Origin of the sequence: Kitasatospora sp. NBC_01539, from assembly GCF_045040525.1 — a bacterium.
Classification (GTDB): Bacteria; Actinomycetota; Actinomycetes; order Streptomycetales; family Streptomycetaceae; genus Kitasatospora.
Genome location: NZ_CP109390.1, coordinates 3833288 through 3890958, shown reverse-complemented (window position 1 = coordinate 3890958; position 57671 = coordinate 3833288). Strand labels below are relative to the sequence as shown.

The window sequence follows — 57671 nt, the reverse complement described above, 5'->3', positions numbered from 1 at the left end:
CCACCGAGCTCGTCAACGACACCCGGGCCTGCGACCACCCCGGCCTCAGCCTCGACGAGGCGATGGTCAACTCCTGCAACAGCGTCCTCGGCTACCTCGGGGTCCAGGTCGGGCTCGACGGCATGGCCGCGACCGCCGCCGGCTTCGGCTTCAACGACGCCACCCTGGACACCCCCGTCCGGGCCGCGCGGTCCAACTTCGACACCCACATGAACGCCTCCCAGGTGGCCCTCTCCTCGATCGGCCAGTACGACACCGCGGCGACCCCGCTCGTCATGGCGATGGTCGCCGCGGGCATCGCCAACAACGGCGCCGTCATGCGCCCGCAGCTTGTGGACAGACTCACCCGCAGCGACGGCACGGTCGTCCGGATGATGCACCCGGCGCTGTACAAGCAAGCCGTCACCGCCTCCGTCGCCGACAAGGTGCGGCAGCTGATGGTCGACGTCGTCGAGGAGGGCACCGGCCGCAACGCCCGGATCGACGGCGCCACCGTCGGCGGCAAGACCGGCACCGCCCAGCACGGCGCCGGCAAGAGCGACACGCCGTACGCCTGGTTCGTCTCCTGGGCCCGCCCCGCGGGCTCCGCCGCCGTGCCGCCGGTCGCCGTGGCCGTGGTGGTCGCCGACAGCGGGGCCACCGACGTCACCGGCGGCGCCGTCGCCGCACCGATCGCCCGCGCGGTCATGGAGGCCGTCCTGCACCACGGCTGAACCGCGGCGGCCGCTGTGACAGGACGCACCCGTTCTTCCGCCGGGGCACCGGGACACCGGACCACACAGCCCATACCCTCTCAGCCATGGTGAGCCCACCGACCCGCCGGTTGCGCGACCGGCTTCGCCGCGTCGTGCCCGGCACCGGCGCGCGCGTGCCGCGGCCGCGGACGGAGGCGCGGCCGCCCCGCCGCCGCGTCGGCCGCCGGTGGGTGCACCTGCTCGGCTGCACCGCCGCGGCGGGCTGGGCGGCGGCCTTCCCGCTCGTCTCCGACCTGCCCAACCAGGTGTTCTGGGGCACCCTCTCCGCACCCGCCTACGGGCTCGCCGGGCTGCTGTGCCTCGTGCTGCCGCGGCGGATCGGGCCGCGCGCGGCGGCCGCGGTCGCGGTGGTCGGCGCGGTGCTGCTCCCGCTCGTCCTGCTGGCCGTGCACGGACGACACCAGTCCGAGGTGATGGTCGTCGAGCGTTCCGCCCGGCTGCTGCTGCACTCCGGCAACCCGTACCTCGCCGCGCCCGTACGGGCCGCCGACTACAACCCCTACCTGCCCGCGATGACGCTCTTCGGACTGCCCCGGGCCGTCCTCGGCAGCGCCGGGCCGGTCTGCGAGCTGCTGGGCGACGCCCGGGTGTGGTTCGCCCTGGCCTTCCTCGGCTGCATGCTCGGCACCTGGCGGCTGCTGCGCGCCCCCGGCGACCGGGCCCCGCTGCTGCCGCTCGCCGTCCTCACCGCCTCGCCGCTGATCGCGCTGGCACTCGCCGTCGGCGGCGTCGACCTGCCGCTGATCGGCGTCTGCTGCCTGGCCATGGCCCTCGCCGGGCGCGGCCGGCCCGCCGCGGCCGGCCTGGTGCTGGCCCTCGCCTGCACGCTGAAGTGGACGGCCTGGCCGGCGCTGCCGGTCGCCGCGCTGCTGATCTGGCGGCTCCACGGACGCCGCCAGGCCGCCCGCGCGGCGGGCATCGCGCTGCTCGGCGGGCTCGCGGTGGTGCTGCCGTTCGCGATCGCCCACGGCCGCGAGATGCGGGAACAGGTCGTGCGGTTCCCGCTGGGCCTCGCCCGGGTGCAGACACCGGCCGGCAGCCCGCTGCCCGGCCGCGTCCTGGCGGAGCTCGGCCCGGCCGGGCACACGATCTCGCTCACCCTGCTGTGCATCGGCGGCCTCGCCGTGGCCCTCTGGCTGCTGGCCTACCCGCCGGCCTCGGCGATCGCCGCCTGCGACCTGCTCGCCGCCGGGCTGACCATAGCCTTCGTGCTGGCACCGGCCGGGCGCTTCGGCTACCTGGCGCTGCCCGTGGTGCTGGTGATCTGGCCGCGGCTGGCCTCCCGCGTCCTGACGTGGCGCCGCCCGGCGCCCGCGGTGCTGCCGCCGCTGACCGGGTTCGTCCAGGTCTGACCGCCGCGGCACCGGCCGGGGCGGCCCGGCCTCCCCCGCGGGTCTGATCCGACCCCCGGCCTCCGGCGCGCCCGCCCCGATGCGCGACGATGATCCAGAACACTCGGAGCGGGCCGGACGGAGCCCGCGCAGGCCGGCGCAGGCCCGGCAGGGGGAGCGGTGGGCATGACGACGGCGGAGCAGCACGGCCCGGCACGACCCGCCCGCAGGCGGTTCCTGGGCCTCGCGGCCGGTGCGGCGGCGGTCGGCGCGGCCACCGGAGGCCTGACGGCCTGTGCGCCGGACGGCACCGGCTCGGCCGACGGCGCACCGGCCGCGTCCGGGCCGGCGAGGCCCGCACCGTCGGCCACCCGGGCCGAGAACGAGCTGCCCGGTGACGCGGACTGGGCCGTCACCCGGCCCGGCCCCGCCGAGGCGATCGAGGGCTTCGCCGACCGGGTGAGCGTGCTCCCCGGCGAGAGCTTCGGCCTGCACGTCTCGACCACCGCCCCGGCGTTCCGCGTCCGCGCCTACCGGATGGGCTGGTACGGCGGCGCCCGGGCACGCCTCGTGTGGCAGTCCGAACCGCTGCCCGGCGCCCGCCGCCCCGCCGCGACGGTCGACCCGGGCACCCGGACGGTGCGCACCGGCTGGCCGCGCACCGCCACCGTGCAGACCCGCGGCTGGCCGGAGGGCTGCTACCTGCTGCGGCTGGACGCCGAGGACGGCTCGGGCCAGCGGTTCGTGCCGATCACCGTGCGCTCGCGGAGCACCGCGGGCCGGTCGGTGGTGGTCAACGCCGTCGCCACCTGGCAGGCCTACAACGAGTGGGGCGGGTACAACCTCTACAACGGGCCGAGCGGAGGCCTGGCGAGCCGTTCGCTGCAGGTCACCTTCGACCGGCCGTACCGCTACGACGACGGCGCCGGGCTGTTCCTCGTGTACGAGGCCCCGCTGATCGCGCTCGCCGAGCGGCTCGGCCTGCCGCTGGCGTACGCCACCAACGTCGATCTCGCACGTGATCCGCAACTGCTGCGCGGGGCCGCCGCGGTGCTCTCGCTCGGCCACGACGAGTACTGGTCGCAGGAGCAGCGCCGGCATGTCGAGGCGGCCCGGGACGCGGGCACCAACCTGGCGGTGCTGGGCGCGAACTGCTGCTTCCGCCGGGTCCGCTTCGAGCCCTCCGAGCTGGGCGAGGACCGCACGGTGGTCTGCTACAAGGCGGCGTGGAAGGACGATCCGGGCCGCGGCCCGGGCCGGCCCGCCACCAACGACTTCCGCGACGCACCCGATGCCGACCCGGAGAGCTCGCTCCTCGGTGTGATCTACGACGGCTACCCGGTGGACGCCCCGTACGTGGTCACCTCGCCCGGGCACTGGCTGTTCGAGGGCACCGGGGTGAAGGCCGGCGACGCTTTCCCGCACCTGGTCGGTGTCGAGTACGACCGGGTGAACACCGGCTTCCCGACGCCGCGGCCGATCGAGATCGTCGCGCACTCGCCGGTGGTCTGCGACGGCCGCCGGTCGTTCGCCGACACGGCCTACTACTCGGCGCCCGGCGGCGCCGGGGTGTTCGCGAGCGGCACCATGCGCTGGGTGGAGGCGCTGGACGCGAACGGCCCCGGCGGCACCCGGGCCGACCACGGCATGGACGCGCACGCGGGTGACCTGGTGCGCCGGGTGACGGAGAACGTGCTGCGGCTGTTCGCCGCGGGCCCGGCGGGGCGGGCCCGCCCGGCCGTGGACAACGTCGACGCCGTCCACGGCCGGGGCTGAGCGCTCGTCACCGGGGCTGAGTGCTCGTCACCGGGCCGCTGCGTCATGTCACTGGGCCGCCTGCCGTGCCGTCAGTTGTTGCCGATCCGCAGCAGCTTGCCGGCGGCCGGTGCGGCGGCGACAGCGCCGTGGCCGCCACCCTCGATCTCCGCGGCGACCGCGAGGTTGCCGCGGAACGCGGTGAACCAGGCGTTGGTGTCCTTGCCGTCGATCTCGGCCGTGCCGGTCTTGGCACTGACGTTGGGGATGCCCGCCATGGCGTCCGTGGCGGTGCCGTCGGTGACGACGCCGCGCATCAGCTTCCGCAGGTCGGTCAGCACCGAGGAGCTGAGGGTGCGGGGCGCGTGGGCGACGCCCTCGGTCATGCCGGGCACCAGGACGGGCTGGCGGAAGGTGCCGTTCTGCACGGTCGCCGACACGGAGGCCATCGCCAGCGAGTTGGTGCGGATCGCACCCTGGCCGATGAACTCGGGCAGGGCCGCGGCCATCGAGTTCGGCACCGGGATGTCGGTGTCGAAGGCGGGCAGGCCGGTGTGCCAGACGAGGCCGAGGCCGAAGGCGTCCTTGGCCAGCTTGGGCAGGGTGGCGGGCTTGAGGTGCTCCGACCCGGCGTTGATGAAGGCGGTGTTGCAGGAGTGCGCGAAGTCCTGCGCGAGGGTGTAGTTCGGGAACTCGCCCTTGAAGTCGTTCTGGACCTTCTGGCCGCCGGCCGTCGTCTCGGCCGGGCAGGCCATCGTGCTGCCGGGGGTGACACCGGCCTCCAGCAGGGCCGCCGCGGTGATCACCTTCATGGTGGAGCCGGGGGCGGTGATCCCGCCGAACGCCCTGTTCTGTCCGGCCGCCGGCGCGTTGGCGAAGGCCAGGATGTTGCCGGTGCTGGGCTCGATCGCGACCACCGAGCCGCTCAGGGTGCCGCCCTTGGACTGCTCCCTCATGGCGTCCTCGGCGGCCTGCTGCAGCCTCGCGTCGATGGTCAGTCGCAGCGGCTTGGCCGGCTTGGGCTCGGTGATGGTGAAGAGCTTCTCCGGGGTGCCCTGGCCGCTGTCGTTGGTGATCACCACGCCGGTGCCAGCGTCGCCGGGATCGGTCGGTCCGGTGTTCTTGATCTGCGACAGCAGCGGCGCCAGCGACGGGAAGCCCGTCAGCGGCTTGCCGTTGCGGTCGCCGAGCTGGCTCGGCGGCGCCACGATCGGCTTGACGGTGATCGAGTGCCCCGCGGTCAGCTTCGGGTGGATCACCCCGGACGTCCAGCGCACCGCCGCCTTGCCGTCGCTCATCTTCACCATGCCGAGCGAGCCCTGGTACGCCCACGGGTCGGCCGTGCCCTCGAACTCGACCTTGGCGGAGAAGGTGAGGGGCACCTCGTACACGGACGTGGCCGGGGCGGCCGATCCGTCCGTCCCGTCGGTGGCGGTCGCGGCCGGGCTCGGCGCGGCACCGGCCGGGCCGCCGGGGGTGAGGGTGAGCGCGCTCGGGTGCACCTTGGTCCGGAAGGCCGTGAGGGTGGCGATCGCCGTCTCGGGCTTGTCGGTCGCGGCCCCGGCCGCCTCCAGGTCGCCCTTGGCCCAGGCGTCCAGGAACGTCTTCGCGGCCTCGGCGGCCTGCTGGGCGGTCGGGGCCTCGTTGACGACCGTCCGCGGGCCCTTCGGCTTCGCGTCCGAGCCGCCGGTCAGCGAGTCGGCGATGGTGTACACACCGAATCCCGCGACCGCCAGCATGGCCGCGGAGACCACGCCGATGCCGATTTTGGCGCCTTTGTTCATGTTGCTTCCCCCCACAGTGTCCTGGTCCGCCGGCCGATTCCGTCGCCCGACCGGGACACGGTAGAACACGGGAGGTCCGTGCACCTACGACACGTCCGATCCGTGGAACACCCGCCCGGCAGGGCCGTGACCGGACCCGGCCGATGGGACGCCTCCCGGCCCCGCCGGGCGGCCCCGGGATCGTCCCTCCGTATAGAGAGGGGGCGGGCGGGCGGAAAGTTCCGCACCTGCGGTCGATTTCCTGCACGACCTGTGCGCCCGTCGCCCGCCGGAGTGCGCGGTGCACCGCGCCGTGCACCGCGCCGGTCCGCCTCCGACGGAACGCCCGAACGCCCCGGACCGCTCGTGGTCCGGGGCGTTCGCGGTCGGCCGTGCCCCCGGGCGGAGTCCGCGGGGACGCGCCGGGAGCGGGCCGGCTAGATCCAGCTGGTGAACCACATCCGGGCCCGCCAGTCGTCCATCGGGATCGTCTGCCCCGTGTAGAGGGGGAAGAAGTAGAGGAAGTTCCACATGACCGCGAAGACGAGCATGCCCGCCGCCGCGGCGCCGATCAGCCGCCGGTCCCGGGAGGCCCCGGCCGGGCCGATCATCGCGCCGATCATCATCGTCACCGCGAGCACCAGGAACGGCACGAACGCGACCGCGTAGAAGAGGAAGATCGTGCGCTGCTGGTAGCCGAACCACGGCAGGTAGCCGGCGGCGACGCCGCACAGCAGCGCACCCGCCCGCCAGTCGCGCCGCAGGGCCCAGCGGTAGAGGCAGTACGCCAGCGCCACGATGCCGGCCCACCACAGGATCGGCGTGCCGATGCCCAGCACCTCGCGGGCGCACTCGTTGGTGCGGCAGCCGGCCTGGCCGAACTTCGGCGACTCGTAGAAGAACGACACCGGCCGCCCGACCAGCAGCCAGCTCCACGGGTTCGACTGGTAGGTGTGCGGGCTGGTGAGGTTGACGTGGAACTCGTACATGGTGGCGTGGTAGTGCCACAGGGATCGCAGCGCGTCCGGCACCCAGGTCATGCCGAACTGCGGCAGTGGCACGCCCAGCACGTGGTCCGGCGAGAGCCCGGCGCGGTGCAGCGCCCAGTCGCGGCCGTAGCCGCCCTTGCCGGGCACGGAGCTGCTGAGGAACCAGCCCGTCCACGAGACGAGGTAGACGCCGACGGTGGTGACCGTCAGCACCACGGTCGCGAGCAGGGCGTCCCAGAGGCCCCACAGCCACCAGTGCCGGTTGCCGGCGGCCTTCCGGGCCGAGGCGTCCCACACCGCGGTGAGCACGGCGAACGCCAGCACCGCGTACAGGCCGCTCCACTTCGTGGCGGTCATCAGACCCAGCGAGACGGCGGCGGCCAGGCGGTACGGACGCCACCCCAGGTACAGCCAGTCGCCGCCCGGGTGCGTCTCCAGGCGCCGCGCGACGATGCCGCGCGTGCGGTCCCGGTCGAGCAGCAGGAAGCCGAACGCCGCGAGGAACCAGAACATCACCACCAGGTCGAGCAGCGCCGCCCGGCTCATCACGAAGTGCAGGCCGTCGACGGCCAGCAGCAGCCCCGCCACGCAGCCCAGGAGCGTCGAGCGGAACAGCCGGCGGCCGATCCGCGCGATCATCAGGATGGACAGCGTGCCGAGCACCGCGGTCATGAACCGCCAGCCGACCGGGTTCATCCCGTACAGCTGCTCGCCCAGGCCGATCAGCCACTTGCCGACCGGCGGGTGCACGACGTACGCCGGATCGATCCGGTACGGCACCGTCGGGTGCCCGCCCGTGATCAGGTTGTTGGCGTCGTCCGCCCAACTGGTCTCGTAGCCGCCCTTCCAGAGCGAGTACGCGTCCTTCGCGTAGTACGTCTCGTCGAAGATCAGCGCCTTGGGGTTGCCCAGGTGCCAGAACCGGAGCAGGCCGCCGAAGGCTGCGATCACCAGCGGCCCGATCCAGCCCGACCACCGGCACAGCCACGACCAGAGGCCGTCGGGCAGCCGGACGCCCAGGTAGAGCAGCACCGGTGAGGGCGGCACCCGGTCCGGGGTCACCCCCGGCCCGTCCGGCATCGGCGGCACCAGCCGCCGCGCCGCCGGGACGGGTTCGGCCGTCCGCACGCCGTACGCGTCCAGCCGCCGCTGCCAGAAGGAGCGCGGAGGCTCCGCCCCGCCCCCGCGCGGCACGGGCGGGCCCGCGTGCTCCGGCTCGTCGCCGGGCGCCGCTCCGGGCGCGTTCAGCAGTGCCAGGCCGCCCTGCTCGGGGTGGTCCGCGCCCGTAGGCGTCTCGGGTGCCGTGTCGCCGCTCACGCGCCACATCGTAGGGGCGGACCCCCGGCCGTAGGAGGCCCCCTCCGAACCTGCCCGGTTCGTCACGCTTCTCCCCGCCCGTCCCGCCCGCCGCCGCCGTCCTGGGAGGATGGTGCCGTGACAGGCGTACTCGTACTTGCAGGCACTCCCATCGGCGACGTCTCCGACGCCCCGCCCCGACTGCTCACCGAGCTGGCGGGCGCGGACGTCATCGCGGCGGAGGACACCCGCCGGCTGCGCCGGCTCACCCAGGCGCTGGGCGTCGCGCCGACCGGGCGGGTCGTCTCCTACTTCGAGGGCAACGAGGTCGCCCGCACCCCGGAGCTGGTGGAGGCGCTCACCGGCGGAGCCCGGGTGCTGCTCGTCACCGACGCGGGCATGCCCTCGGTCTCCGACCCCGGCTACCGCCTGGTCGACGCGGCCGTGGCCGCCGGGATCAGGGTGACCGCCGTGCCCGGCCCGTCGGCCGTGCTCACCGCCCTCGCGCTCTCCGGCCTGCCGGTCGACCGCTTCACCTTCGAGGGCTTCCTGCCCCGCAAGGCCGGCGACCGCGCCCGCCAGCTCGCCCAGGTCGCGGCCGAGCCGCGCACCATGGTCTTCTTCGAGGCGCCGCACCGCATCGCCGAGACCCTCGCCGCGATGGCGGACGCCTTCGGCGCGGACCGCCCGGCCGCGGTGTGCCGCGAGCTCACGAAGACGTACGAGGAGGTGCGCCGGGGGCCGCTCGCCGAGCTCGCCGCGTGGGCGGCGGACGGCGTGAGGGGCGAGATCACCGTGGTGGTCGCCGGGGCCCCGCCGGCGCCGCCGGAGGAGGTCGGCCCGGCCGAGCTGGCCCGCCGGGTCGCCGTCCGCGAGGAGGCGGGGGAGAGCCGCAAGGAGGCGATCGCCGCGGTCGCGGCCGCTCTCGGCCTGCCCAAGCGCGACGTCTTCGACGCGGTCGTCGCGGCGAAGAAGGGCGGCTGAGCAGGCGCGCCCGCCGGGGGAGCCGCGCGTACCGTGGAGGGAAGCACCCGTCGGGTGTCCGCAGCCGCGCCGGCTTCGTACAGGTCTCACCAATGCACGTCCAAGACTTGACAAGTCAGGTGGGAAACCGGCTCCCGCGGGCATCTCCCGGGTGAAGACCCGAGCCGGGCGACCGTCCGGCGGGCACCTGGGAGACGGCTATGAGCGAGACGATCGGTAGCCCTCTGACGGGCAACGCGCCCAGCGGCCTCGGACTGACCAACCGGCCGGCCGGCACCGTCGAGACCGTCCGGGAGGCCTACTCCTTCGCGTGCCTCAGCTGCGGCTACGGCTGGGAGCAGGCGTACGACATCGAGCACCACGTGGACCGCGAGGGGCGGATCGTCTTCGAGTACAAGGCGAACGGCGTCCGTGTGCCGTCCCCGCTGCGTGAGCCGACCTGCCCGGGCTGCGGCGGGCACAAGGTGCGCATCATGCGGGAGGGCCGGGTCGCCACGGCCGAGCACTCCCTGCACCACGCCCCCGGCTACCCGTTCCACGCCGAACCCGAGGACGCGGCGCCGGCCGCCGGCCCGAAGGACGGCACCGCGGAGCAGCCGCCCGTGCCGGCCGGGCAGCGGCGCCGCTGGTTCGGCTTCTTCAGCCACCGCGCCGACTGACCCCGGCCCGGCAGGTCCGCCGCGGAGGGACCGCCCCACCGGTCACCGGTCGAGGGTGGTTCCTCCGCGCGACTAGGATTCCGTGGCATGGCGGCCACTGAAGACCACAGCACCACCGGGGCCCGGCCCCCGGCGTACTACGTCACGACCCCGATCTACTACGTGAACGACCGCCCGCACCTGGGCCACGCGTACACCACGGTCGCGGGCGACGTCCTCACCCGCTGGCACCGCCAGCGCGGCGAGAACGTCTGGTACCTCACGGGGACGGACGAGCACGGCCAGAAGATCCTGCGCACCGCCGACGCCCACGGCGTCTCCCCGCAGGAGTGGTGCGACAAGCTGGTCGAGGAGGCGTGGAAGCCGCTCTGGCAGCACCTCGACATCGCCAACGACGACTTCATCCGCACCACCCAGCAGCGGCACACCGACCGCGTGCAGGAGTTCGTCCAGGACCTGTACGACAAGGGCGAGATCTACAAGGGCGGCTACTCCGGCCCGTACTGCGTCGGCTGCGAGGAGTACAAGCTGCCCGGCGAGCTCCTCCCCGGCGCCACCGAGGACGAGAAGCTCTGCCCGATCCACAAGAAGCCGGTCGAGTGGCTGGAGGAGGAGAACTACTTCTTCCGCCTCTCCGCCTACGGCCCGAAGCTGCTGGAGTTCTACGCGGCCAACCCCGGTTTCATCGCGCCCGCCACGGCGCGCAACGAGGTGCTGCGCTTCGTCGAGCAGGGCCTGCAGGACCTCTCGATCTCCCGCTCCACCTTCAACTGGGGCGTCCCGCTGCCGTGGGACGAGAAGCACGTGCTCTACGTGTGGGTGGACGCCCTGCAGAACTACATCACCGCCGCCGGCTACGGCGCCGACCCCGAGCGCTTCGCCGAGCTGTGGCCGGCGTCCGTGCACCTCGTCGGCAAGGACATCCTGCGCTTCCACGCGGTGATCTGGCCCGCGATGCTGATGGCCGCGGGCCTGCCGCTGCCCAAGCGGGTCGTCGCCAACGGCTGGCTGATGGTCGGCGGCGAGAAGATGTCGAAGTCCAACCTGACCGGCATCGCCCCGCAGGACCTCACCTCGCACTTCGGCGTGGACGCCTACCGGTACTACTTCCTGCGGGCGATCCCGTTCGGCACCGACGGCTCGTTCTCCTGGGAGGACTTCACCGCCCGGTACACCTCCGAGCTCGCCAACGACTTCGGCAACCTCGCCTCCCGCGTGGCCGCGATGGTCGGGAAGTACCACGAGGGCGTGCTGCCGGCCGCCACCGCCGCGGGCGACGCCGAGCAGGCCGTCGCCGACGGCCTGGTGAAGGCCGCCGGACTGGCCGACCTGAAGATCGGCGAGGAGCTGGACTTCGCCGCCGGCATCGCCGCGATCTTCGAGTTCGTCAAGCTGGTCAACGGCTACCTCACCGAGCAGGAGCCCTGGAAGGTCGCCAAGGACACCTCCGACGAGGGCCGGGCCCGCCTCGCGACCGTCCTCTACACCGCCGCCGAGGCGCTGCGGGCGACCGCCGTGCTGCTCAACCCGCTGATGCCGGCCACCGCGCAGAAGCTGTGGGACTCGCTCGGCGCGGAGGAGCCGCTCGGCGCCCTGGCCGCGCAGACCATCGGCACCGTCGCCGACTGGGGCCGGCTGCCCGCCGGGGTGATCGTCACCAAGGGCGACATCCTGTTCCCCCGCCTGGAAGAGAAGCCCGCCTCCTGATGGCCAAGAAGGACGACGACCGGTCGACCCCGCCGCCGCTGCCGGAACCCCTGGCCGTGGCGGTGGCCGACTCGCACACCCACCTGGACATGCAGGACGGCACCCCCGCCGAGGGCCTCGCCCGGGCCGCCTCGGTCGGGGTGACCACGGTCGTCCAGGTCGGCTGCGACGTGCGCGGTTCACGCTGGGCGGCCGACCTCGCCGCCGAGTTCGACGCCGTGCACGCGGCCGTCGCCCTCCACCCCAACGAGGCGCCGCGGATCTTCCTCGGCGACCCCGACGGCTGGTCCGGGCAGCACCGGGCCCCCGGGGGTGCCGCCGCGCTCGACGCCGCCCTCGCCGAGATCGACGCGCTCGCCGCCCTGCCGCAGGTCAAGGCGGTCGGCGAGACCGGCCTCGACTACTTCCGCACCGGCCCGGAGGGCGTGGACATCCAGAAGGAGTCCTTCCGGCGCCACATCGCGATCGCCAAGCGGCACGGCAAGGCCCTCGTCATCCACGACCGGGACGCCCACGACGACGTCATCGCCCTGCTCCTGGAGGAGGGCGCCCCCGAGCGCACCGTCTTCCACTGCTACTCCGGCGACGCGGCGATGGCGAAGGTCTGCGCCGAGCACGGCTGGTACCTCTCCTTCGCCGGGCCGGTCACCTACAAGGCCAACCACGCCCTGCGCGAGGCCCTGGCCGTCACCCCGCTCGACCGCGTGCTGATCGAGACGGACGCGCCGTTCCTCACCCCGCACCCGTTCCGCGGCCGCCCCAACGCGCCGTACCTCATCCCCGTCACGCTGCGGGCGATGGCCGCCCACCGCGGCATCGGCGAGGACGAACTCGCCACCGCGATCGCCGCGAACACGGCCCGGGCGTTCGCGTACTGATCCGTCACCCGTTCGAACGAATGCCGGATTCCGGCGGAACGCCCCGACCCTCCTGCGACTCCTTCACGCTGACCGGCACGAACGCGGCACGAGCGCAGCGAGGGAGACGGCGATGACCGCCGAGACGACCGACCGAAGGAATCCGCCGTCCCAGGGCGGGACGTACGAGCAGGTCGAGGGGCCCGACCTGCCGTCCGAACGGGACCTGCCGGACGGAGCCACCGCCCTCCGCGCGGCGGACGGCTCCCCGGCACGACCCGGCACGACCCGGTGCGGAGCGGGATCGACCTCCGGCAGGCGGGCGAACTCCGAGCCCCGCGCGCGCCCGTATCCTTGCGGGGTGAGCAGCACCGACCCCGCACCCGCAGCCGACCACCACCTGCTCGGCGCCGCCGACATCCGCGAACTGGCGGCCGCCTTCGGCGTGAAGCCGACCAAGCAGCGCGGACAGAACTTCGTCATCGACGGCAACACCGTTCGGCGCATCGTCCGTGCGGGCGGGGTGACCGCCGAGGACAGCGTGGTCGAGGTCGGGCCGGGCCTCGGCTCGCTCACCCTGGCCCTGCTGGAGGTGGCCGCCCACGTCACCGCGGTCGAGATCGACCCGCTGCTCGCCCGGCACCTGCCCACCACCGTCGCCGCCCGCATGCCGGACAGGGCCGCGCACTTCGACCTCGTGCTGAGCGACGCCATGGAGGTCACGGAGCTGCCCGGCCCGGCGCCGACCGCGCTGGTCGCCAACCTGCCCTACAACGTCGCCGTCCCGGTGCTGCTGCACATGCTCGCGACCTTCCCGACGATCGAGCGCACCCTGGTCATGGTGCAGAGCGAGGTCGCCGACCGGCTCGCCGCCAAGCCCGGCAACAAGGTCTACGGCGTGCCGTCGGTGAAGGCCAACTGGTACGCCGACGTGAAGCGCGCCGGGGCGATCGGCCGCAGCGTCTTCTGGCCCGCGCCGAACGTCGACTCGGGCCTGGTCTCGCTGGTGCGCCACGACCCGCCGCGGACGACCGCCACCCGCACCGAGGTGTTCGCCGTCGTCGACGCCGCCTTCGCCCAGCGCCGCAAGACCCTGCGCGCCGCGCTGGCCGGCTGGGCCGGTTCGCCCGCCGGCGCCGAGCAGGCGCTGGCCGCCGCCGGCATCGACCACAAGCTACGCGGCGAGATGCTGACGGTCGAGCAGTTCGCCGCGATCGCCGAGCACAAGCCGAAGGCCCAGTGATGATCACCGTACGCGTGCCCGCCAAGGTCAACGTCCAGCTGGGGGTCGGCGGCCTGCGGGCCGACGGCTTCCACGACCTGGCCAACGTCTTCTTCGCGGTCGGCCTCGCCGACGAGGTCACCGCCACCCCGGGCGAGGGCGTCACCCTGACCTGCACCGGCCCCGACGCGGCGTCCGTGCCCCTCGACGGCAGCAACCTCGCCGCCCGCGCCGCCCGGCTGCTCGCCGAGCACCACGGCCTCGCCGACCCCGGCGTGCACCTGCACATCGCCAAGGCCATCCCGGTCGCCGGCGGCATGGCCGGCGGCAGCGCGGACGGCGCCGCCGCCCTCGTCGCCTGCGACGCGCTGTGGGGCCTCGACACACCGATCGAGGTGCTGCTGGAGCTGGCCGCCGAGCTCGGCTCGGACGTGCCGTTCGCCCTGCTCGGCGGAGTCGCCCTGGGCCGAGGCCGCGGCGAGATCCTGGAGGCCCTCCCGGTCTCCGGCACCTTCCACTGGGTGTTCGCGGTGGCCGACGGCGGCCTCTCCACCCCCGCCGTCTACCGCGAGTGCGACCGCCTCCGCGAGGAGGACGGCACCGGCTCCACCGAGGCTGACGTACCCACCCCGGACGCCGACCCGGCCCTGCTCGCCGCCCTGGCGACCGGCGACCCGGTCGCCCTCTCCGCCGCCCTCGCCAACGACCTGCAGGCCGCCGCGGTCTCGCTGCGCCCCTCGCTCGCCGACACCCTGCACGCGGGCACCGAGGCCGGCGCCCTGGCGGCCCTGGTCTCCGGCTCCGGGCCGACCTGCGCCTTCCTCGCCAAGGACGCCGACGCCGCCCGGGCGATCGCCGTCGCGCTGACGGCCTCCGGCACCTGCCGGGCCGCCCATGCGACGTACGGCCCGGTGCCCGGGGCGACGATCGGCGCACCCACGCCCTGACCGGCCCGCCGCCCGCCGCCCGCCGCCCAGTGCCCGGCGGCCGATGCCCGACGTTCGGCACCAGGCCGCCCCGCCGGCCGTCGTACGGTGCCGCGCCTCGACGCCGGACCGGCACCGCCCCGCCGCCCACTAGGCTGGGAGGCCGGAGACCCGTCCCGACCCCCTCCCAGGAGCGCAGCTGCAGTGGCCGTCAACCTCGCCACCATCGAGTCCGTCACCAAGGTGTACGGCACCCGTGCCCTGATGGACGGAGTCAGCCTGGGCGTCAGCGAGGGGGACCGGATCGGTGTCGTCGGACGCAACGGCGACGGCAAGACCACGCTGGTCCGTATGCTCGCCAAGCTGGAGGAACCGGACAGCGGCCGGATCACCCACTCCGGCGGGCTGCAGATGGCCGTCCTCACCCAGCACGACTCGCTGGACCCGAAGGCGACCATCCGCCAGGAGGTCATCGCCGGCCGCGCCGACCACGAGTGGCTGGGCGACGCCCGCATCCGCGACATCATCGAGGGCCTCTTCGGCGGCCTCGACCTGCCGGGCTTCGCCGAGGGCCTCGACACCGTGATCGGCCCGCTCTCCGGCGGCGAGCGCCGCCGCATCGCGCTCGCCCAGCTGCTGCTCGGCGAGCCCGACCTGATCGTGCTGGACGAGCCCACCAACCACCTCGACGTCGAGGGCATCGCCTGGCTCGCCCGGCACCTGCAGAACCGCCGCTCCGCGCTCGTCTGCGTCACCCACGACCGGTGGTTCCTCGACCAGGTCTGCACCCGCATGTGGGACGTGCAGCGCGGCGAGGTGCGCGAGTACGAGGGCGGCTACTCCGACTACGTCTTCGCGCGCGCCGAGCGCGGCCGCATCGAGGCCACCGAGGAGCAGAAGCGGCAGAACCTGGCCCGCAAGGAGCTCGCCTGGCTGCGCCGCGGCGCCCCCGCCCGCACCTCCAAGCCCCGCTACCGCATCGAGGCGGCCAACGCCCTGATCGCGGACGTGCCCGAGCCGCGCGACAAGAGCGAGCTGATGAAGTTCGCCAACGCCCGCCTCGGCCGGACGGTCTTCGAGCTGGAGGGCGTGAGCATCAAGGCCGGCCCGAAGCACCTGCTCGACCACGTCACCTGGCAGCTCGGCCCCGGCGACCGGATCGGCCTGCTCGGCGTCAACGGCGCCGGCAAGACCTCCCTGCTGCGCGCCATGCAGGCGGCGTTCGCGACCGAGGGCGACGTGCAGCCCGCCGGCGGCGTGATCAAGGTCGGCAAGACCGTGCGCCTGGCCTACCTCTCGCAGGAGATCGCCGAGCTCGACCCGCAGGTGCGGGTGCTGCAGGCCGTCGAGCAGATCCGCGGCCGGGTCGACCTCGGCAAGGGCCGCGAGATGAGCGCCGGCCAGCTGTGCGAGCAGTTCGGCTTCACCAAGGACAAGCAGTGGACGCCGGTGGGCGACCTCTCGGGCGGCGAGCGCCGCCGCCTCCAACTGCTGCGCCTGCTGATGGACGAGCCGAACGTGCTCTTCCTCGACGAGCCCACCAACGACCTCGACATCGAGACCCTCAACCAGCTGGAGGACCTCCTCGACGGCTGGCCCGGGTCGATGATCGTGATCAGCCACGACCGCTTCTTCATCGAGCGCACCACCGACACCGTCTTCGCCCTGCTCGGCGACCGCCGACTGCGGATGCTGCCGAACGGCGTCGACGAGTACCTGGAGCGCCGGGCACGGATGGCCGAGTCGGGTTCCCCCGCTCCCGCCGCCGCGGCGCCGACCGAGGCCGCGAAGGCCGCCGGCGACACCCGCCTCCAGAAGAAGGAGATGCAGAAGATCGAGCGGCAGATCTCCAAGCTGGACCAGCAGGAGGCGAAGCTGCACACCCAGCTCGCCGAGCACGCCGCCGACTTCTCGAAGATCGCCGACCTGGACGCGCAGCTGCGCAAGGTCCGCGACGAGAAGGAGGAGCTGGAGATGAGCTGGCTGGAGCTGGCCGAGCAGGTCTGACGGGTCGTCCGCCCGGTCGGCACTGTCGGTGCCGGCCGGTAGCTTCCCGTCCATGAACGCAGACGACACCCGTCGGGCCGCGGCCCGCCCCACCGCCAGGTGGCGGCGGTTCGCCGCCCGGCACCCGGAGTACGCGGAGCTGTACCCGCCGGCGATGCTGGCCGCGACCGACGACGCGATGACCGCCTACGAGGCCGAGCTGGCGCCCGGCGCGCCCGACGAACTGCTCTGGGCGGCCGTCGAACACCTCGTGCAGGCGCTGAACGCGATAGACGACGTGCACGGGCTGTTCGAGACCTCCGAGCGCGAGGACCTGTGCGAGTACGCGGACGCCGCGCTGGGCACCGTCGGCGTCGACGTGGAGGCCCTGACGGCCCGCCGTGGCCTGGAACGCGCCGAGCTGACCGACCGTTGGCGCGACTGGTAGGGCCGCCCGCGGTGCGGCGGATCAGTCGCGGCGGCGGAACCGGCGGACGGTCTGCCAGCCGGACGCGACCACCATCACCCCGCCGATCACCGCCCAGACGATCGACCCGCCGTGCCGGTGCCGGCCCAGCGAGAGGTCGAGCAGCAGCAGACTGAGGGCGAGACACAGGCCGGCGAAGATCTTGTCGAACAGCCCGTTCTCGTCGAACACGTCTCTCACGTGCGCCCTTTCGAAGCCGGAGGCCGCCACCATACGCCGCCGCGGATGCGGCGCACCACCCCGGCGGGCGTACGGCGGTGCACTCCCGGCCCGTCGTGTCCCTGCGGTCCTTGCAGGTCAACGACTTGTCAGGGTGACGACATGACACATGACACAGCGTCACCGACGGGGCGTGGCGCGCTGCGCCGGGTGGCCGCCTCGGCGATGCTCGGCACCGCCGTCGAGTTCTACGACTTCTTCCTCTACGGGGCCGCCGCGGCACTGGTCTTCGGCCGGGTGTTCTTCCCCGGGCTCGGCCCGGCCGGTGCCCTGCTGGCCGCGCTCTCCGTGCACGCCGTGGCGTTCGTCGCCCGGCCGCTCGGCGCGGTGCTCTTCGGGCACTTCGGCGACCGTCTCGGCCGCCGGACCACCCTCGTGGCGTCGCTGCTGCTGATGGGCGTCTCGACGGCCGCCGTCGGCCTGCTGCCGGCGTACGGGCAGTGGGGGGCGTGGGCGCCCGTGCTGCTCACGGTGCTGCGGTTCTGCCAGGGACTGGGACTGGGCGGCGAGTGGGGCGGGGCGGCGCTGCTGATCGCCGAGCACGCACCGGCCCGGCAGCGCGGTCGCTGGGGCGCCTACCTGCAACTCGGCCCGTGCGCGGGCTTCTTCCTGGCGACGGCGGCGTTCCTGGTGCTCGGCGAGGTGCTGGACGAGGCCGCGTTCCTGGACTGGGGCTGGCGGGTGCCGTTCCTGGCCTCGCTGGTGCTGGTGGCGATCGCGCTGTTCGTCCGGCTGCGCGTCGCCGAGACGCCGCTCTTCCGGGCCCAGCCCGGCCACGCCCGGATGCCGGTGGCCGAGGTGCTGCGCGGCCACCGCCGGCCGGTGCTGCTCGGTGCCGGCGCCGTCATGTCGGGGTACGCGCTGTTCTACCTGACGACGACGTACGCGCTGGCGCACGCCACCGCCGACCTCGGGGTGCCGCGGCGCCTCGTGCTGGGCCTGCTGCTGGCCGGGGCCGTGCTCAAGGGCGGCACGGTGGTGCTGAGCGCCCGCGCCGCCGACCGGTACGGGCGGCGGCGGGTGCTGCTCGTGGCGACGCTGCTCGCCGGGGGATGGGCCGGGGTGTTCTTCCCGCTGCTGGAGACGGCCCGCACCGGGCCGGTCGCGCTGGCTCTGCTCGGGGCGATGGCCCTGCTCGGCGGCATGCTCGGGCCGGTCGCCGCGTACCTGCCGGAGCTCTTCCCGACCCGGGTGCGGTACACCGGTGCGGCGCTGACCTACAACCTGGCGGGCGTGGTCGGCGGGGCGACCGCGCCGCTGGTCGCCGTCCGGCTGGCCGGGGCGTACGGCACGGCGGTGCCGGTCGGCTGGTACCTGGCGGGGCTGGGCGCGGTCTCGCTGCTCTGCCTGCTCGGCATGCCGGAGACCCGCGGGACGGACCTGGACGCGGTGCGCCGCCGCCCCCTCGCGCGGGACGGGGGAGCGACGGCGGTGCGCTGAGCGCGGGACCTCAGGCGGCCAGGGCCGCCAGGGCCGCCCGGCCGGCGAGGGTGATCGCGGCCTGTCGGGCGACCCGCTCGCCGAGGTGCTCGGCGGTGAGGACGTCGGCCGGGTGGACGCCTTCCGGTCCCTGGTCGGTGTGGGTCTGGGCGCCCGCGCCGAGGAACAGGCCGAGGCGGTTGAGGTCGTTCTCGGAGGCGGTGGAGGAGTTCCAGCCCGGGTGCAGGCCGAGGCTGATCCACTGCATGCCGTGCTGCGCGGCGAGCACGGTGAAGAACTGCAGGGTGTGCAGCTTGTCGCCGCTCTTGGAGCCGGAGTTGGTGAAGCCGGCCGCGAGCTTGTCCTTCCAGGCCTGGCTGAACCAGCGCTTGGAGGTCTCCTCGGCGAACGTGTGGAAGGCGCCGGAGGCGGTGCCCATGTAGGTGGGCGACCCGAACACGATCGCGTCGGCGGCGTCGAGCTCCGCCCACTGCTCCTCGGTGATCGTGTCGACGGCGATCTGCACCGTGTCGGCGCCGGTGGCGGCCGCGCCGCGGACCACGGCCTCGGCCAGGACGGCGGTGTGGCCGTAGCCGGAGTGGTAGGCGACGGCGACGGTGGGACGGGCGGCGGTCGTCATGGCGGGGTTGGCTCCTCGGAGTGCGGATCGGCGCCGGCCGGCCGAACGGTGCGACCGGGGCTGTCGGTCTCCAACATAGACCAAGTCTCCGATGGTTACCAACTCCCGATCGGAGACCGTTCGAGTTAGGCTGGGGTCATGTCCACCCCGCAGACCGCCCCGTCCGACGGGCTCCCGCCCGCTCCGGCCGGCCAGGAGTTCGACATCTTCGTCGCGGTCTGTCCCAGCCGGGACGTCTTCGCGGAGCTCGCCGACAAGTGGTCGCTGCTCCTCCTCCTGAGCCTCCACCAGCGCGGTGAGCAGCGCTTCTCCGAGCTGCAGCGCTCGGTCGGCGGCGTCAGCCGCAAGATGCTCACCCAGTCGCTGCGGTCGCTCGAACGGGACGGCCTCGTGCTGCGCACCGTCCACCCGCAGACCCCGCCGCGGGTGGTCTACGGGCTGCTGCCGCTCGGCCGCACCCTCGCCGAGCGGATCGCACCCCTCAGCGACTGGGTCGAGTCGCACGCCTGCTCGGTCGTCGAGGCGCGCGAGCGGTTCGACCGGGCGCACTGCGGCGACGGGGTGCCGGCGCCCTGAGGCGCCCCGTACCCCGCATGCCCCGTACCCCGCATACCCCGCGCCCCGCATACCCCGCGCTCCGTGCCCCGCGCCCCGACCGGGCGACCGGGCGGCAGGGCCCGCGGGCGTGCGTGCGGGGCCGTGGTGGAAATCGGGCCCGGATGGATTTCACGTTCCGGCCGACGGCCGTGTAATGTCTTCCTCGTTCGAAGGGAAGACCGAGAACAAGCCCCTATAGCTCAGTCGGTAGAGCGTCTCCATGGTAAGGAGAAGGTCTGCGGTTCGATTCCGCATGGGGGCTCCACAGTGAGCACGAAGGCCCTCGCCGGTACGGCGGGGGCCTTCGGCGTTCTCGCGGCCGGTACCACCGGACCCGCTGCCGCCGCACCCCGCCGCCTCCGCACCCCGCTGCCCGGCCTGCTGCCCCGCACCCCGCCGCGCGGACGACTGCCGGGCGGCGGCCGGGCGGCGGCGGGCCGGGAGCCTGGCGGACCGGGCGCCGATGCGCTGTGATGGTGCGTCAACCGCCGCGCCGGACACGGCCGACCGGGACTGGAGGGCGCCGTGGGCGTTCGGCTCGTGATCGTCGACGACCACCGGCTGCTGGCCGAGGCGCTGGCCACCGCCCTGCAGCTGCGCGGCCACCGGGTGCTCGCCGTGGGCGCGCCCGCCACCGCCGTCGGCGCCCTGGTCGGCGCGCGGCGCCCCGAGGTGTGCCTGCTGGGGATCTCCGCGGGCGGCGGGGACGCGGTGTTCGGGGAGCTGCGCCGACTGCGGGCCGAGCGCCCCGAGGTGGCCGTCGTGGTGCTCGGTCCGGTCGGCGAGCCGGGCCGGGTGGCGGCGGCGTTCGCCGCCGGTGCGGCCGGCTACGTGCGGAGCGACGAGCGGATCGAGGTCGTCGAGCGGGCCGTCGCCCGGGTGCGGGCGGGGGAGGTGGCGGTGGCGGTCGAGGTGCTGCAGGGCGCGTTCGAGGCGCTGCTGCGTCCGCTGCCGGAGCCGGACGACGACGCCGTGCGGCTGCTGCGCCTGCTGACCCGGCGGGAGGTGCAGGTGCTGGGCCGGATCGCCGAGGGCGAGGACACCGCCGCGATCGCGGCCGGTCTGGGCATCGCCTCCAGCACGGCCCGGACCCATGTGCAGCGGGTGCTGGTGAAGCTGGGGGCCCGGTCGCGGCTGGAGGCTGCGGCGGTGGCGGCCCGAACCGGCCTGCTGGACGGCGTGGACGGGCCCGTCTGACTGTTCCCGCTCTGCCAGATGTTGACTTATGGTCGCAGATGTTTGAAAATGTTGAAGAACGAGGAGATCGGAGCACATCGCCGTGAAGAAGACCACGACCAAGCTCGCGGACGGCCGCGAGCTCCTCTACTTCGACGCGGACGACTCCGCCCTCCGGGACTCCGCCGACCTGCGTCCGCTGGAGCCCACCGCGAGCCTGTCGGAGATCCGCCAGGACCCGGCGACCGGCGCCTGGGTGACCGTCGCCGCCCACCGCCAGGGCCGCATCTACCACCCGCCGGCGGACGAGTGCCCGCTCTGCCCCTCGCGGGACGGCCGGCTCAGCGAGATCCCCGCCCCCGAGTACGAGGTGGCGGTGTTCGAGAACCGCTTCCCCTCCCTGGCCACCGACGCGGCCTCCCACGTCACCGGCCTCGACCACCCGGTCGCCGCGTCCGGTCCGGGCACCGGCCGCTGCGAGGTCGTCTGCTTCACCTCCGACCACGGCTCCTCCTTCGCCGACCTGGAGGAGGCGCAGGCCCGCCTCGTCCTCGACGCCTGGACGGACCGCACCGCCGCCCTCTCCGCCCTCCCCGGGGTGCAGCAGGTGTACTGCTTCGAGAACCGCGGCGCCGAGATCGGCGTCACCCTGGCCCACCCGCACGGCCAGATCTACGCCTTCCCCTTCACCGCCCCGCGCACCCGGCGGATGGTCGAGACCGCGGCCGCGCACCGCGCCCGCACCGGCCGCAACCTCTTCGAGGACCTGCTGGCCGCCGAGCGCGCCGACCCCGTCCGAGTGGTCCTGGCGGGCGAGCACTGGACGGCGTTCGTCCCGTTCGCCGCCCGCTGGCCGTACGAGGTGCACCTGTACCCGAACCGCCGGGTCGCCGACCTCACCGCGCTCACCGAGGCCGAACGCGCCGAGTTCCCCCGCGTCTACCTGGAGCTCCTCCGCCGCTTCGACCGGCTCTTCATCGAGCCCGGGCACAATGAGCAGGCCGCACCGACGCCGTACATCTCCGCCTGGCACCAGGCTCCCGCCCTCGAAGGGGAGGAGCTGGCGCTGCACCTGGAGCTGTTCACGATCCGACGTACGGTGGGCAAGCTCAAGTTCCTGGCCGGCGTGGAATCCGGCATGGACGCGTTCGTCAACGATGTGTCGCCCGAGGCGGCGGCGCAGCGCCTGCGGGAGGTCGCATCATGAGTAAGTACCTGGTCACGGGTGGAGCCGGCTACGTCGGCAGTGTGGTCGCCGCCCACCTGCTGGAGGCGGGCCACCAGGTCACCGTGCTCGACGACCTGTCGACCGGGTTCGCCGAGGGCGTGCCCGCGGGCGCCGGGTTCGTCCGGGGCCGCATCCAGGACGCCGGCGACGTGCTCGACCCGTCCTTCGACGGCGTGCTGCACTTCGCCGCCTCCTCGCAGGTCGGCGAGTCCGTCGCGGACCCGGAGAAGTACTGGCGCAACAACGTGGCGGGCTCGCTCGAACTCGTCTCCGCGATGCGCAAGGCCGACGTGCGCACGCTCGTCTTCTCCTCCACCGCCGCCGTCTACGGCGAGCCGGAGTCCGTGCCGATCGCGGAGACCGCGCGCACCGCACCCACCAACACGTACGGCGCCAGCAAGCTCGCCGTCGACCACCTGATCACCAGCGAGGCCGTCGCGCACGGGCTGGCGGCCGTCTCGCTGCGCTACTTCAACGTCGCCGGCGCGTACGGCGAGTACGGCGAGCGCCACGAGCCCGAGTCGCACCTGATCCCGCTGGTCTTCCAGGCGGCGCTCGGGCAGCGCCCGCACATCTCGGTGTTCGGCGACGACTACCCCACTCCGGACGGCACCTGCATCCGCGACTACATCCACGTCGCCGACCTCGCCGACGCGCACCTGCTGGCGCTCGGCGCGGCCAGGGCCGGCGAGCACCTCATCTGCAACCTCGGCAACGGAAGCGGCTTCTCCGTCCGCGAGGTCATCGAGTCGGTCAAGCGCGTGACGGGCCGTGAGATCCCCGTCGTCACCGCCGAGCGCCGCCCCGGCGACCCGGCCTCCCTGGTCGCCTCCGCCGCCCGTGCCCACGAGGTGCTCGGCTGGCGTCCCCGCCGCCCGGAGCTCGACGACATCGTCGCCGACGCCTGGGCCTTCACCCTGGAGAAGCGAGCCTGATGACACGTACCCAGTCCGTCCGCGACGGCGCCGCCACCGAAGGCATCTGGGCGGCGCCCGGCCGGGTCAACCTGATCGGCGAACACACCGACTACAACGACGGGTTCGTGCTGCCCGTCGCCCTGCCGCACAGTGCCCGCGCCACCGTCCGGCTCCGCCCGGACGGCGTGCTGCGGCTGTACAGCGAGCAGGGCGAGGGCGAGGCCGTCGAACTCGCGGTCGCCGACCTCGCCCCCGGATCGGTGGACGGCTGGGCCAAGTACCCGGCCTCGGTGGTCTGGACGCTGCGCGCGGCCGGGTACGACGTCGGCGGCGCCGACGTGCACATCGACAGCGACGTGCCGACCGGCGCCGGCCTCTCCTCCTCGGCCGCGCTGGAGTGCGTGGTCGCCGCGGCCTACAACGACCTCCACGGGCTCGGCCTGACCGGCCCCGAGATCGCCCGGCTCGCGCAGCGTGCCGAGAACGAGTTCGTCGGCGTGCCCTGCGGCGTGATGGACCAGATGGCGTCCGCCTGCTGCACCGAGGGCGGCGCCCTCTTCCTCGACACCCGCGACCTCTCCCAGCGGCACGTGCCGATCGACCTCGCCGGTGCCGGCCTGCGACTGCTCGTGATCGACACCCGGGTCAAGCACGACCTCGCCGACGGCGCCTACGCCGAGCTGCGGGCCGGCTGCGAGCGGGCCGCGGCCCTGCTCGGCCTCGCCGCCCTGCGCGACCTCCCGGCCACCGGGCTGGACGCCGCGCTCGACCGCCTGCCCGACGAACTCCGTCCGCTCGTGCGGCACGTGGTGACCGAGGACGAGCGGGTCCTGGAGGCCGTCGCCCTGCTCGACGCCGGCGACCTCGCCGGCCTCGGCCCGATCCTGACGGCGGGCCACGCCTCGCTCCGCGACGACTACCGGGTCTCCTGCCCGGAGACCGACCTCGCGGTGGAGACGGCCGTCGCGGCCGGCGCACTGGGGGCCCGGATGACCGGCGGCGGCTTCGGCGGTTCCGTCGTCGTGCTGGTCGCCGACACCGCCCTGGACGCGGTCTCCGGCGCCGTCACCGCGGCGTTCACCGCGGCCGGCTACGCCGAGCCGCGCACCTTCACCGCGGTGCCCGCCGCAGGAGTTCGCCGGATCTCCTGAGACCGTCCGCGAAGGACCCGCCCCGCGACGTGCCGGGCGGGTCCTTCGTGCGTGCGGCGCGGAGGTCAAATCGCCGAGCCATGAAGAAACTTCACCAATCCCCCATCCCTCCGGCGCACACCCCCGTACCCTGAGTCCGGTACCGGAGGGGGTCGGCGCCGGACAGGGGGGACGGACGATGGGGCGTATTCGCGTCCTGGTGGTCGACGACCACCGCATCTTCGCCGAGGCGCTGGCCACGGCTCTCGCCGCCGAGCCCGAGATCGAGGTCGGAGCGGCCGGCAGCGCCGTCGCCGCCGAGCGGGCGCTGGAGCGCGCCGCCGCCGAAGGCCGCCCCTACGACGTCGCCCTGATCGACGCGGACCTCTCCGCGGCCGCCGGCCGGCCCGGGCAGCGCCCCCGCACCGCCCCGCCGGCCGCCGTCCTGCCGCCGCCCCGCCGCGAGGCCCCGCCCGGCCGCCCGCAGGGCCACGTCCACACCCACACCCACACCCACACCCACTCCCTGGCCGTCGCCGCCCCCGGCTCCGGTGACGGCATCGCCCTGCTCGCCCGCGTCCTGCGCAGCCACCCGGCGCTGCGCGCGGTGGTGCTCGCCGGCTCCGACGACCCGCGCCGCGCGGTGCGCGCGCTGCAGGCCGGCGCCGTCGGCTGGGTGGCGAAGGAGAGCTCGCTGGCCCGGCTGCTGGCCGTGGTGCGGGGTGTGCTGCGCGACGAGACCCACCTGTCGCCCGCCCTGCTCACCGGTGTCGTCCGGGAGCTGACCAGCGCCCGGCGCGACCGCACGGAGAGCGAGCGGCTGGTCGGCACCCTCACCCCACGGGAGGAGGAGGTGCTGCGGTGCATGGTCGCCGGCCTCGGCCGGCAGGCGGTCGCCGAGCGGCTCTACCTCTCGCCGCACACCGTGCGCACCCACATGCAGAACGTCCTCGGCAAGCTCGGGGTGCACTCCACGCTCGCCGCGGTCGCGGTGGCCCGCCGGGCGGGGATCACGCCGTCCGAGCCGCTGCCCCAGTCCGTGCCGTCGGCCTCCGCGCCGACCGTCGCCTCAAGTGCAGGCCCGGGCGCCGGCTGACCGCGCCGTCCACGCCCGGCGCCGGGCTGGGGGAACAGCCCGACGCCACACCCAGGTACCGACTCCGTCAGTCAGGGAGACCGGAGGACCGATGTCGCCCCACACCACTGCCGCACGCCGAAACGTTCCGCTCGCACCGATCCCGGAGCAGTCCGACGGGCCGCCGGGGATGCGCACTCTCGTGATCGGCGCGGGTGCCGCCGGGTCGTCGCTCGTCCGCGACCTGCTCCGCACCCCGGAGTTCGGGCTCGCGCCGGTCGGCGTCCTCGACGACGACCCCGCGAAGGCCGGGCTCGCCGTCGACGGCGTGCCGGTGCTCGGCCCGCTCGCCGACCTGACCGGACTCGCCGTCACGCACCGTGCCCAGGTGGTGGTGCTGGCCATTCCGGGTCTGCCGCACCAGCAGGTCCGGGCGCTGGCCACCTCGGCGGCCGCGGCGGGGGTCGCGGTGCGCTACCTGCCGTCGTTCCTGTCGGCGCTGCGCCGCGAGGTGGTCGGCTCCGACATGCGCAGCCTGGACGTCAACAAGCTGATCGGCCGTCACGAGGTGCACGTGGTCTCGTCCGACGTCCGCGCGGTGATCGAGGGCCGGCGGGTGCTGGTGACGGGCGCCGGGGGGTCGATCGGCAGTGAGCTCTGCCGCCAGGTGAACGCGTTCGGGCCGTCGGAGCTCTACATGCTCGACCACGACGAGTCGAACCTGCACCGGCTCCAGCTCGACATCTGGGGCGAGGCGCTGCTGACCGACGAGTCGCTGGTGATCGCCGACATCCGGGACCGTCCGCGGATCCAGCAGATCTTCCGCGACCTGCGGCCCGAGGTGGTGTTCCACGCGGCGGCGCACAAGCACCTGCCGCTGCTGGAACGGCATCCGAGCGAGGCGGTGAAGTCGAACGTCCTGGGCACGGACAACCTCGTGGAGGCGGCCCTCGCCACCGGCGTCGAGCGCTTCGTGCTGATCTCCACCGACAAGGCGGCCGACCCGACGTCCGTGCTCGGCGCGAGCAAGCGGCTGGCCGAGCTGATCGTGCAGGCCAACGCCCGGGACGCGCGCAACCTCGGCACCGGGGTCTTCTCCGCCGTCCGCTTCGGCAACGTGCTGGGCTCGCGGGGCTCGCTGCTGTCGGTGCTGGCCGAGCAGTTGCAGAGCGGCGGCCCGGTGACGATCACCCACCCGGACGTGACCCGGTTCTTCATGACGATCGAGGAGGCCGTCGGCCTGGTGCTGGAGGCCGGCCGGATGGCCGAGGGCGGCGAGGTGTTCGTGCTCGACATGGGCGAGCCGGTGCGGATCGTCGACCTGGTGCACAACTTCGCCCGGCAGGTGCAGCTCGGCGCGGAGGACGTGGAGATCCGCTACACCGGTCTGCGGGCGGGGGAGAAGCTCAACGAGGCGCTGTTCTCGGAGGGCGAGGTGCGGCTGCCCACCGTGCACGGCCGGATCTTCGCGACCGTGGCGGGCGACGGCGCGGGCCCGGAGGACCTGGCGGGCGGGCTGACCGGCCTGTACGCGGCGGCGGCCGGCAACTCCGACGACGAGGTGCGGCGGCGGTTGGCCGGGCTGCTGCCGGGCTACCGGACACCGGAGGCCCGGCCGGTGCCGGCCCTCGGCGCGCCGTACCCGGACGGTTTCTGAGCGGTGGGCGGTGCACGGCCGCCGTGCGGCCGGGCCGTGGGCCTCGCCGGAGGAGGGCCGGGGGTCAGCCGGCCTGGTCGAAGGGGGCGACCAGTTGCCGCAGCAGGGCGGCGAGGTCGGCGCGCTGGCCGGCGCCGAGCCGGGCGAGCAGCTCGCGCTCGTGGGCGAGCAGCCCGGCGAGTGCCTGGTCGGCCTTGTCCCGGCCGTCGTCGGTGAGGCGGACGAGGACGCCGCGCCGGTCGTCCGGGTCGGGCAGGCGCCTGACGAGGCCCTTGCCGGTGAGCCGGTCGATGCGGTTGGTCATGGTGCCGGAGGTGACCAGCGTCTGGGTGAGCAGCTGGCCGGGGGAGAGCTGGTAGGGGTCGCCGGCCCGCCGGAGGGCGGTCAGCACGTCGAACTCCCAGGGCTCCAGGCCGTGCTCGGCGAAGGCGGTGCGACGGGCGCGGTCGAGGTGGCGGGCGAGCCGGCTGACCCGGCTGAGCACCTCGAGCGGTTCCACGTCGAGGTCGGGGCGCTCGCGGCGCCATGCTGCGACCAGCCGGTCGACCTCGTCCTCCATGTCGATCAGTGTATCGGGGGTTGTGTCGATGTGAAGTCTCTTGACATCGAGAATTATCAAGCGCAGTCTCTCGACGGGATATCTTGACGTCGAGATACTTGGGAGAGGGCCGTGCCCGCCACCGCATGGGATCCGCAGCAGTACCTCCGCTACGCCGACGAACGCACCCGCCCCCTGCGTGAACTCGTCGCCCGCATGCCCGCGCTCCCCGCCGCGCCGGTCGTCCTCGACATCGGCTGCGGACCCGGCAACTCCACCGCCGTCCTGCGCGACCGCTGGCCCGACGCCCACCTGACCGGCGTCGACGACTCCGCCGCGATGCTCGACACCGCCCGCACCACCGGCGAACCGGGCGCCGCCTACCTGCTCGCCGACGCCCGCACCTGGGACCCGGCCCCCGCCGCCCCCGACGCGATCGTCTCCAACGCCGCACTCCAGTGGCTGCCCGGACACCTCGCCCTGCTGCCCCGCTGGGCCGCCGCGCTCCGGCCCGGCGGCGTCCTCGCCCTCCAGGTGCCCGGCAACTTCGACGCCCCCAGCCACACCCTGCTCGCCGACCTGCGCCGCAGCCCCCGCTGGCGCGACGCGCTCGGCGAGGACGCCGTCCGGGCCGGCTCCCACGCGCCCGCCGACTACCTGCACGCCCTGCTCGCGGCGGACTGCGCCGCCGACGTCTGGGAGACCACCTACCTCACCCTCCTCGACGGCGAGGACCCGGTGCTGGAGTGGGTCCGCGGCACCGCCCTGCGCCCCGTCCTCGCCCTGCTGCCGGACCCCGCGGAGCGGGCCGCCTTCCTGGCCGAGTACGGGGCGCTGCTGCGCGAGGCGTACCCCGCGGGGCCGCACGGCACCCTCTTCCCGTTCCGGCGGGTCTTCGCCGTCGCCCGGCGCCGCTGAGCACCCGCCCGGCGCCGCTGAGCACCCGCCCGGCCGCGCCGCTGAGCACCCGCCCGGCGCCGCCGGTCAGGGCGGGTCAGCGGTGGAAGTGGTGGTGCCCCGGCATCGCCGGGTGCCGGCCGAGCAGCACCACGCCGGTGACCACCGCGAGCAGCCCCAGGACCTGGCCGGCCAGTGCGGCGGGAGTCGTCCGCAGCTCGTCGCCGAGGAATCCCACCGCGCAGGCGATCCCGGCGATCGGCTGCGCGGCGGTCAGGGCCGGCAGCGACATCCGCAGCGGCGCCGCCTCGAAGGCGGACTGCACGAGCAGCAGTCCCACCACCCCGATCGCCAGCACCGCGTACGGCTGCCAGCTGTGCAGCACCTCGCCGATGCCGCCCGTGTCGAGGCGTTCGGAGGTCATCCGGGTCAGGGCGTCCTGCAGGCCGTAGAGCAGGCCGGCGGCGAGGGCCAGCAGGGTGGCCTCCTCGAAGAGCGGCATCCGTTTGGCGAGGACGACCAGCAGCAGCGCGAGGCCGCTGACGATCCCCACCACCAGCCAGAAGCGCAGCGGTCCCGCGTCGGGGCCGCCGGCCCCCGGCTGCCCGGCCACGATGAAGGCCGCCACCCCGAGGGCGATCAGCACCACCCCGCCCCAGCCGGAGCGGCCGAGCCGGGTGCCGGTCATCACGCGGGCCAGGCCCATGGCGAAGACCAGGTTGGTGGCGAGCAGCGGCTCGACCAGGGCGACCTCGCCCTCGCTCAGGGCGAGGGCGCTGAGCACCTGGCCGGCGACCATGAAGCCCACGCCGAGGAGCCAGTCCGGCATCCGGGCGAGGTCGAGCAGCAGCCTCCAGTGCAGCAGGTCACTGCGCGGGGCCCGCTGGGCCGCGTGCTGCTGCAGCACGAAGCCGAGGCCGAGGAAGCAGGCGGCGCCCACCGCCAGAACGAAGACCGCCACGGGACCACCTCGGTGCTGTCACCCCTGTCGATCCCCCACCAGCTTCGGATGCCGCTCCAGGCCCTCCAGCCCGTGCCAGGCGAGGTTCACCAGATGCGCGGCGACCTCGGCCTTCTGCGGTTTGCGCACTTCCAGCCACCACTGGCCGGTGAGCGCGACCATGCCGACCAGCATCTGCGAGTACATCGGGGCCAGCCGCGCGTCGAACCCGCGCGACTTGAACTCCAGACCCAGGATGTCCTCGACCTGGGTGGCGATGTCGCTGATGAGGGAGGCGAAGGTGCCGGTGGACTGCGCCACCGGGGAATCCCGGACGAGGATCTTGAAGCCGTCCGTGGAGGTGTCGATGTAGTCCATCAGCGCGAAGGCGGCCTGCTCCAGCAGCTCGCGGGAGTGCCCGCCGGTGAGCGCCCCGGTCACCATGTCGAGGAGGAGCTGCATCTCGCGGTCGACGACGACCGCGTAGAGCCCCTCCTTGCCGCCGAAGTGCTCGTAGACCACCGGCTTGGAGACGCCCGCTCGCTCGGCGATCTCCTCGACGGAGGTGCCGTCGTAGCCGCGTTCCGCGAAGACCGACCGGCCGATCTCCAGCAGCTGCTCGCGGCGCTGCTTGCCGGTCATCCTGACCCGGCCGCCGCTGCGGGTGCCGCGTGCGGCCGGGGCGGACCGGGTACGGGCCACCGGGCCGCCGCCTTCCCCGCTCGGTGCGTGCTGCCGGCCGTCCGCGGTGTCCGCGTTGCTCCCGTTCACTCCTCCATCATGCGGCAGCGGGCGGGTCATACGGCGCGGCGGGCGTCGATCCGCTCGGCCTGCGGCCAGCGGACGTCGCTCGCCCAGCCCGCCTGCTCGAACCAGCGGATCAGCCGGGCCGAGGAGTCGACCTGCCCGCGCAGCACGCCGTGGCGGGCGCTGGTCGGGTCGGCGTGGTGGAGGTTGTGCCAGGACTCGCCGCACGAGAGGACGGCCAGCCACCAGACGTTCCCGGAGCGGTCGCGCGACTTGAAGGGGCGGTCGCCGATCGCGTGGCAGATGGAGTTGATCGACCAGGTCACGTGGTGCAGCAGTGCCACACGGACGAGCGAGCCCCAGAAGAAGGCGGTCAGCGCGCCCGCCCACGACATCGAGACGAGGCCGCCGATCACCGGCGGGATCAGCATCGAGACGGTCGTCCACAGCCAGAACAGCCGCGAGATGCGCCGTATGGCCGGATCGGCGATCAGATCGGGCGCGTACTTGTGCTGCGGGGTCTGCTCCTCGTCGAAGAGCCAGCCCATGTGCGCCCACCAGAGGCCCTTCATCAGCGCGGGCACGCTCTCGCCGTACCGCCACGGCGAGTGCGGGTCGCCCTCCTTGTCGCTGAACCGGTGGTGCTTGCGGTGGTCGGCGACCCAGCGGACCAGCGGCCCCTCGATGGCCAGGCTCCCGGCGATCGCGAGGGTCAGCCGCAGGGCCCGGTTGGCCTTGAAGGAGCCGTGCGTGAAGTAGCGGTGGAAGCCGACGGTGATCCCGTGGCAGGCCACGAAGTACATGACGACGGCGATCGTGAGGTCGACCCAGCCGAGGCCCCAGCCCCAGGCGACCGGGGCCGCCGCCACGAGGGCGAGGAACGGGAGGCCGATGAAGACGCCGAGCGTGATGCGTTCGGCGGCCCCCTGCTTCTCGCCGCCGCGGGTGGCGGATACCTCGGCGGGGGGCTTCTCCGCCGTCACGGTGGGTGCTGCACCGGCCTGCATGGTCATAGGGGTGTCCTCGGTGGCAGGAGCGTTACCTACGTTTCCGTAACTTACGGCATCGTAGGTACTGGGGCATCCGATGGGAAGACGTGTCGTCGGGAGCGGGGGCCGGAGGGTGGTGGATGCGGAGCGGCACAGCCCGTACTCTTAGCCCAGCGTTGCCCCGCCGACGGCCCGTCGGCGCGTCACCCGTGCACAGCATCCGTCCCGGATCGTCTAAGGGCAGGACAGCTGGTTTTGGTCCAGCTTATGGGGGTTCGAATCCTCCTCCGGGAGCTCAGCGCACAGCCCCGACCCGCTCGGCAGGCGCGCCCGACCCTCCCTCAGAACAACCGAGGAGCCTCCCGCGTGAGTGCCAACAAGACCGCTGCCGTCGTCGTGCTCGCCGCAGGCGGGGGCACCCGGATGAAGTCCAACCGGCTGCCGAAGGTCCTGCACGAGATCTGCGGGCGCTCCCTCGTCGGCCACGCCGTCGCCGCCGCACAGGAGTTGACCCCCGAGCACCTCGTCGTCGTGGTCGGCCACCTGCGCGAGCTCGTCACCGGCCACCTGGAGTCCCGCTACCCGGGCGTGCGCACCGCCGTCCAGGAGCAGCAGAACGGCACCGGCCACGCCGTGCGCACCGCCCTGGAGGCGCTCGCCGCCGACGGCGTCGCCCTGGACGGCACCGTGCTCGTCACCACCGGCGACGCGCCGCTGCTCACCGGCGCCACCCTGCGCGCCCTCGCCGACGCCCACACCGGGCAGGGCAACGGCGTCACCGTGCTGACCGCGGTCGTGCCGGACGCCGACGGCTACGGCCGCATCCTGCGCGACGGCGAGGGCGCGGTCGCCGCCATCGTCGAGCACAAGGACGCCACCGACGAGCAGCGCGCCGTCTCCGAGATCAACTCCGGCGTCTTCGCCTTCGACGCGAAGCTGCTCGCCGAGGCGCTCTCCCGGCTCACCACCGACAACAGCCAGGGCGAGGAGTACCTCACCGACACCCTGGAGATCCTGCGCACCGCCGGCCACCGGGTCGGCGCCGTCGTCGCGGCCGACCACCGCGACATCGTCGGCATCAACGACCGGGTGCAGCTCGCCCAGGCCCGCCGGATGCTCAACGACCGGCTGCTGGAGCGCGCGATGCGCGCCGGCGTCACCGTGGTCGACCCGGCCACCACGTGGTTCGACGTGCAGGTCACCTACGAGCCCGACGCGGTCGTGCTGCCCGGCACCCAGCTGCAGGGCGCGACGCACCTCGGCGAGGGCTGCGAGGTCGGCCCGAACACCACCGTCACCGACAGCGTGATCGGCGCCGGCGCCACTGTGAGCAACGCCACGGTCGTCGACGCGGAGGTCGGCGAACTCGCCTCGGTCGGCCCGTACGCGTACCTGCGGCCGGGCGCCCGGCTCGCCCGCAAGGCGAAGGCCGGCACCTACGTCGAGATCAAGAACTCGGAGCTCGGCGAGGGCGCCAAGGTGCCGCACCTGTCGTACATCGGTGACGCCACGATCGGCGAGGGCAGCAACGTCGGCGCGGCCTCCGTGACGGTCAACTACGACGGTGTGGACAAGCACCGCACGGTGATCGGGGCGCACTGCCGCACCGGCTCCGACAACATGTTCATCGCCCCCGTCACCGTCGGTGACGGCGCCTACACCGCCGCCGGCTCCGTGATCTACCAGAACGTGCCGGCCGGGTCGCTCGGCGTCGCCCGCGCGCAGCAGCGCAACGTCGCCGGATGGGTGGCCCGCAGGCGCCCCGGCACGGCCTCCGCCGCTGCTGCCGCGGCCGCGGACGAGGCGGCCGCCGCCGCCCCCGACGAGGGCTGAGCCGACTGCGGGGGGTCTTGGCATCCGGTCCCGGGGCGGACGCTTCCCGGCGGTGCGCGTAACCTGGAGTACATACGTGCGCCACTGGGCTAACCGTCCGCGTCCAGGCGTACCCCAAATCCCCCGCTGACCGACGGCCCGAGCGCTGCCCGGGTGTGCCGCAGCGGGTTCATGCGGTCAAAACGCGAGGAGACGGTGCAGTGAGCGGGATCACGACGTCGGGAGAGAAGAAGCTGCGGCTCTTCTCCGGCCGTGCCCACACCGAGCTGGCGGGGGAGGTGGCCCGGGAACTCGGCACCGAACTCGTCCCCACCAAGGCCCTGGACTTCGCCAACGGCGAGATCTACGTCCGCTTCCTGGACTCCGCGCGAGGCGCGGACTGCTTCGTGATCCAGAGCCACACGGCTCCGATCAACCAGTGGATCATGGAACAGCTCATCATGATCGACGCGCTGAAGCGGGCCTCGGCCCGCAGCATCACGGCCATCCTGCCGTTCTACGGCTACGCCCGGCAGGACAAGAAGCACCTCGGCCGCGAGCCCATCTCGGCCCGCCTGGTCGCCGACCTCCTGCGCACCGCCGGCGCCGACCGCCTGATGGCCGTCGACCTGCACACGGCGCAGATCCAGGGCTTCTTCGACGGCCCGGTCGACCACCTCTTCGCGCTGCCGATGCTCGCCGACTACGTCGGTGACAAGGTCGACCGCGCGAAGCTGACCATCGTCTCGCCGGACGCCGGCCGGGTGAAGGTCGCCGACCAGTGGTGCGACCGCCTGGACGCCCCGCTGGCGATCATCCACAAGCGCCGCGACATGACCCGGGCCAACACCATCCTCTCGGCGGAGGTCGTCGGCGACGTCAAGGACCGGGTCTGCGTCCTGGTCGACGACATGATCGACACCGCCGGCACGATCTGCGCCGCCGCCGACGCGCTCTTCGACAACGGTGCCGCCGACGTCATCGTCGCCGCCACCCACGGCGTGCTCTCCGGCCCGGCCTCGGACCGCCTGAAGAACTCCCGCGTCAGCGAGTTCGTCTTCACCAACACGCTGCCCACCCCGGCCCAGCTCCAGCTGGACAAGGTGACGACGCTCTCGATCGCCCCCTCGATCGCCGCGGCGATCCGCGAGGTGTTCGAGGACGGTTCCGTGACCAGCCTCTTCGAGGGCGTGCACTGACGCCCCGTACGGCCCGGTCGGCCCCCGCGCGCGCCGCGCACGGGGGCCGATTTCACGGTTGACGCGCCAGCGGTTAGACTCGTGGGACGCCCGGCGAGGGATGCCGTGTGCCCCACCGGGTGCCGCAACCGTGATCGACGCGCTGCTTCGAGTAGTCGTCTGCCGCCGAGCGACCCCAAGGTATTTGAGGGTGTGGCCCGGCGGTTTTGTCGTTCCTGCACCCGCGCCAGTCTTTTCTCAACGAGGAGTGCAGTCGTGTCCGAGATCCGCCTTGCAGCCGAAGCCCGTACCGAGTTCGGCAAGGGTGCCGCCCGCCGCGCGCGCCGCGCCGGCCTGGTGCCCGGTGTCGTCTACGGCCACGGCCTCGCCCCGGTCCACCTGAACCTGCCGAGCCACGCCCTGATGATGGCGCTCAAGACCCCGAACGCGCTGCTCGTCGTCCCGATCGAGGGCAAGGACGAGTACGTCCTGCCGAAGGCCGTCCAGCGCGAGGCCATCCGCCGCTCCATCGAGCACGTCGACCTCCTCCTCGTGAAGCGCGGCGAGAAGGTCACCGTCGAGATCCCGGTGCACGCCGAGGGCGAGCTCGCCCCCGGTGGCAACCTGCTGGAGCACGTCCTGAACGCGCTCCCGATCGAGGCCGAGGCCACCCACCTCCCCGAGTCCGTCACCGTCTCCGTCGAGGGCCTGGAGGCCGGCGCCTCCATCCTCGCCAAGGACATCGAGCTCCCCAAGGGCACCACGCTGGCCGTCGACGGCGAGACCGTCGTCCTGCAGGTCATCGGCGCCCAGGCCGCCGAGGCCACCGAGGACGAGGCCGCCGAGGCCACCGAGGCCTGAGCCTCCCCCTCCTCGACCGCTGCCCCGACCGTTCCGTCCGGACCGGCCGGGGCAGCGGCATGTCCGGGATGATGGTGTCGTGAGTGAGGAGCGGTTTCGATGAGTGACGACACGTACGACGGGCCCTGGCTGATCGTCGGCCTCGGCAACCCCGGGGACGGCTACGCCCGCAACCGGCACAACATCGGCTTCATGGTCGCCGACCTGCTCGCCGAGCGGATCGGCGCGCGCTTCAAGGCCCACAAGAGCCGCGCCCAGGTCGCGGAGGGCCGGCTCGGGGGCCGCCGCGTCGTGCTGGCCAAGCCGATGACCTTCATGAACCTCTCCGGCGGCCCCACCACCGGCCTGCGGGACTTCTACAAGGTGCCCAACACCGCCGTCGTCGCCGTGCACGACGAGCTCGACCTCGACTACTCCGCCCTGCGGCTCAAGTGCGGCGGCGGCGACAACGGCCACAACGGCCTCAAGTCCCTCACCAGGTCGCTCGGCCCCGACTACCACCGGGTGCGCTGCGGCATCGGCCGCCCGCCCGGACGCATGGAGGTCGCCGACTTCGTCCTCAAGGACTTCTCGGCCGCCGAGCGCAAGGACCTCGACTGGTTCGTCGACCGCTCCGCCGACGCCGTCGAGGCGCTCGTCACCGAAGGACTGGAGCGCGCGCAGAGCACCTACAACTCCTGACCGGAGCCGGGTGCCGCCTCCTCCCGCGACGGATGTGTTACGTACACAACGGTCGTGCAACGCTTGGCCGCTGGGAGCTGATTCGGGGTCAGGCGCCCGGTGTCCATCGGATACGGTCAGTCCCGTACGAAGGGTTGCGGGGTTCGATCTGGGGGTATGACGGGTGGCTCGGTCCTACAGGGTGGCGCGCATGGTCGGCGGGGCGGCGGTCTGCCTGGCCGCGACCGGCGCGGGAGCCTCCGCCGCGACGGCCGCCGACGCGACGGCGGGCCCCGTGACGTCGCCCGAGCCCGCCGCGGCGCAGCTCGTGCCGCCGGTCCCCGGCGCGGTCGGCGGATCGGCCGGCCTCTACGCGGTGGCCGGCGGCCTCGTGGTCGTCGCCGGCGGTGCGGCGACCTGGCTGCGACGGCGCCGCGGCGACGGCGCCGAGGTGCACTGACGCCCCGTCGGCACCCGCCGCCCGGCACCCGGCGGCCGTGACGACGAGGAGGGCGGGCCCGCCGTGCGCGGGCCCGCCCTCCGTCGTACCGGGGCCGGGGTCAGCCGGTGTTGCGCAGGCCGGCGGCGATGCCGTTGACGGTCAGCAGCAGCGCGCGGGCCCGCAGCGGGTCCTCGCTGAGACCCTGGGCGGCCTCCTCGCGCTGACGGCGCAGCAGCGCCACCTGCAGGTAGGAGATCGGGTCGAGGTAGGCGTCGCGCACGGTGAACGTCTGCTTCAGCACCGGGTTGTGCTCCAGCAGCTCGCTCTCGCCGGTCAGCCGCAGCACCTCGCGCAGGGTGAGCTCGTGCTCGGCGGTGATCTGGTCGAAGACGTGCCGCAGCTCGCCGGGCACGAGCTGCTCGACGTAGTGGCGGGCGATCCGCAGGTCGGTCTTGGCCAGCGTCATGGCGACGTTGGACAGGAAGTTGCGGAAGAAGTGCCACTGGCCGTACATCTCGTCCAGCACGTCGCCCAGGCCGGCCTCGCGGGCGGCGGCGAGGCCGGAGCCGACGCCGTACCAGCCGGGGACGATCTGCCGGGACTGCGTCCAGCCGAACACCCACGGGATGGCGCGCAGGCCGTCCAGGCCCGCACCGGAGTCCGGGCGGCGCGACGGGCGGGAGCCCAGGTGCAGCGAGGCGAGCTGGTCGACCGGGGTGGCCGCGAAGAAGTACTTCGGCAGGTCCTCCTGCTCGACCAGCGCGCGGTACGAGGTGTGCGCGGCCTCGGAGACCTGGTCCATCGCGGCGTCCCAGCGGGCCAGCTCCTCGGGGGCCTGCCGCGGCGCGGTGTGCAGGGCCGACGCGGCGAGCGTGGCGGAGATGGTGAGTTCGAGGTTCTCGCGGGCCAGCGACGGCAGCAGGTACTTGTCGGAGATCACCTCGCCCTGCTCGGTCACCTTGATCTCGCCCTCCAGGGTGCCCCAGGGCTGCGCGAGGATCGCCTCGTGCGAGGGGCCGCCGCCGCGGCCGACGGTGCCGCCGCGGCCGTGGAAGAGCCGCAGCCGGATGCCGTACCGGTGCGCGACGTCGCGCAGGCGGCGCTGGGCGCGGTGGATCTCCCACTGCGAGGTGGTGATGCCGCCGAACTTCGAGGAGTCGGAGTAGCCGAGCATGACCTCCTGGACGTCGCCGCGCAGCGACACCAGCAGGCGGTAGGAGGGGTCGGACAGCATCTCGTCGAGGATGCGGTCCGCCTCCTGGAGCTCGTCCGTGGTCTCCAGCAGCGGCACGATGCCGATCTTGGCGATGCCGCCGTGCAGATCGATCAGGCCGGCCTCGCGGGCGAGCACGGCGGCGGCGAACACGTCGTCGGCGCCCTGGCACATCGAGATGATGTACGACTCGACGATCTCGTCGCCGAACCGCTCGAAGCCCTCGCGGATGGTGTGGAAGACGCCGAGCGTCTTCGCCCCGGCCGCGTCGAGCGGGGCCGGCACCGGCGCCAGCGGGCGGCGCGAGCGGAGCTCCTTGGCGAGCAGCCGCTGGCGGTACTCGCGCGGCATGTCCGCGTAGCGCCAGGCCTCCTCGCCGAGCCGGTCGAAGAGCTGGCCGAGCGCGTGGTGGTGGGCCTCGGCGTGCTCGCGGACGTCCATGGTGGCCAGCTGCAGGCCGAACGCCTCGATGGTGCGGATCGCGCGGGCCAGCCGGCCGTCGGCGATCAGCTGGCCGCGGTGGCTGCGCAGCGAGTCCTGGATCAGGCGCAGGTCGGCGACCAGCTCGCGGGTGCCGACGTAGTCGCGGCCGTCGACGTGCGCGGTGCCGGTGGAGAGCCGCTCGCGGGTGTTCTCCAGCTTGAGGCGGATGCAGGTGGCCTTGAGCCGGTACGGCTCCTCGGCGTTCATCCGCTTGTAGCGGGGGCTCAGCTCCGGGAGCGCCGCCAGGTCGTCGTCGAGCGAGGCGAGCAGCTCGTCGGACGCGCCCGCCAGCCGGACGGACGTGGAGAGCGCGTTGCGCAGGTCGTCGACGGTGGCGAGGGCGTCCTTGATGCCGTACTCGTGCTGCAGGTTGAGGACGTCCCAGGTGACCTGCGGGGTGACGTTCGGGTTGCCGTCGCGGTCGCCGCCGATCCAGTTGCCGAAGGTCAGCGGGCGCACGCCCTCGGGCAGCGAGAGGCCGACCCGGGCGAGCTCCTCGTGGAGCTCCTCCAGCACCTCCGGGACGGCCTCGCGGTAGAGCTCGTCCAGGTAGTAGACGGCGTTGCGGGCCTCGTCGGTGGGCTCGGGGCGGGCGATGCGCAGCTCGTCGGTCTGCCAGAGCAGGTCGATGACCTCGGCGAGACGGCGGTCGGCCTGGCGGCGCGCCGAGTTGTGGCGGCCGGGGTCGGCGGCGGCGAGCCCTGACGCGGCGTGCTCGCGGTGGATGCGCTCCAGCAGCTCGCCGACGCGGCGCAGCTTGTTGAGGACGCTGCGGCGGGCGGCCTCGGTGGGGTGCGCGGTGAAGACCGGGCGGACCGCCAGGTTGGCCAGGGTGTTCTGGAGGTGCTTCGGGTCGGCGTCCGCCAGCTGGTCGGCGGTCTGCGCGAGCAGCGAGCCCTCGCGGGCCCGGCGGGTCGCGAACTCCCGGCCGCGGTGCACCTGCTCGGTGACGTTGGCGAGGTGGAAGTAGGTGGAGAAGGCGCGGACGAGCTTGGCGGCGGTGGCCAGGTCGATGCCGCCGAGGAGCTCGGCGGTGGCCTCGCCGTCGGTGCGGCTGAGCAGCCTGACCTGCTCGACCAGACCGAGCAGCTCGGGGCCCTCCTGCCGGACCAGCGTCTCGCCGAGGAGATCGCCCAGGCGGCGGATGTCCGCACGCAGGGCGGCGTTGTCGGCCTCGGCGTCGGGGCCTGCGGTCGCGGACGGGTTGTCCGCCGAGGCGGGGACCGGAGCGGTCACAGCTTTCTCCCTGTGGTGGTGGGGTTCGGCAACGGCTCTCATCACCTTTGTCGTGGCGATGTGTGCGGACCGCGCTGTCCGCCGCACAGCGTGGGAAGTCTCCCCCGCTCCGCTCGGGAAACAGCATAGGTGGCACCCCGTGCCGCGTCCGAGAGGTGGCCGGATGCCGGACAGCGCCGTGGCGGGCCGCCCCGCAGGCCGGGGCGGGTCGGCGCGGTCCCGACAGGGCGGAGCGGGCCGGCGCGCGGCCCTGCCGCCGGGCCCGGCGGGCGTGGCCGGGCGGCTGCCCGGAAACTCGCCGGTACCGCCCGCCGGGCCGCCGTACGCTGTCCCCCATGAGCAAGTCGCCTGAGGGGGGCGGGCCGGGCGGCGCCGGCCCGTGGTGGTGGCGGCGCCGCCGCAGCGCGCTGCTGGACGTGGGCCTGGCCGCGCTCGCCGCTCTGGAGTGCGCCGTCGGCGCCTACACGATGGTGGAGGGCCGGCTGCACCTGGGCGGGCCGCTCGCCCTGGCCGCCTCGCTGCTCGGCGCGCTGGCCGGGGCGACGCTGGTGGTGCGGCGGCGCTGGCCGGCCGTGCCGGTGGTGGTCGCGCTGGTGTTCGTGCCGGGGCTGTTCGGCGTGGTGCTGCTCGTGGTGTCGCTCTACACGCTCGCCGCGACGTGGGAGTGGCCGTCGCGGCGGCGCCGGGTGGTCGCGCTGTCGGCGCTGGCACTGGCGGAGTCGTTCGGCATGGTGCTGGTGACCATGCTCGCGCCGTCCCCCGCGCCCTCCGAGGAGCTGCCGCCGACCTGGGTGTTCGTGGTGCTCGCCGCGCTGGTCGCGGTCGGCCTGACGGTGCCGCCCGTCGTCACCGGGCTGTACGTGGGTGCCCGGCGGCGTCTCGTCGATTCGCTGAAGGACCGCGCGCACGGCCTGGAGGCCGAACTCGGCCTCCTCGCCGAGCAGGCCAGCGAGCGGGCCCGGCGGGCCCGGTTGGAGGAACGCACCCGGATCGCCCGCGAGATGCACGACGTCGTCGCGCACCGGGTCAGCCTCATGGTGGTGCACGCCGGGGCGCTGGAGCGGGTCGTCGCGAAGGACCCGGAGAAGGCGCGGGCCAGCGCCCGCCTGATGGGCGAGGTCGGCCGGCAGGCGCTGGACGAGCTGCGCGAGATCCTCGGCGTGCTGCGGATGTCCGAACCGCCCGCCCAGGCCGACGCCGCGGGCCTCGCCGAGCTGGCGGGGCTCGTCGAGCAGTCCCGCGCCGCCGGCATGGCGGTGTCGCTGACGGTCAGCGGCGAGCGGCGCCGCTACCGGGAGGAGGCCGAGCAGACCGCGTACCGCGTCGTCCAGGAGGGCCTGACCAACGCCCACAAGCACGCGGGCGGGGCCCGGGTGTCGGTGCTGCTGGCGTTCGTGCCCAACGGCGTACGCCTCGCCGTCGTCAACACCTGCCCGGGGGAGGGCGAGCCGGTCGCCCTGCCCGGTGGCGGCAACGGGCTGGTCGGCATGCGCGAACGGGTCGTGGCGCTCGGCGGCAGCTTCGAGGCCGGGCCGGAGCCGGGCGGCGGCTTCCGCGTGGAGGCCGTCCTGCCCTCACGCCTCGCCGCGCCCGACCTTCCGCTCGGGTAGCAGCAGCGGGCCCGTCCGCGGCTGCACCAGGGGGGCGGTCAGCCGGCGGGTCGCGGGCAGCGCCAGCACCACCGCGAGCGTCAGCGCGCACGCGCCGAGCACCGGCAGCGCCGTGTACGCGTGCTGCAGCACCCGGAGGTGGTAGATCCCGGACGCCTGGACGGCCTTCAGCGGCAGCCCGTGCAGCAGGTAGACGTAGAGCGAGGCCGCGCCGAGCGCCGTCCACCGGGTGCGGCGGTCGGGCAGCAGCGCCGTGAAGGCGGCCGCCGCGGCCAGCGAGAGCAGGCCGAGCGCGGCCCGCACGGCCAGCCACACCGGGTACGGCACGTGCAGCTGCGCGGCACTGTCCGTGTACTCGACCCAGCCGGGGTTCAGCAGCTTCGGCGCCACCAGCCACAGGACCGCGAACACCGCCGCCAGCACCGCCGGCGCGCACCGCCGCGCCGCCGGGCGCCGCAGCACGCGGAGGTGGTGCGGACGCAGCACCAGCCCGAGCACGAACCACGGCAGGAACGCCAGCGTGCGGCTCAGCGCCAGCTCCGCGGGCAGCTCCTGCACGGCGCCCGACCCGGCCGCGACGAGCACGGCCACGGCCAGCGGGTGCCGCAGCGCCGTCCACACGGGCACGGTCAGCCGCCAGACGAACAGCGACAGCAGGAACCACGTCAGCCAGCGCGGCTCCAGCAGCGAGAACGCCGCCGCGCGCCGCTCCAGCACCATGCCGACCACGTTGTAGAGCACCTGGAAGACCACGTACGGCAGCGCGACCTGCGCCACCAGGCGGCGGCCGTCGACCACGGGCCGGCCCGGACGGGGCTGCGCGAACCAGCCGCACAGCGTCACGAACACCGGCATCGCGAACGCCGCGACGGTGAGCACCGCGGCGGCGATCGTGCGGTCCGCGCCGACCAGCGGCATCCAGGTGTGGGCGCAGACGACCAGGGCCACCGCGGCGAACTTGGCGTTGTCGAAGAGCGGGCGCCGCTCGCGGCCCTCCGGCACGGCGGTGGGGGCCCGCTCGTCGGCAGGGGCCTTCGCAGGGGCTCCGGCGGGGGCGGTCGCGGTGGGGGCGGCCCCGGCGGCCTGGGCCGCGGGGGCGGTCGGGGCGGCGCTCATCGCCATTCCTCCCTGCACTCTCCTCGGAACGTCCACACAGTGTGGCGGTGGACGCCCCGCGGCGGGAGGGGTTCGGCCGAACCCGCCCGAACCACGGGCACAACCGGCCCGCGAGCCCGGGCGGGGCCGGTCCGGCAGGCCGCCGGACCGGCCCGGACGGCCTCAGACGCCCGCGTGCAGCCGCTCCGGGGCGAGCCCCAGCACGAGCGTGGCCAGCGCCTGGTCGATGGTCGCGCCGAGGTACCACTCGCCGGTGTGGTCCAGGCTGAACACCCGCCCGGCCTCGTCGATGGCGAGCAGGGCCTGCCCGTACCGCTCCTCGCCGAGCGGCGCGACACGGGTGTCGAGCGCCCGGCCGAGGTCGGCCAGGGTGCGCGGCTGGTGCAGGCCGCAGCACGGGTCCAGCAGGAACGGCGTACGCGCCAGCGCCCGGCCCGCCCCCGTCAGGTCGAAGGCGAGGCCGCCGAACTCCGCCCACGCCTCGACGGCGGCCGGGAAGACGGTGTGCGCGGTGTCCGAGGGCCCGCCGTGCAGGGCGAGCGTGTCCGCCCAGGCCTCGGCCTGGCGGATCTCCCAGCGGCCGGGATGCCAGCCGGCCTGCTTGAGCGCGGCTGCCACGTCGGCGGGGAAACGCGGCTGTGTGCGGACGGCGGTCGGGTTCAGGGTCTGCTCCGTGGTCGGGGGACAAGGACGGCGGGCGGTCAGCGGGTGGTGGGCCCGACGGCGACGCTCGCGACGTTCAGGTGGTCCAGCAGGGGTGCGCAGGAGCGGCACGGCGGCGCGTGCGTGCCGTGCGCCGGGTCCCCCTCCTCGCGAATGCGGACGGTGGTCAGCCGGGCCCCCTTCAGGGCCTTCCGGGCCTCGTTCAGGCCGAGCGGCTTGCGGGCGGCCCGCTTGGAACGGGCCGCGTCCACCGTGGTGAGGAACTGCGACAGCAGTACGGCCTCCGGGCAGCGGCCCAGGAACCGCTCCCGGTGCTCGACCGGCAGGCCGACGAGGAAGTCGCCCACCAGCGGGTGCAGCAGCGGTGCCAGGTCGGCCTTGTCGCCGGCGAGCGTGTGCACCTCGCCGTTCTTCAGCGACAGCGCCGCGGCGACGGCGGGCAGCACGCTGTCGCGGAGATGCGCCAGGTGCGGTACCGCCCGGTCGGGCGCCGGACGGTCCGCTGGGCCGGTCTCCCGACCGGCCGACGGGCTCGCTGCCATACCACTCCTCCGGGTGCGAAGCCCCGCCGGTCTCCGGCCGACGGGCGGTGTGCTGACGGGCGGTGACATCCGGCCCGCTGACATTGTGGGGTTCAAGACTGTCAAACCCCTCGCAGCGCCACGGACCCGGGGTGTACGGAGCGTTGCGAAGCCCTCGCGGGCGCGCCGCGGGTTTGGGAATTCGGGCCCCCGGGGCGCACGGCGGCCGGTACCGTTCCGACAGCGGAGCCACCTGGGCACACCGCAGGTGCGCCGCCGGTCGAAGGGCCGGCCGGGGCGGCTGCGCCGGGGTGCCCGGTCGGACGCGGGGTGCCCGGAGCAGTGACGCTCCGGCACCGGACAAGGGGGGTCTTGTCGATGTCGACGCAACACGGGCCGACGCCCGAGGCGCACGAGGCGCCGGGCGAGCACGTCCCCACACCGGGTGCGGCCCACCCGACCGCCGTCCGCCGGATCGGCCTCGCCGTGGTCGGCGCCGGCTACTGGGGACCCAACCTCGTCCGCAACGCCCAGCAGACCCCAGCCCTGCGCCTGCACTGGCTGTGCGACCTCGACGAGGAGCGCTCCCGGCGGGTGCTCGGCGAGTACAGCACGGTGCGCTCCACCACCTCCTTCGACGAGGTGCTCGCCGACGACCGGGTCGAGGCCGTGGCGATCGCCACCCCCGCCGCCGCGCACTACCGGCTGGTCCGCGCCGCGCTGGAGGCCGGCAAGCACGTCCTGGTGGAGAAGCCGATCACCACCACCGCGGCCGACGCCGCCGACCTGTGCGACCTCGCCGACCGGCGCGGCCTCGTCCTCATGTGCGACCACACCTTCTGCTACACACCGGTCGTCCGCCGCATCCGCGAACTCGTGCACGGCGGCGAGATCGGCGACATCCAGTTCTTCGACTCGGTGCGCATCAACCTCGGACTCGTCCAGCCCGACGTCGACGTGCTGTGGGACCTCGCGCCGCACGACCTCTCCATCCTCGACTTCGTGCTGCCGCCCGGCGTCGAGCCCGTCGGCGTCTCCGCGCAGGGCGCCGACCCGATCGGCGCCGGACGCGCCTGCGTCGCCTATCTCACGGTCCGCCTCAGCAACGGCGCCCTCGCCCACTGCCACGTCAACTGGCTCTCGCCGACGAAGGTGCGCACCACCCTCATCGGCGGTTCGCGGCGCACCCTCGTCTGGGACGACCTCAACCCGCAGGCCCGGCTCACCGTGCACGACCGCGGCGTCGACCTCACCCCGCCCGACGAGCTCACCGACGCCATCCGCCACCGCGCCCTCATCTCCTACCGGGTCGGCGACATGGTCGCCCCCGCGCTCGTCGAGCAGGAGGCGCTGCGCAACGTGATGGCGGAGTTCGCCGCGGCCGTCACCGAGGGCCGCGCCCCGCTCACCGACGGCCGCTCCGGCCTGCGCGTGCTGCAACTGCTGCACGCGGCCTCCCGCAGCCTCGAACTCGGCGGCGCCACCGTGCCCGTCGGGACCGACGCCGATGTCCCGCTGATCACCGCTCAGGAGAGGGCCGCCGCCCGATGAACGCCGTCCCCGTCGAAGGATCCCGCTGCCTGGTCACCGGCGGCGCCGGCACCATCGGCTCCACCGTCGTCGACCAGCTGATCGAGGCCGGCGCCCGCGAGGTCGTCGTGCTCGACAACTTCGTCCGCGGGCGCGCCGCCAACCTCGCCCGCGCGCAGGAACTCGCCGCCCCAGGCCGGCTGCGCGTCGTCGACGGCGACATCCGCGACCGCGCCCTGCTGCGCGAACTCCTCGGCGACGACACCGACCTGCTCTTCCACCTCGCCGCGATCCGGATCACCCAGTGCGCCGCCGAACCGCGCCTCGCCCTGGAGATCATGGTCGACGGCACCTTCGACGTCGTCGAGGCCGCCGCCGAACGCGGCGTCCGCAAGCTGATCGCGTCGTCCACCGCCTCCGTGTACGGGCTCGCCGACACCTTCCCGACCCCGGAGACCCAGCACCCGTACAACAACGACACCTTCTACGGCGCCGCGAAGGCGTTCAACGAGGGCATGCTGCGCAGCTTCCACGCCATGACCGGCCTCGACTACGTCGCGCTGCGCTACTTCAACGTGTACGGGCCCCGGATGGACGTCCACGGCCGGTACACCGAGGTCTTCATCCGCTGGATGGAGCGGATCAACGCCGGACAGCCCCCGCTGATCTTCGGCGACGGCGCGCAGACCATGGACTTCGTCTACACCGAGGACATCGCCCGCGCCAACCTGCTGGCCGCCGCCGCCCCCGTCACCGACCGCGTCTACAACATCGCCTCCGCCACCGAGGTGTCGCTGCGCGGCCTCGCCGACGCCCTCCTCGCCGCGATGGACCGCACCGACCTCGACGTCGAGCACGGCGCCGCCCGTGACACCGCCGGCGGCGTCGTCCGGCGCCTCGCCGACATCTCCGCCGCCGAGCGCGACCTCGGCTGGAAGCCCGAACTCGGCCTGGAGGACGGGCTGCGCCGGCTCGTCACCTGGTGGCGCGAGCAGTGAAGCACTGAAGCAGCACCGCAGCACCGCAGCAGTGCCGTCCGAGCAGTGCGGCGGTGACCGTGTGAGCAGTCGCCCGCGCGAGCCGTGACCCGCGCGGACGGCCCGCCCCCGCCCGGGCGGCGGCCCCGCGCAGCAACCGACCCGCACCCGTACGGAGACCGCCTGTGTCCACCATCCCCGTGATGATCCCCTGGCTCGGCGAGGAGGAGGCCGAGGCCGCCGCCGAGGCCGTCCGCTCCGGCTGGGTCGCCCAGGGGCCGCGCGTGGCCGCCTTCGAGCAGGCCTTCGCCGACCACCTCGGCGTGCCGCACGCCGTCGCCGTCTCCTCCTGCACCACCGCCCTGCACCTGGCGATGATCGGGGCCGGCGTCGGGCCCGGCGACGAGGTCGTCGTGCCCTCGCTCTCCTTCATCGCCACCGCCAACGCCGTCACGTACGTCGGCGCCACCCCGGTCTTCGCGGACGTCGACGCGGCCACCGGCAACCTCACCGCCGACACCGTCGCCGAGGTCATCACCGGCCGGACGAAGGCCGTGATCGCCGTCGACCAGGGCGGCGTGCCCGTCGACCTCGACGCGATCCGGGCCGTCGCCGAACCGCACGGCGCGACCGTCGTCGAGGACGCGGCCTGCGCCGCCGGCTCCACCCACCGGGGCCGCCCCGCCGGGGCCGCCGCCGAGATCGCCGCCTACTCCTTCCACCCGCGCAAGCTCCTCACCACCGGCGAGGGCGGCATGGTCACCTGCCACGACGCGGCCCTCGCCGCCCGGCTGCGGCGGCTGCGCGAGCACGGCATGAGCGTCTCCGCCGCCGACCGGCACACCGCCGCGGGCGGGGCGAGCGTCGTCGAGACGTACGACGAGATCGGCTTCAACCACCGGATGACCGACATCCAGGCCGCCGTCGGGCTCGTGCAGCTCGGCAAGCTGCCCGCGATGGTCGCCCGCCGCCGCGCCCTCGCCGCCCGCTACCGCGACCTGCTCGGCCCGCTCGCCGCCGGGATGGTCGCCGACCCGGCGCACGGCACCGGCAACTTCCAGGCCTGCTGGCTGCTGCTGCCCGACGGCGCCCCCGACCGCACCGAGGTGCTGGCCCGGCTGGCCGCCTCCGGCGTCTCCGCCCGGCGCGGCATCATGGCCGCCCACCTGGAGACCCCGTACAAGGGCAGCGCCCGGGTGCCGCTGCCCGCCACCGAGCTGATCACCCGCCGCTCGCTGATCCTGCCGCTCTTCCACACGCTCACCGAGCAGCAGCAGGACACCGTCGTCGCCGCGGTGCGGGCGGCCGTCGGGTGACGTCGATCAGGCACCTCGGGCACGCCGGCTTCACGGTCGAGCACGCCGGCCTGCGCCTCCTGATCGACCCCTGGTTCCACCCGGCGTTCCTGGACGCCTGGTTCCCCTACCCGGACAACGCCGACCTGCTGCCGGAGGTCGTCGCCGGCCGCTGGGACTACCTGTACGTCTCGCACACCCACGAGGACCACTTCGACGAGCGGCTGCTGGCCCGGCTCTCCCGCGACACCACCGTGCTGGTGCCGCGGTTCCGCTCGGGCGCCCTGGCCCGCCGTCTCACCGCGCTCGGCTTCACCCGCCAGGTGCGGCTCGGCCACCGGCAGACCCACCCGCTCGGCCCCGGCACGACCGCCACCATGCTGCTCGACACCAGCCACAAGGAGGACAGCGGCCTCCTGCTCGACCTCGGGGGCTTCCGCTTCCTCGACCTCAACGACTGCAGCCCGCCGCTCTCCGACCTGCCGGCCGGCGTCGACCTGCTGGCCGCCCAGTACTCCGGCGCCATGTGGTACCCGAACGCCTACGACTACCCGCCCGAGGTGATGGCGGAGAAGACCGCCGCCGTCCGGGCCGACCTGATGGACAGCCTCGCCCGCAAGGTGCACCTCACCGGCGCCCGCACCTACCTGCCGTCCGCCGGGCCGGCCTGCTTCCTCGACCCGGAGCTCGACCGCTTCAACGACCGGCAGCGGACGATCTTCCCGCACTGGGAGGACGTCGCCGCGGACTTCGCCGTCGCCTGCCCCGGCACCGCCGTCGTCCGCACCGCGCCCGGCGACACCGTCCACGCCCTGCCCCGGTCCGACGGCCGGGAGGTGCCCCCGGCCCCGCCCGGGCGCTGGCTCACCGACCCGGCCGGCTACCTCGCCGACTACCGGGAACGCCGCCGCGACGCGTGGCAGGCCTTCCACCGCGACGAGCCCGCACCGCCCACCGCCGACGAGGTGCACGCGCACTTCGACCGCCTCCAGCGCCTCAACCGGCCGCTCCTCGCCGGCTACCGCACCGGACTGGCCCTGGAGGCCGGCGGCGCCGCCTGGCGGACGGCCCTCGGCGACCTCGCCGCGCAGGTCGAGCTGGAGGACGACCCCGTCGACCCCGCGTACACGCTGCGGGTGCCGCCGCGCGTCCTGCGGGCCGTCCTCGACGGCCGGGCCGGCTGGGAGGAGGCGCTGCTGTCGATGCGGATCGGCCTGCACCGCGACCCGGACGTCTTCGACCTGACCCTCCTCTCGCTGCTCCGCTACGGCCACCAGCCCGCGCAGACCCGCCGACTGGTCCGGGAACGGGCCGGCACCGGCGAGACCGTCGAACGCGACGGCCTGCGGCTGCAGCGCTGGTGCCCGCACGCCGGCGAGGACCTCGCGCACGCGCTGATCGCCGACGGCGTCGTCGAGTGCCCCCGGCACCACTGGCGCTGGTCCGCCGAGACCGGTGCCTGCGTGTCCGGCGGCAGCCTGCCGCTGCGCGTCGAAGCCCTGCCGGCCGGGCCCGCCCCGGCCGGATCCGTACCGAACCCGTCCACCGAGCTTGAGGGGCGCCTCCCATGACCGACATCCCGCTCGTCGACCTGCACGCCGCCCACGCCGAGGTCGCCGAGGAGGTGCGCGAGGGCTTCGACCGGGTGCTGACGAGCGGCGCGTACGTCAAGGGCCCGGACGTCGCCGCGTTCGAGGCGGAGTACGCCGCGTTCTCCGGCGTGCGGCACACCGTCGGCACCGCCAACGGCACCGACGCCCTCGAACTCGCCCTGCGCGCCCTCGGCCTGCCGCCCGGCGCCGGTGCCGTGCTGCCCGCGAACACCTTCGTCGCCACCGCCGAGGCCGTGGTGCGGGCCGGCCTGCGGCCCGTCCTCGTCGACGCCGACCCCGAGCACCTGCTGATCGACCCGGCCGCGGTGGAGGCCGTCCTGCCGGACGCCGCCGTGCTGCTGCCCGTGCACCTCAACGGCCAGCTCGCCCCCATGGCGCCGCTGCTGGAGATCGCCGGTGACCGGCCGGTCGTCGAGGACGCCGCACAGTCGCAGGGCGCCCGGCAGGACGGCCGCGCCTCCGGCCTGTGGGGCCGGATCGCCGCCACCAGCTTCTACCCCGGCAAGAACCTCGGGGCGTACGGCGACGCCGGCGCCGTCACCACCGACGACGACGGCCTGGCCGCCGCCGTCCGGCTGATCGGCGACCACGGCTCGGGCCGCAAGTACGTCCACGAGCGCTTCGGCTTCAACTCCCGCATGGACACCCTGCAGGGCGTCGTGCTGCGGGCCAAGCTGCGCCGGCTGCCCGCCTGGAACGAGGCCCGCCGCGCCGCCGCCGCCCGCTACGACGCGCTGCTCGCCGGCGTGGACGGCGTCACCCCGCCCCGCACGCTGCCCGGCAACGTGCACGTCTGGCACCTGTACGCGGTGCGGGTGGGCCGCGGCCGCGACGCCGTCCTCGCGGAGCTGCAGGCCGCGGGGATCGGCGCGGGCGTGCACTACCCGGTGCCCGTGCACCTGCAGCCCGCGTTCCGCCATCTCGGCCACGGCCCGGGCGCCTTCCCGGTGACCGAGCGGGCGGCCGCGGAGGTCCTCACCCTCCCGCTGTTCCCGCAGATCACCGAGGACCAGCAGACCCGGGTCGTCGAGGTGCTCGCGAAGGCGGTCGCCGCGCACCGCTGAGCCCCCGGCGGCGCCGGGCCGGTGCCGCGGTCGGCCCCGGCGCCGGGCGGCCCGCGGTGCCATGCTGGAACAGGGGCACGGAGGTCGCCATGGGGTTCTACAGCGCACAGGTCCTGCCGCGGGTCGTCGATGTCGCCTGCGGGGCGGGCGAGTCCGGGCCGATCCGCCGCCGGGTCTGCGGCCCGCTCGTGGGCGACGTCGTCGAACTCGGCTTCGGCTCCGGCCACAACGTGCCGTTCTACCCGCCCGCGGTGACCGCCGTCGCCGCGGTCGAACCGTCCGGCCTCGCCTGGCGCCTGGCGGAGGGGCGGCTCGCGGAGTGCCGCGTCCCGGTGCGGCGGGCCGCCCTCGACGGACAGGTGCTGCCGTTCGCGGACGCCTCCTTCGACTCGGCCCTCTCCACCTGGACGCTGTGCACGGTCCCCGACCCGGGCGCGGCCCTGCGGGAGCTGCGGCGGGTGCTCCGGCCGGGCGGCTTCCTGCGGTTCGTGGAGCACGGCCTCGCCCCGGCGGACGACCCCGCCGTCCGCCGGTGGCAGTACCGCCTCGACCCGCTGCAGGAGCGGCTCCTCGGCGGCTGCCACCTCACCCGGCCGATCGTGGAGCTGCTGGAGTCCGGCGGTTTCACCGTCACCGGGGCCGACGTGTTCTACGAGAAGGGTGCCCCGAGGTTCCTCGCCGCCGACTCGCTCGGCACCGCCGTCCCCCGGCCCGGCTGACGGCTCCGGCGGCCCCCGGGGCCGCCTGCCGCGAGCCCGCGGGCCGTCCGTCCGGAGCCCGGAGGTCGCCCCTCGCTCGGGGGGCCGGTGCTTCCCCTACGCTGGTCCCCAGCAATCGCCTCTGGACGATGTTCCAGCAGCCTGTGGGGGAGCCCTGATGACGACAGGTCGGCCCGGCACCGCCGCCGTGCCCAACTCGGCGTACGCGGGCCAGGTGGTGCACTTCCCGGACCCGGTCCGGGCCGAGCGGCACCCCGCCGGCGTCCGCGTGGACGAGTACGGCTTCCCGGACTTCGGCGCGTACGCGGCCGCGGCCGCCGAGGTCGCCGACCCGCCCGAGGGCTTCGGCGTCGACGAACTCCGCCTCACCGACTACGTCTCGGCGAACGCCGCGCTGTTCACCCAGGGCCACGGGCTCTGGGCCGACCTGGCCACCGCCGTCGCCACCCCGCCCGGCTGGACGTGGCACCACGCGGTCGGCGGCGCCGCCCCCGGCTGGCGCCGCATGGAGCTGGTGCCCGTCGAGGTGAAGGCGCTGCTGCGGCACCACGGCGGCCTCGCCCGCTCCTCCGCCGACCACGGCCGCCGCGGCACCCGCCCGCTGCAGGAGCACCGCCCGGTGCACTTCCCGCTGGCGCTGGACGGCAGCGACCCGATCGCGGTCACCGAGGACCTCGTGCAGCGCGCCGAGCAGCGCCTCGGCCACCCGCTGCCGGGCGCCTACCGCAGCTTCCTCAAGCTCGCGGGCGGCCGCGGCCCGGCGGGTGTCGCCCTCGACACCGAGTACGGCGTGCTGCTCGACCAGCCGTTCCTGACGCTGAGCGAGGAGTACGGCGTGCACGACCTCGTGTACGCCAACAAGTGCCTGCGCGACCACCTCACCAAGGACTACCTGGGCATCGCGTACGTCCAGGGCGGCCTGCTCGTCCTGAAGGTGCGCGGCGACCGGACGGGCTCGGTGTGGTTCTGCCCGTACGACGACGCCCGCGACGGCAACGGCGCCGAGCCGCCGGAGGAACGGGTGGAGCGGCTGCTCCTGCCCTGCGGGGAGAGCTTCGACGCGTTCCTGCTCCGGCTGGCGGGCAGTCCGCCCGAGCTGGAGACGGTCGCGGAGCTGATGGTGGACGGCGGGTTCGCCCGGGCCGTCCCGGTGAACTGAGCAACGGAGGGGTGAACCGGGCGTGGTGACGTACGCGCAGGCGCAGGAGACCGCCGAGGACTGGATCAACGCCGGCGTGCCGCGTGCGAAGCAGCGCGAGGTGCGGGTGCGGGAGTTCGACCTCGGCTACGTCTGCTGGGCCGTGGAGAGGGCCGGGGACGACGCGTCCGAGGCGAGCGAGGTGCGGCTGGTGATCGCCCGCGACAGCGGGGCGAGCACCCTCTGGCCGCCGATGCCGGTCAACGAGGTGGTCCGGCAGTTCGAGGAGACGTACGGCGGACGCACCGAGCCCAACCCGGCCGGCGCGGCCCGGCCGGTGCCCGGCGCGGTCGAGGCCACGTCGTTCCTCCTCAGCCCGCCGCAGTGGCTGCAGGAGGCGGGCGCGGCCGCGATCGCCGCCGAGGCCGCCCGGCTGGGCGCACCCCCGCCCCCGCCGGTGCCCTCGCCCGCACCGGCCCCGCCGCCCACGGCCCTGCCCGGACCGGCCCTGCAGACCATGCCGCCGGTCTCCGACCGGCCGGCCGGTGACGCCCCGACCATGCTGGCGCCGCCGCCCGGCGGCTTCGCCGGCGGCCCGCCCGCCGTCCCGTCCGGACCCGGCCCGGAGGGGCTCACGGTGCCGATGCCTGCCACCGCCCGCCCGGCCGCCGCACCGCAGGCCCCGATGCCCGAGGGCGCCACCATGCCGCTGCCCGAGGGCTTCCTCGACGAGCACGCGGCCGGCCCGCCCCCGGCCGTGCCCCCCGGCCCGCCCGCCGTGCCGCCGCCGGCGCTCGACCACGCGCCGACCGTGCTGGCCGCCCCCCACAGCCTGCCCCCGCGGCCCGGCGCCCCGGTGCCCGCCGGCCCGGCGCTCGACCACGCGCCGACCATGCTCGCCACCGACGGCCCGCCCGGGCTGCTCGGCCTGCCCGGGGCACCCGGCCCGGCCGGGCCCGGCGTGCAGCTCGGCCGCTCCGGCCCGTCCGCTCCGCCGCCGCCCCCGCCGGGCGAGCTCCGCGGCGGCACGTCCGGCCCCGGTGGGGGCCCCGGCGGCCGGGCCGCGCCCTCCACGCCGCCCCCGCCGCCGCCCGCCGAGCTCCGCGGCGGCGCCGCGGGTCCGGCCGCCGGGCAGCCGGTCGGCCGCACCGGTCCCGGCGCCCCGCCCCCGCCCGCCCCGGTCGGCCTGCAGGGCGGCCCCGCGTCTCCGCCGCCGGCCTCGCCCGACGCGGCCGGGGTCGCGTACGCGGCCACCCAGCTCGCGCACGCCGTCGACCTGCCCGGCGGTCCCGGCGGTCCCGGCCTGCCCCCGCCGCCCGTCGGCACGGCCCCGGTGCCCGGCCCGCCGCCGCCCGGCTACGGCTACCCCGGCGCCGGGCCGGTCGGCGCCCCGCCCGCGATGCCCGCGCCCGTCCCGCAGCCGGGCCCCGGCCCGGTGCCGCCGCCGCCCGCCGGCGTGCCCACGATCGGCCCGGGCACCCAGGCCGTCATCAGCTACCGCCGTCCCGACGGCTCCGAACAGTCGCTCGTCATGCGCTCCGAGCCCGGCACCCCGCACCCGGAGTGGAAGGCCCTGCAGGAGATGCGCCGCCTCGGCGTGCCGCCGGACCAGGTGCTGGAGTTCCACACCGAGCTGGAGCTGTGCGACCTGCCCGGCGGCTACTGCGCCCGCATGGTCAAGGCCTCCTGGCCGAACGTGCGGATCACCCACACCGCGCCGTACGGCCGTGACCGGCAGGCCCGCCAGGCCGGCATGGCGGTGCTGCTCGACCACCTCGACCAGATGAGCCAGCTCGCCGCCGCCCCGCTGCGGCCCCGGCCGGTGCAGGCCCCGCTGCCGCCGCCGGGCTCCGTCCAGCAGCTGCCGCCGCTGGCCCCGCAGCAGCTGGCGGCCGAGCTCGGACAGGCGTTCGGGCCCGCGGTCTTCCGGTTCGAGCAGCGCGCGGTCTCCCGGCAGGGCGTGCCGGAGGCGGTCGCGCAGACGCTCGTGTGGGCCGGCCTGCCCGGCGAGTTCGCACCGTTCTTCTGGGCGCAGGCGCAGCCCGGCCGTCCGATCCCGACGCTCGCCGAGCTCGCCGCCGAGCGCGGCCGCCCGGCCGGGCCGGACTTCGGCGGCTACCTCGTGCTCGGCAACGACTACGGACGGCAGCTGTGCGTGCAGTACGGCACCGCCGCCGTCGTCGCCGTCGACCTGGAGGGAACCGGCGAACCGCCGCGGTTCGTCAACACCGGCGTGCCGGAGTTCGTCCGCAGCCTGGCCGTCCTCGGCCGGATGTGGCGGCTGCGGTACGGCCTGACCCCCGAGCAGGCCGGCCGCTGGACGACCGACCTGCAGGCCCAGCTGCTCGCGGTCGACCCGGCCGCGCTGCACACCCCCGAAGGCTGGTGGGCGGTGCTGCTGGAGCAGCTCTGGGACGGCCTGATGTAGCGGCCGGGGGCGGGCCGTGACGGCCCGCCCCCGGTTCGCCTGATTGGGCTTTCGACCGTATCTGCGCAAAATAGGTCAAGCGGCCGCCTTTCGGTGGGTCCGCGAACCACTCACTCCGGACCACGAGGGGAAGAACCGATGAGCGACGCCGTCTCCCAGCACGGCTTCACGGTTGCCCGGCGCGGCTACGCGCCCGAGCAGGTCGATGCGACCCTCCGGGCGCTGACCGCCGACCGAGACGAGGCGTGGGAGCGGCTCAGCGTGCTCGGGTCGGGTCTGCGGGAGATGGAGAAGCGGCTCGGCGAGATCGTCCAGGCCCGTGAGGACGCCCCCGAGCCCGACTACGGCCGGCTCAGCGAGCAGGCCGCCACCCTCATGGCCATCGCCGACAACGAGGCCGAGGCCGTCCGCTCCAAGGCCCTGCGCGCCGCCGGGACCATCCGCGAGGACGCCCAGAAGACCGGGCAGTCCGCCGCCCGTGCCGCCGAGGCGCACGCCGCCACCGCCCGCGGCGAGGCCGAGCAGGCCGTCCGCGAGACCGAGGCGACCACCCGTGCCGAGGCCGAACGGATCCGCATCGAGGCCGAGTACGACGCCAACACCACCCGTGACGCCGCCACCGCCGACGCCGCCCGCGTGCGCCTCTCCGCCGCCGAGGCCGAGGAACGCGCCGAGGCGAAGCTCGCCGAACTGCGCCGCCGCTCCGACGAGATGTTCGCCCAGGCGCAGGCCGACGCCGACGCGCAGGAGGAGGAGACCCTCGCCGGCGCCAACCGCCGGCTGCGCGAGGCCGAGCAGCACCGCGAGGCCGTCCTCGCGGAGATCCGCACCATCGAGGGCGACGCCCAGACGAAGGCCGAGGGCCTCCTCTCCGCCGCCCGCGTCAAGGCGGAGCGCCTCCGCGTCGCGGGGGAGACCGACCAGCGCGACTTCGCCGTCCGGCACCAGGAGATGCAGGAGCAGCTCGACAGCATCAAGAAGACCCTCGCCGAGCTCACCGGCGCGGCGGTCGGCGCGATCGAGCCGGGCCGCCGCCCGGCCGCGCTGGAGGCGGCGCCCCGCGAGGCCGACGCACCGGACCTGACCCTCGACCTGTTCCTGAAGCCGGAGCCCGTCGCCGACGCGGCCCCCGCCGCACCCGCCGCGCCTCCGGTACCCGCGACACCCGCCGCGCCCCCGGCCCCGCCCGCGCCGCCCGCCGCACCGCCTGCCGCCGGCGCTCCCGCGGAGCCCACGGCGCAGGACGAGCCGAAGATCGTCCCCAAGATCGTCATCGTGGACGACGGCATCGACCACGACACCCGCCGCAGCAACGTCACCCGCCGCGGCTGATCCCGCGGCTGATCCCGCGGCCGGGAACGGCGGTGCCGGCCCGCCGGGGCCGCCGTTCCCGAGGTGCCGGGTCCGGTGGCGTGCGCGGAACCGGGCGCGTCACAGCACCTCGACCGCCGACCCCGTGAGCCTCCGGCGGCAGTCCAGGACGTACCGGGCGTGCTCGGTGACCGCCGCGTAGTCGAAGTCGTCGTGGTCGGCGAGCAGGACGACCGCGTCCGCGGCGGCGAGTTCCTCGGGGGTGGCGTCGACGCGGCGGACGGCGGCCAGCGGGCCGCCGTCGTGGTCGGCGGCCGCGCGCTGCCCGGGGATCCCGGGTTCGGCGACGTGGACGCCGGCGACCACGTGCGGGTCGGCGGCGCGGACGTCGGCGCCCATGCGGGTGAGGAGTTCGACGACGCGGGCGGCCGGGGTCTCGCGGGCGTCGCCGGTGTTCTTCTTGTAGGCGAGGCCGAGCAGCAGCACCCGGGAGCCGTTGACGGACCGCTGCCGGTCGTTGAGGGCCTCGGTGAGGCGCCGCACCACGTAGTCGGGCATGTGGCTGTTGACGTCGTTGGCGAGCTCGACGAAGCGGAACGACTGCCCGAGCGCCCGCTCGACCCGCCACGACAGGTAGGACGGGTCGATGGGCAGGCAGTGCCCGCCCACGCCCGGCCCGGGGGTGAAGCGGAGGAAGCCGAACGGCTTGGTGGAGGCCGCGTCGATGGCCTCCCAGACGTCGATGCCGAGGTCGTGGGCGAACATCGCGAGCTCGTTGACGAGGGCGATGTTGACGTGCCGGAAGGTGTTCTCCAGCAGCTTGGTGAGCTCGGCCTCCTTGCAGGAGGAGACCGGCACGGTGCGCTCGACGAGCCGGCCGTAGAAGCCCTCGACGGCGGCCAGGCCCTCGGGGGTGGTGCCGGAGACGACCTTGGGGGTGTTCTCCAGCTTCCACTGCGGGTTGCCGGGGTCGATCCGCTCGGGGGAGTAGCCGAGGTGGAAGTCGGTGCCGGCGCGGAGCCCGGAGCCCTCCTCCAGCAGCGGTGCGAGGAGTTCCTCGGTGGTGCCGGGGTAGGTGGTGGACTCCAGGACGACGGTGGCGCCGGGCCGCAGGTGGCGGGCGAGGAGCCGGGCGGAGGCCTCGATGTAGGAGAGGTCGGGCACGCCGTCGCGCAGCGGGGTCGGCACGGTGATCACGGCGACGTCGAAGCCGGCGACGTCGGAGGGTTCGGCGCTGGGGAGGTAGGCGCCGGAGTCGAGGAGCGGGCGGAGCCGTTCGGCGGGGATGTCCTCGACGTACGACTCGCCGACCGCGAGGCGCTTGATGCGGCGCTCGTCCACGTCGTACCCGACGACCCGGTGACCCACCTCGGCGGCCCGGACGGCGAGCGGCAGCCCGACATAGCCCTGGCCTGCGATGACGACGCGCATGACGAAGTACCCCCTCCATCGCGGCGGTGGTGCGCACACCCTCTGCGGAGCGGCCCCACACCTTCTTCACACGAGGGTACGGAGGCGGGCCCGCACGCGGGCCGGATCCCGCAAAGCCGTCCGGGAGAGCGGTGGCGGAAGCCGCGGGAAAGGGCCGGGGCCCGGGTCGCCGCCGCCGAAGGGCGGCCACCCGGGCCCCGCACATCTGCCGGGCGCCCCCACCCAGGGTCGACCGGCTCTCGCACTCCCGACCCCCATCGGGCTGCGACGGCGCCGCTGCAGCCATCCCCCACGGTTGGGTGCGGCGGGCACGTGATCCATCCTGCGCGGTGACCATGGACGGGCAGTGACAGGAGTATGTCGAGTTCTTGACGTTCTGCCCCGCTGTGCGACACCCGGTGTTGGTGTGCCGCGAGGCGTGCGCGGGGGTGTCCGCAGACGGTGCGGCGTAGGCTGGGAACCCCCGGGGCGCACCGCGTACCGGGCTGTTCGCGTTGCCCGGCCTGCCGCTCGGCGCCGGGCCACTCCAGCCGTGGAGCCTACAAGCATGAGCCTGTCCGGACTGCTCGATGTCGTCGTACGGGACGCCGCCCTCGCCGAGGCGATCGAGGCGGCGGCCGCGGGGCACAGGCAGCACCTCGACCTCGTCGGTCCGCCCGCCGCGAGGCCGTTCGCGATCGCGGCGCTGGCCCGGTCGCTGGCGGCGAAGGCCGGCGAGCGCGGCCGCCCGGTGCTGGCGGTGACGGCCACCGGCCGCGAGGCGGAGGACCTCGCGGCGAGCCTGCGTTCGCTGCTGCCGCCCGACGCCGTGGCCGAGTACCCGGCGTGGGAGACGCTGCCGCACGAGCGGCTGTCGCCGCGGTCCGACACGGTGGGCCGCCGGCTGGCGGTGCTGCGGCGGATCGTCCATCCGCGGGCCGGGGACGTCGCGTCGGGCCCGGTGCAGGTGGTGGTGGCGCCGGTGCGTTCGGTGCTGCAGCCGCAGGTGAAGGGCCTGGCCGAGCTGGAGCCGGTGGCGTTGCAGCGCGGCGGGCAGCACGACCTGGAGGAGGTGGCCCGCCGGCTGGCGGCGGCCGCGTACGCCCGGGTGGAGCTGGTCGAGAAGCGCGGCGAGTTCGCGGTGCGCGGCGGCATCCTCGACGTGTTCCCGCCGACCGAGGAGCACCCGCTGCGGGTGGAGTTCTGGGGCGACGACGTCGAGGAGATCCGCTACTTCAAGGTCGCCGACCAGCGGTCGCTGGAGATCGCCGAGCACGGCCTGTGGGCGCCGCCCTGCCGTGAGCTGCTGCTGACCGACGCGGTGCGGGCGCGCGCGGCGGAGCTGGCGGCCGAGCACCCGGGGCTGGCGGAGATCCTGGACAGGATCGCCGAGGGCATCGCGGTCGAGGGCATGGAGTCGCTGGCGCCCGTCCTCGTGGACGACATGGAGCTGCTGGTCGACGTGCTGCCGCAGGGCTCGGTCACCGTGGTCTGCGACCCGGAGC

Annotated in this window: 50 protein-coding genes and 2 tRNA genes (2 of these 52 running past the window's edge); 39 read left to right on the top strand and 13 right to left on the bottom strand. The window is 74.6% G+C overall.

Going from position 1 to position 57671, the window contains the following annotated elements; genetic code table 11:
• The 3 genes from OG335_RS16570 to OG335_RS16560 all read left to right on the top strand — a co-directional run.
• Positions 1-713 carry the end of a penicillin-binding transpeptidase domain-containing protein gene (locus OG335_RS16570; protein WP_405011895.1) on the top strand. It extends 793 nt beyond the left edge of the window, so only the last 713 of its 1506 coding nucleotides appear in the window; the start codon falls outside the window, past its left edge; its stop codon occupies positions 711-713.
• A gap of 86 nt (positions 714-799) precedes the next feature.
• Positions 800-2107 carry a glycosyltransferase 87 family protein gene (locus OG335_RS16565; protein WP_405011894.1) on the top strand — a complete coding sequence of 436 codons (1308 nt, stop codon included), beginning with the start codon at positions 800-802 and terminating at the stop codon, positions 2105-2107.
• 165 nt (positions 2108-2272) lie between these two features.
• Positions 2273-3862, top strand: coding sequence for a N,N-dimethylformamidase beta subunit family domain-containing protein (locus tag OG335_RS16560; protein ID WP_405011893.1), 1590 nt, complete (start codon positions 2273-2275; stop codon positions 3860-3862).
• A gap of 71 nt (positions 3863-3933) precedes the next feature.
• On the opposite strand, the gene OG335_RS16555 is transcribed toward OG335_RS16560, so the two are convergent.
• Both OG335_RS16555 and OG335_RS16550 read right to left on the bottom strand, forming a co-directional pair.
• Positions 3934-5625 (bottom strand): penicillin-binding transpeptidase domain-containing protein, encoded by a 1692-nt coding sequence (locus OG335_RS16555; protein ID WP_405011892.1) that lies wholly within the window; start codon positions 5623-5625, stop codon positions 3934-3936.
• A 416-nt stretch (positions 5626-6041) separates the two neighbouring features.
• Entirely contained in the window at positions 6042-7919 is a 1878-nt protein-coding gene (locus OG335_RS16550) for a dolichyl-phosphate-mannose--protein mannosyltransferase (RefSeq protein WP_405011891.1), read from the bottom strand.
• A gap of 108 nt (positions 7920-8027) precedes the next feature.
• On the opposite strand from OG335_RS16550, the gene rsmI reads away from it, so the two are divergent.
• The 8 genes from rsmI (at position 8028) to OG335_RS16510 (ending at position 16678) form a co-directional block, all read left to right on the top strand.
• On the top strand, positions 8028-8873 hold the full coding sequence (rsmI, locus tag OG335_RS16545) for a 16S rRNA (cytidine(1402)-2'-O)-methyltransferase (protein ID WP_405011890.1): 846 nt from the start codon (positions 8028-8030) through the stop codon (positions 8871-8873).
• A gap of 200 nt (positions 8874-9073) precedes the next feature.
• Positions 9074-9532: a hypothetical protein gene (locus tag OG335_RS16540; RefSeq protein ID WP_405011889.1), complete on the top strand. Its 459-nt coding sequence runs from the start codon at positions 9074-9076 to the stop codon at positions 9530-9532.
• 87 nt (positions 9533-9619) lie between these two features.
• Positions 9620-11239 carry a methionine--tRNA ligase gene (gene metG / locus OG335_RS16535; protein ID WP_405011888.1) on the top strand — a complete coding sequence of 540 codons (1620 nt, stop codon included), beginning with the start codon at positions 9620-9622 and terminating at the stop codon, positions 11237-11239.
• Positions 11239-12117, top strand: a complete 879-nt coding sequence (locus OG335_RS16530; RefSeq protein ID WP_405011887.1) for a TatD family hydrolase — start codon at positions 11239-11241, stop codon at positions 12115-12117. The genes metG and OG335_RS16530 overlap by 1 nt, the downstream gene beginning before the upstream one ends.
• 340 nt (positions 12118-12457) lie before the next feature.
• Entirely contained in the window at positions 12458-13339 is an 882-nt protein-coding gene (gene rsmA / locus OG335_RS16525; RefSeq protein WP_405011886.1) for a 16S rRNA (adenine(1518)-N(6)/adenine(1519)-N(6))-dimethyltransferase RsmA, read from the top strand.
• Positions 13339-14265 (top strand): 4-(cytidine 5'-diphospho)-2-C-methyl-D-erythritol kinase, encoded by a 927-nt coding sequence (locus OG335_RS16520; protein ID WP_405011885.1) that lies wholly within the window; start codon positions 13339-13341, stop codon positions 14263-14265. Before rsmA ends, OG335_RS16520 begins: the two co-directional genes overlap by 1 nt.
• A 183-nt stretch (positions 14266-14448) precedes the next feature.
• The gene (locus tag OG335_RS16515) at positions 14449-16251 is read left to right on the top strand and encodes an ABC-F family ATP-binding cassette domain-containing protein (protein ID WP_405011884.1); all 1803 of its coding nucleotides are present in this window, start codon (positions 14449-14451) and stop codon (positions 16249-16251) included.
• A 52-nt stretch (positions 16252-16303) separates the two neighbouring features.
• Positions 16304-16678, top strand: coding sequence for a hypothetical protein (locus OG335_RS16510; RefSeq protein ID WP_405011883.1), 375 nt, complete (start codon positions 16304-16306; stop codon positions 16676-16678).
• 21 nt (positions 16679-16699) lie between these two features.
• Here the strand turns inward: OG335_RS16510 and OG335_RS16505 are convergent, their stop codons facing one another.
• The gene (locus OG335_RS16505) at positions 16700-16897 is read right to left on the bottom strand and encodes a hypothetical protein (protein WP_405011882.1); all 198 of its coding nucleotides are present in this window, start codon (positions 16895-16897) and stop codon (positions 16700-16702) included.
• A gap of 141 nt (positions 16898-17038) precedes the next feature.
• Between OG335_RS16505 and OG335_RS16500 the strand changes: the two genes are divergently transcribed.
• On the top strand, positions 17039-18376 hold the full coding sequence (locus tag OG335_RS16500; protein WP_405011881.1) for an MFS transporter: 1338 nt from the start codon (positions 17039-17041) through the stop codon (positions 18374-18376).
• A 10-nt stretch (positions 18377-18386) separates the two neighbouring features.
• Here OG335_RS16500 and OG335_RS16495 read toward each other — a convergent pair whose 3' ends face one another.
• Positions 18387-18995 carry a flavodoxin family protein gene (locus OG335_RS16495; protein WP_405011880.1) on the bottom strand — a complete coding sequence of 203 codons (609 nt, stop codon included), beginning with the start codon at positions 18993-18995 and terminating at the stop codon, positions 18387-18389.
• Between the two features lie 138 nt (positions 18996-19133).
• On the opposite strand from OG335_RS16495, the gene OG335_RS16490 reads away from it, so the two are divergent.
• The 9 genes from OG335_RS16490 (at position 19134) to OG335_RS16450 (ending at position 26775) form a co-directional block, all read left to right on the top strand.
• Positions 19134-19571 (top strand): winged helix-turn-helix transcriptional regulator, encoded by a 438-nt coding sequence (locus tag OG335_RS16490; RefSeq protein WP_405011879.1) that lies wholly within the window; start codon positions 19134-19136, stop codon positions 19569-19571.
• Between the two features lie 210 nt (positions 19572-19781).
• Positions 19782-19857, top strand: a tRNA-Thr gene (locus OG335_RS16485).
• 2 nt (positions 19858-19859) lie between these two features.
• Positions 19860-20066 (top strand): hypothetical protein, encoded by a 207-nt coding sequence (locus OG335_RS16480; protein WP_405011878.1) that lies wholly within the window; start codon positions 19860-19862, stop codon positions 20064-20066.
• Positions 20067-20117: 51 nt separating this feature from the next.
• On the top strand, positions 20118-20789 hold the full coding sequence (locus OG335_RS16475; RefSeq protein WP_405011877.1) for a LuxR C-terminal-related transcriptional regulator: 672 nt from the start codon (positions 20118-20120) through the stop codon (positions 20787-20789).
• Between the two features lie 82 nt (positions 20790-20871).
• Positions 20872-21975 (top strand): galactose-1-phosphate uridylyltransferase, encoded by a 1104-nt coding sequence (gene galT, locus OG335_RS16470; RefSeq protein WP_405011876.1) that lies wholly within the window; start codon positions 20872-20874, stop codon positions 21973-21975.
• The gene (gene galE / locus OG335_RS16465; RefSeq protein WP_405011875.1) at positions 21972-22931 is read left to right on the top strand and encodes a UDP-glucose 4-epimerase GalE; all 960 of its coding nucleotides are present in this window, start codon (positions 21972-21974) and stop codon (positions 22929-22931) included. The genes galT and galE overlap by 4 nt, the downstream gene beginning before the upstream one ends.
• The gene (gene galK, locus OG335_RS16460) at positions 22931-24064 is read left to right on the top strand and encodes a galactokinase (RefSeq protein ID WP_405011874.1); all 1134 of its coding nucleotides are present in this window, start codon (positions 22931-22933) and stop codon (positions 24062-24064) included. Before galE ends, galK begins: the two co-directional genes overlap by 1 nt.
• Positions 24065-24242: 178 nt before the next feature.
• Positions 24243-25139, top strand: a complete 897-nt coding sequence (locus tag OG335_RS16455; protein WP_405011873.1) for a LuxR C-terminal-related transcriptional regulator — start codon at positions 24243-24245, stop codon at positions 25137-25139.
• 169 nt (positions 25140-25308) lie between these two features.
• Entirely contained in the window at positions 25309-26775 is a 1467-nt protein-coding gene (locus tag OG335_RS16450) for a polysaccharide biosynthesis protein (RefSeq protein ID WP_405011872.1), read from the top strand.
• Positions 26776-26839: 64 nt separating this feature from the next.
• Here the strand turns inward: OG335_RS16450 and OG335_RS16445 are convergent, their stop codons facing one another.
• Positions 26840-27334 carry a MarR family winged helix-turn-helix transcriptional regulator gene (locus OG335_RS16445; protein ID WP_405011871.1) on the bottom strand — a complete coding sequence of 165 codons (495 nt, stop codon included), beginning with the start codon at positions 27332-27334 and terminating at the stop codon, positions 26840-26842.
• A gap of 111 nt (positions 27335-27445) precedes the next feature.
• On the opposite strand from OG335_RS16445, the gene OG335_RS16440 reads away from it, so the two are divergent.
• Entirely contained in the window at positions 27446-28231 is a 786-nt protein-coding gene (locus tag OG335_RS16440; RefSeq protein WP_405011870.1) for a methyltransferase domain-containing protein, read from the top strand.
• 76 nt (positions 28232-28307) lie between these two features.
• Here the strand turns inward: OG335_RS16440 and OG335_RS16435 are convergent, their stop codons facing one another.
• The 3 genes from OG335_RS16435 to OG335_RS16425 form a co-directional block, all read right to left on the bottom strand.
• Entirely contained in the window at positions 28308-29171 is an 864-nt protein-coding gene (locus OG335_RS16435) for a DMT family transporter (RefSeq protein WP_405011869.1), read from the bottom strand.
• Positions 29172-29189: 18 nt separating this feature from the next.
• On the bottom strand, positions 29190-29792 hold the full coding sequence (locus tag OG335_RS16430; RefSeq protein WP_405015420.1) for a TetR family transcriptional regulator: 603 nt from the start codon (positions 29790-29792) through the stop codon (positions 29190-29192).
• Positions 29793-29947: 155 nt separating this feature from the next.
• The gene (locus tag OG335_RS16425) at positions 29948-30910 is read right to left on the bottom strand and encodes an acyl-CoA desaturase (protein ID WP_405011868.1); all 963 of its coding nucleotides are present in this window, start codon (positions 30908-30910) and stop codon (positions 29948-29950) included.
• A 199-nt stretch (positions 30911-31109) separates the two neighbouring features.
• Between OG335_RS16425 and OG335_RS16420 the strand changes: the two genes are divergently transcribed.
• From OG335_RS16420 to OG335_RS16395, 6 genes are all read left to right on the top strand, one after another.
• Positions 31110-31180: transfer RNA gene (locus OG335_RS16420), tRNA-Gln, on the top strand.
• Positions 31181-31252: 72 nt separating this feature from the next.
• A complete protein-coding gene (glmU, locus tag OG335_RS16415) occupies positions 31253-32719 on the top strand; it encodes a bifunctional UDP-N-acetylglucosamine diphosphorylase/glucosamine-1-phosphate N-acetyltransferase GlmU (protein ID WP_405011867.1) in 1467 nt (488 codons plus the stop codon).
• Between the two features lie 200 nt (positions 32720-32919).
• Positions 32920-33897, top strand: a complete 978-nt coding sequence (locus OG335_RS16410; RefSeq protein WP_405011866.1) for a ribose-phosphate diphosphokinase — start codon at positions 32920-32922, stop codon at positions 33895-33897.
• A 255-nt stretch (positions 33898-34152) separates the two neighbouring features.
• The gene (locus tag OG335_RS16405) at positions 34153-34737 is read left to right on the top strand and encodes a 50S ribosomal protein L25/general stress protein Ctc (protein ID WP_405011865.1); all 585 of its coding nucleotides are present in this window, start codon (positions 34153-34155) and stop codon (positions 34735-34737) included.
• A gap of 99 nt (positions 34738-34836) precedes the next feature.
• Positions 34837-35418 (top strand): aminoacyl-tRNA hydrolase, encoded by a 582-nt coding sequence (pth, locus tag OG335_RS16400; protein ID WP_405011864.1) that lies wholly within the window; start codon positions 34837-34839, stop codon positions 35416-35418.
• Positions 35419-35608: 190 nt separating this feature from the next.
• Positions 35609-35857 (top strand): hypothetical protein, encoded by a 249-nt coding sequence (locus tag OG335_RS16395; protein ID WP_405011863.1) that lies wholly within the window; start codon positions 35609-35611, stop codon positions 35855-35857.
• A 100-nt stretch (positions 35858-35957) separates the two neighbouring features.
• Here the strand turns inward: OG335_RS16395 and ppc are convergent, their stop codons facing one another.
• Positions 35958-38771 (bottom strand): phosphoenolpyruvate carboxylase, encoded by a 2814-nt coding sequence (gene ppc / locus OG335_RS16390; protein ID WP_405011862.1) that lies wholly within the window; start codon positions 38769-38771, stop codon positions 35958-35960.
• 335 nt (positions 38772-39106) lie between these two features.
• Between ppc and OG335_RS16385 the strand changes: the two genes are divergently transcribed.
• Positions 39107-40381, top strand: a complete 1275-nt coding sequence (locus tag OG335_RS16385) for a sensor histidine kinase (protein WP_405011861.1) — start codon at positions 39107-39109, stop codon at positions 40379-40381.
• Here OG335_RS16385 and OG335_RS16380 read toward each other — a convergent pair.
• The 3 genes from OG335_RS16380 to OG335_RS16370 form a co-directional block, all read right to left on the bottom strand.
• On the bottom strand, positions 40346-41497 hold the full coding sequence (locus OG335_RS16380; protein WP_405011860.1) for an acyltransferase family protein: 1152 nt from the start codon (positions 41495-41497) through the stop codon (positions 40346-40348). The genes OG335_RS16385 and OG335_RS16380 overlap by 36 nt on opposite strands.
• A 162-nt stretch (positions 41498-41659) precedes the next feature.
• Positions 41660-42115: an SUKH-3 domain-containing protein gene (locus OG335_RS16375; protein ID WP_405011859.1), complete on the bottom strand. Its 456-nt coding sequence runs from the start codon at positions 42113-42115 to the stop codon at positions 41660-41662.
• A gap of 83 nt (positions 42116-42198) precedes the next feature.
• The gene (locus tag OG335_RS16370) at positions 42199-42702 is read right to left on the bottom strand and encodes a YwqJ-related putative deaminase (RefSeq protein WP_405011858.1); all 504 of its coding nucleotides are present in this window, start codon (positions 42700-42702) and stop codon (positions 42199-42201) included.
• Between the two features lie 357 nt (positions 42703-43059).
• Between OG335_RS16370 and OG335_RS16365 the strand changes: the two genes are divergently transcribed.
• From OG335_RS16365 to OG335_RS16325, 9 genes are all read left to right on the top strand, one after another.
• Positions 43060-44232 (top strand): Gfo/Idh/MocA family protein, encoded by a 1173-nt coding sequence (locus OG335_RS16365; protein WP_405011857.1) that lies wholly within the window; start codon positions 43060-43062, stop codon positions 44230-44232.
• A complete protein-coding gene (locus tag OG335_RS16360) occupies positions 44229-45209 on the top strand; it encodes an NAD-dependent epimerase/dehydratase family protein (protein ID WP_405011856.1) in 981 nt (326 codons plus the stop codon). Before OG335_RS16365 ends, OG335_RS16360 begins: the two co-directional genes overlap by 4 nt.
• A 164-nt stretch (positions 45210-45373) precedes the next feature.
• Entirely contained in the window at positions 45374-46504 is a 1131-nt protein-coding gene (locus tag OG335_RS16355) for a DegT/DnrJ/EryC1/StrS family aminotransferase (protein WP_405011855.1), read from the top strand.
• Positions 46501-48054 (top strand): MBL fold metallo-hydrolase, encoded by a 1554-nt coding sequence (locus tag OG335_RS16350; RefSeq protein ID WP_405011854.1) that lies wholly within the window; start codon positions 46501-46503, stop codon positions 48052-48054. The genes OG335_RS16355 and OG335_RS16350 overlap by 4 nt, the downstream gene beginning before the upstream one ends.
• Positions 48051-49160, top strand: a complete 1110-nt coding sequence (locus tag OG335_RS16345) for a DegT/DnrJ/EryC1/StrS family aminotransferase (RefSeq protein ID WP_405011853.1) — start codon at positions 48051-48053, stop codon at positions 49158-49160. Before OG335_RS16350 ends, OG335_RS16345 begins: the two co-directional genes overlap by 4 nt.
• An 89-nt stretch (positions 49161-49249) precedes the next feature.
• Positions 49250-49879, top strand: coding sequence for a class I SAM-dependent methyltransferase (locus OG335_RS16340; protein WP_405011852.1), 630 nt, complete (start codon positions 49250-49252; stop codon positions 49877-49879).
• A gap of 157 nt (positions 49880-50036) precedes the next feature.
• Complete coding sequence (locus tag OG335_RS16335) at positions 50037-51038, top strand: SMI1/KNR4 family protein (RefSeq protein WP_405011851.1); 1002 nt, start codon at positions 50037-50039, stop codon at positions 51036-51038.
• 22 nt (positions 51039-51060) lie between these two features.
• Positions 51061-53445, top strand: a complete 2385-nt coding sequence (locus tag OG335_RS16330; protein WP_405011850.1) for an SUKH-4 family immunity protein — start codon at positions 51061-51063, stop codon at positions 53443-53445.
• A 138-nt stretch (positions 53446-53583) separates the two neighbouring features.
• A complete protein-coding gene (locus tag OG335_RS16325) occupies positions 53584-54777 on the top strand; it encodes a hypothetical protein (protein WP_405011849.1) in 1194 nt (397 codons plus the stop codon).
• 99 nt (positions 54778-54876) lie between these two features.
• Here OG335_RS16325 and OG335_RS16320 read toward each other — a convergent pair whose 3' ends face one another.
• Positions 54877-56187, bottom strand: coding sequence for a nucleotide sugar dehydrogenase (locus OG335_RS16320; protein ID WP_405011848.1), 1311 nt, complete (start codon positions 56185-56187; stop codon positions 54877-54879).
• Positions 56188-56734: 547 nt separating this feature from the next.
• Here OG335_RS16320 and mfd point away from each other — a divergent pair.
• A protein-coding gene (mfd, locus tag OG335_RS16315) for a transcription-repair coupling factor (protein ID WP_405011847.1) crosses the window boundary here: on the top strand, positions 56735-57671 show its 5' portion. 2678 nt of this gene lie beyond the right edge of the window; the window shows 937 of its 3615 coding nt (coding positions 1-937); its start codon is at positions 56735-56737; its stop codon lies off the right edge, out of view.

Bases quoted from the DNA above. Each gene is read 5' to 3' on its own strand.
- OG335_RS16495 (WP_405011880.1), bottom strand. From the start codon at position 18,995: ATGACGACCGCCGCCCGTCCCACCGTCGCCGTCGCCTACCACTCCGGC.
- metG (WP_405011888.1), top strand. From the start codon at position 9,620: ATGGCGGCCACTGAAGACCACAGCACCACCGGGGCCCGGCCCCCGGCG.
- OG335_RS16445 (WP_405011871.1), bottom strand. From the start codon at position 27,334: ATGGAGGACGAGGTCGACCGGCTGGTCGCAGCATGGCGCCGCGAGCGC.
- OG335_RS16365 (WP_405011857.1), top strand. From the start codon at position 43,060: ATGTCGACGCAACACGGGCCGACGCCCGAGGCGCACGAGGCGCCGGGC.
- OG335_RS16540 (WP_405011889.1), top strand. From the start codon at position 9,074: ATGAGCGAGACGATCGGTAGCCCTCTGACGGGCAACGCGCCCAGCGGC.
- OG335_RS16565 (WP_405011894.1), top strand. From the start codon at position 800: ATGGTGAGCCCACCGACCCGCCGGTTGCGCGACCGGCTTCGCCGCGTC.
- OG335_RS16340 (WP_405011852.1), top strand. From the start codon at position 49,250: ATGGGGTTCTACAGCGCACAGGTCCTGCCGCGGGTCGTCGATGTCGCC.
- OG335_RS16510 (WP_405011883.1), top strand. From the start codon at position 16,304: ATGAACGCAGACGACACCCGTCGGGCCGCGGCCCGCCCCACCGCCAGG.
- OG335_RS16345 (WP_405011853.1), top strand. From the start codon at position 48,051: ATGACCGACATCCCGCTCGTCGACCTGCACGCCGCCCACGCCGAGGTC.
- OG335_RS16360 (WP_405011856.1), top strand. From the start codon at position 44,229: ATGAACGCCGTCCCCGTCGAAGGATCCCGCTGCCTGGTCACCGGCGGC.
- OG335_RS16560 (WP_405011893.1), top strand. From the start codon at position 2,273: ATGACGACGGCGGAGCAGCACGGCCCGGCACGACCCGCCCGCAGGCGG.
- OG335_RS16380 (WP_405011860.1), bottom strand. From the start codon at position 41,497: ATGAGCGCCGCCCCGACCGCCCCCGCGGCCCAGGCCGCCGGGGCCGCC.
- OG335_RS16550 (WP_405011891.1), bottom strand. From the start codon at position 7,919: ATGTGGCGCGTGAGCGGCGACACGGCACCCGAGACGCCTACGGGCGCG.
- OG335_RS16320 (WP_405011848.1), bottom strand. From the start codon at position 56,187: ATGCGCGTCGTCATCGCAGGCCAGGGCTATGTCGGGCTGCCGCTCGCC.
- galE (WP_405011875.1), top strand. From the start codon at position 21,972: ATGAGTAAGTACCTGGTCACGGGTGGAGCCGGCTACGTCGGCAGTGTG.
- OG335_RS16555 (WP_405011892.1), bottom strand. From the start codon at position 5,625: ATGAACAAAGGCGCCAAAATCGGCATCGGCGTGGTCTCCGCGGCCATG.
- OG335_RS16530 (WP_405011887.1), top strand. From the start codon at position 11,239: ATGGCCAAGAAGGACGACGACCGGTCGACCCCGCCGCCGCTGCCGGAA.
- OG335_RS16325 (WP_405011849.1), top strand. From the start codon at position 53,584: ATGAGCGACGCCGTCTCCCAGCACGGCTTCACGGTTGCCCGGCGCGGC.
- OG335_RS16455 (WP_405011873.1), top strand. From the start codon at position 24,243: ATGGGGCGTATTCGCGTCCTGGTGGTCGACGACCACCGCATCTTCGCC.
- OG335_RS16335 (WP_405011851.1), top strand. From the start codon at position 50,037: ATGACGACAGGTCGGCCCGGCACCGCCGCCGTGCCCAACTCGGCGTAC.
- OG335_RS16430 (WP_405015420.1), bottom strand. From the start codon at position 29,792: ATGACCGGCAAGCAGCGCCGCGAGCAGCTGCTGGAGATCGGCCGGTCG.
- OG335_RS16450 (WP_405011872.1), top strand. From the start codon at position 25,309: ATGCGCACTCTCGTGATCGGCGCGGGTGCCGCCGGGTCGTCGCTCGTC.
- OG335_RS16370 (WP_405011858.1), bottom strand. From the start codon at position 42,702: ATGGCAGCGAGCCCGTCGGCCGGTCGGGAGACCGGCCCAGCGGACCGT.
- galK (WP_405011874.1), top strand. From the start codon at position 22,931: ATGACACGTACCCAGTCCGTCCGCGACGGCGCCGCCACCGAAGGCATC.
- OG335_RS16500 (WP_405011881.1), top strand. From the start codon at position 17,039: ATGACACATGACACAGCGTCACCGACGGGGCGTGGCGCGCTGCGCCGG.
- OG335_RS16520 (WP_405011885.1), top strand. From the start codon at position 13,339: ATGATCACCGTACGCGTGCCCGCCAAGGTCAACGTCCAGCTGGGGGTC.
- OG335_RS16395 (WP_405011863.1), top strand. From the start codon at position 35,609: ATGGTCGGCGGGGCGGCGGTCTGCCTGGCCGCGACCGGCGCGGGAGCC.
- pth (WP_405011864.1), top strand. From the start codon at position 34,837: ATGAGTGACGACACGTACGACGGGCCCTGGCTGATCGTCGGCCTCGGC.
- OG335_RS16490 (WP_405011879.1), top strand. From the start codon at position 19,134: ATGTCCACCCCGCAGACCGCCCCGTCCGACGGGCTCCCGCCCGCTCCG.
- OG335_RS16385 (WP_405011861.1), top strand. From the start codon at position 39,107: ATGAGCAAGTCGCCTGAGGGGGGCGGGCCGGGCGGCGCCGGCCCGTGG.
- OG335_RS16425 (WP_405011868.1), bottom strand. From the start codon at position 30,910: ATGACCATGCAGGCCGGTGCAGCACCCACCGTGACGGCGGAGAAGCCC.